This window comes from Aliiglaciecola sp. M165 (genome assembly GCF_007197995.1).
Classification (GTDB): Bacteria; Pseudomonadota; Gammaproteobacteria; order Enterobacterales; family Alteromonadaceae; genus Aliiglaciecola.
The window spans coordinates 57,672-115,342 of sequence record NZ_VKKH01000002.1; the positions used below are offsets into that span (position 1 = coordinate 57,672).

Annotated in this window: 55 protein-coding genes and 1 riboswitch (1 of these 56 only partly in view); of the genes, 17 read left to right on the plus strand and 38 right to left on the minus strand. The window is 43.2% G+C overall.

The genetic code is table 11. From position 1 onward, the window contains the following. Positions 1 to 383: 383 nt before the first annotated feature. Together FM019_RS02460 and FM019_RS02465 are read right to left on the minus strand one after the other, a co-directional pair. On the minus strand, positions 384 to 872 hold the full coding sequence (locus FM019_RS02460; RefSeq protein WP_143834324.1) for a GNAT family N-acetyltransferase: 489 nt from the start codon (positions 870 to 872) through the stop codon (positions 384 to 386). Continuing rightward, on the minus strand, positions 848 to 1,705 hold the full coding sequence (locus FM019_RS02465) for an MBL fold metallo-hydrolase (RefSeq protein WP_143834325.1): 858 nt from the start codon (positions 1,703 to 1,705) through the stop codon (positions 848 to 850). The genes FM019_RS02460 and FM019_RS02465 overlap by 25 nt, the downstream gene beginning before the upstream one ends. A 120-nt stretch (positions 1,706 to 1,825) precedes the next feature. Here FM019_RS02465 and FM019_RS02470 point away from each other — a divergent pair, with 120 nt between their 5' ends. Further along, positions 1,826 to 3,556, plus strand: coding sequence for a Na+/H+ antiporter NhaC family protein (locus FM019_RS02470; protein WP_143834326.1), 1,731 nt, complete (start codon positions 1,826 to 1,828; stop codon positions 3,554 to 3,556). A gap of 15 nt (positions 3,557 to 3,571) precedes the next feature. Here the strand turns inward: FM019_RS02470 and FM019_RS02475 are convergent, their stop codons facing one another. Both FM019_RS02475 and FM019_RS02480 read right to left on the minus strand, forming a co-directional pair. Next, on the minus strand, positions 3,572 to 4,327 hold the full coding sequence (locus tag FM019_RS02475) for a LytR/AlgR family response regulator transcription factor (RefSeq protein WP_143834327.1): 756 nt from the start codon (positions 4,325 to 4,327) through the stop codon (positions 3,572 to 3,574). After that, the gene (locus FM019_RS02480) at positions 4,320 to 5,402 is read right to left on the minus strand and encodes a sensor histidine kinase (RefSeq protein WP_143834328.1); all 1,083 of its coding nucleotides are present in this window, start codon (positions 5,400 to 5,402) and stop codon (positions 4,320 to 4,322) included. Before FM019_RS02480 ends, FM019_RS02475 begins: the two co-directional genes overlap by 8 nt. A 441-nt stretch (positions 5,403 to 5,843) precedes the next feature. Between FM019_RS02480 and FM019_RS02485 the strand changes: the two genes are divergently transcribed. Further along, positions 5,844 to 8,801 (plus strand): TonB-dependent receptor domain-containing protein, encoded by a 2,958-nt coding sequence (locus FM019_RS02485; RefSeq protein WP_143834329.1) that lies wholly within the window; start codon positions 5,844 to 5,846, stop codon positions 8,799 to 8,801. Between the two features lie 86 nt (positions 8,802 to 8,887). Further along, positions 8,888 to 9,313 (plus strand): BLUF domain-containing protein, encoded by a 426-nt coding sequence (locus FM019_RS02490; RefSeq protein WP_143834330.1) that lies wholly within the window; start codon positions 8,888 to 8,890, stop codon positions 9,311 to 9,313. A gap of 70 nt (positions 9,314 to 9,383) precedes the next feature. Here the strand turns inward: FM019_RS02490 and FM019_RS02495 are convergent, their stop codons facing one another. From FM019_RS02495 to FM019_RS02510, 4 genes are all read right to left on the minus strand, one after another. Then, positions 9,384 to 9,596, minus strand: coding sequence for a DUF1653 domain-containing protein (locus tag FM019_RS02495; protein WP_143834331.1), 213 nt, complete (start codon positions 9,594 to 9,596; stop codon positions 9,384 to 9,386). Continuing rightward, positions 9,593 to 10,822 carry an MFS transporter gene (locus FM019_RS02500; protein ID WP_143834332.1) on the minus strand — a complete coding sequence of 410 codons (1,230 nt, stop codon included), beginning with the start codon at positions 10,820 to 10,822 and terminating at the stop codon, positions 9,593 to 9,595. Before FM019_RS02500 ends, FM019_RS02495 begins: the two co-directional genes overlap by 4 nt. Positions 10,823 to 10,941: 119 nt before the next feature. After that, positions 10,942 to 12,006 (minus strand): DNA polymerase IV, encoded by a 1,065-nt coding sequence (dinB, locus tag FM019_RS02505; RefSeq protein ID WP_143834333.1) that lies wholly within the window; start codon positions 12,004 to 12,006, stop codon positions 10,942 to 10,944. 233 nt (positions 12,007 to 12,239) lie between these two features. After that, positions 12,240 to 14,354 carry a TonB-dependent receptor gene (locus FM019_RS02510; RefSeq protein ID WP_143834334.1) on the minus strand — a complete coding sequence of 705 codons (2,115 nt, stop codon included), beginning with the start codon at positions 14,352 to 14,354 and terminating at the stop codon, positions 12,240 to 12,242. Positions 14,355 to 14,634: 280 nt separating this feature from the next. Here FM019_RS02510 and FM019_RS02515 point away from each other — a divergent pair, with 280 nt between their 5' ends. Next, positions 14,635 to 15,189 (plus strand): hypothetical protein, encoded by a 555-nt coding sequence (locus tag FM019_RS02515; protein WP_143834335.1) that lies wholly within the window; start codon positions 14,635 to 14,637, stop codon positions 15,187 to 15,189. A gap of 52 nt (positions 15,190 to 15,241) precedes the next feature. On the opposite strand, the gene nqrM is transcribed toward FM019_RS02515, so the two are convergent. The 13 genes from nqrM to FM019_RS02580 form a co-directional block, all read right to left on the minus strand. Beyond that, positions 15,242 to 15,475 (minus strand): (Na+)-NQR maturation NqrM, encoded by a 234-nt coding sequence (nqrM, locus tag FM019_RS02520; protein ID WP_143834336.1) that lies wholly within the window; start codon positions 15,473 to 15,475, stop codon positions 15,242 to 15,244. Between the two features lie 23 nt (positions 15,476 to 15,498). Next, positions 15,499 to 16,530 carry an FAD:protein FMN transferase gene (locus FM019_RS02525; RefSeq protein ID WP_143834337.1) on the minus strand — a complete coding sequence of 344 codons (1,032 nt, stop codon included), beginning with the start codon at positions 16,528 to 16,530 and terminating at the stop codon, positions 15,499 to 15,501. A gap of 67 nt (positions 16,531 to 16,597) precedes the next feature. Continuing rightward, positions 16,598 to 17,830: an NADH:ubiquinone reductase (Na(+)-transporting) subunit F gene (gene nqrF / locus FM019_RS02530; protein WP_143834338.1), complete on the minus strand. Its 1,233-nt coding sequence runs from the start codon at positions 17,828 to 17,830 to the stop codon at positions 16,598 to 16,600. 25 nt (positions 17,831 to 17,855) lie between these two features. Then, positions 17,856 to 18,464 (minus strand): NADH:ubiquinone reductase (Na(+)-transporting) subunit E, encoded by a 609-nt coding sequence (nqrE, locus tag FM019_RS02535; protein WP_143834339.1) that lies wholly within the window; start codon positions 18,462 to 18,464, stop codon positions 17,856 to 17,858. A 3-nt stretch (positions 18,465 to 18,467) separates the two neighbouring features. Continuing rightward, positions 18,468 to 19,100 carry an NADH:ubiquinone reductase (Na(+)-transporting) subunit D gene (locus FM019_RS02540; RefSeq protein WP_143834340.1) on the minus strand — a complete coding sequence of 211 codons (633 nt, stop codon included), beginning with the start codon at positions 19,098 to 19,100 and terminating at the stop codon, positions 18,468 to 18,470. 11 nt (positions 19,101 to 19,111) lie between these two features. Continuing rightward, positions 19,112 to 19,867, minus strand: a complete 756-nt coding sequence (locus tag FM019_RS02545; protein WP_143834341.1) for a Na(+)-translocating NADH-quinone reductase subunit C — start codon at positions 19,865 to 19,867, stop codon at positions 19,112 to 19,114. Then, entirely contained in the window at positions 19,857 to 21,065 is a 1,209-nt protein-coding gene (locus tag FM019_RS02550; RefSeq protein WP_143834342.1) for an NADH:ubiquinone reductase (Na(+)-transporting) subunit B, read from the minus strand. Before FM019_RS02550 ends, FM019_RS02545 begins: the two co-directional genes overlap by 11 nt. A gap of 3 nt (positions 21,066 to 21,068) precedes the next feature. Then, a complete protein-coding gene (locus tag FM019_RS02555) occupies positions 21,069 to 22,409 on the minus strand; it encodes a Na(+)-translocating NADH-quinone reductase subunit A (protein ID WP_143834343.1) in 1,341 nt (446 codons plus the stop codon). A gap of 424 nt (positions 22,410 to 22,833) precedes the next feature. Beyond that, positions 22,834 to 24,012 carry an enoyl-ACP reductase FabV gene (gene fabV, locus FM019_RS02560; RefSeq protein ID WP_143834344.1) on the minus strand — a complete coding sequence of 393 codons (1,179 nt, stop codon included), beginning with the start codon at positions 24,010 to 24,012 and terminating at the stop codon, positions 22,834 to 22,836. 95 nt (positions 24,013 to 24,107) lie between these two features. Continuing rightward, positions 24,108 to 25,094: a hypothetical protein gene (locus FM019_RS02565; RefSeq protein ID WP_143834345.1), complete on the minus strand. Its 987-nt coding sequence runs from the start codon at positions 25,092 to 25,094 to the stop codon at positions 24,108 to 24,110. A 54-nt stretch (positions 25,095 to 25,148) separates the two neighbouring features. Continuing rightward, a complete protein-coding gene (locus FM019_RS02570) occupies positions 25,149 to 26,246 on the minus strand; it encodes a TRAP transporter substrate-binding protein (RefSeq protein ID WP_143834346.1) in 1,098 nt (365 codons plus the stop codon). Positions 26,247 to 26,266: 20 nt separating this feature from the next. After that, positions 26,267 to 27,625 carry a TRAP transporter large permease subunit gene (locus FM019_RS02575; RefSeq protein ID WP_143834347.1) on the minus strand — a complete coding sequence of 453 codons (1,359 nt, stop codon included), beginning with the start codon at positions 27,623 to 27,625 and terminating at the stop codon, positions 26,267 to 26,269. Further along, positions 27,625 to 28,158, minus strand: a complete 534-nt coding sequence (locus tag FM019_RS02580; protein WP_143834348.1) for a TRAP transporter small permease subunit — start codon at positions 28,156 to 28,158, stop codon at positions 27,625 to 27,627. Before FM019_RS02580 ends, FM019_RS02575 begins: the two co-directional genes overlap by 1 nt. A 110-nt stretch (positions 28,159 to 28,268) precedes the next feature. Next, positions 28,269 to 28,445: riboswitch (cobalamin riboswitch) on the plus strand. Positions 28,446 to 28,582: 137 nt separating this feature from the next. On the opposite strand from FM019_RS02580, the gene FM019_RS02585 reads away from it, so the two are divergent. From FM019_RS02585 to FM019_RS02595, 3 genes are read left to right on the plus strand one after another with little or no spacing between them, the layout of a single operon-like run. Beyond that, complete coding sequence (locus FM019_RS02585; protein WP_143834349.1) at positions 28,583 to 29,398, plus strand: ABC transporter ATP-binding protein; 816 nt, start codon at positions 28,583 to 28,585, stop codon at positions 29,396 to 29,398. Next, positions 29,388 to 30,410, plus strand: coding sequence for a FecCD family ABC transporter permease (locus tag FM019_RS02590; RefSeq protein ID WP_143834350.1), 1,023 nt, complete (start codon positions 29,388 to 29,390; stop codon positions 30,408 to 30,410). The genes FM019_RS02585 and FM019_RS02590 overlap by 11 nt, the downstream gene beginning before the upstream one ends. Before the next feature lie 27 nt (positions 30,411 to 30,437). Then, positions 30,438 to 31,301: a cobalamin-binding protein gene (locus tag FM019_RS02595; protein WP_143834351.1), complete on the plus strand. Its 864-nt coding sequence runs from the start codon at positions 30,438 to 30,440 to the stop codon at positions 31,299 to 31,301. A gap of 176 nt (positions 31,302 to 31,477) precedes the next feature. Here FM019_RS02595 and bolA read toward each other — a convergent pair whose 3' ends face one another. Then, complete coding sequence (bolA, locus tag FM019_RS02600; RefSeq protein WP_143834352.1) at positions 31,478 to 31,801, minus strand: transcriptional regulator BolA; 324 nt, start codon at positions 31,799 to 31,801, stop codon at positions 31,478 to 31,480. A gap of 163 nt (positions 31,802 to 31,964) precedes the next feature. Next, positions 31,965 to 32,594, minus strand: a complete 630-nt coding sequence (locus tag FM019_RS02605) for an alpha-ketoglutarate-dependent dioxygenase AlkB (protein ID WP_313901675.1) — start codon at positions 32,592 to 32,594, stop codon at positions 31,965 to 31,967. A gap of 15 nt (positions 32,595 to 32,609) precedes the next feature. Here FM019_RS02605 and FM019_RS02610 point away from each other — a divergent pair, with 15 nt between their 5' ends. The 3 genes from FM019_RS02610 to FM019_RS02620 are packed head-to-tail and all read left to right on the plus strand — an operon-like array spanning position 32,610 to position 35,129. Further along, positions 32,610 to 33,743 (plus strand): methyltransferase, encoded by a 1,134-nt coding sequence (locus FM019_RS02610; protein WP_143834353.1) that lies wholly within the window; start codon positions 32,610 to 32,612, stop codon positions 33,741 to 33,743. 28 nt (positions 33,744 to 33,771) lie between these two features. Next, the gene (locus FM019_RS02615; protein WP_143834354.1) at positions 33,772 to 34,389 is read left to right on the plus strand and encodes a peptidylprolyl isomerase; all 618 of its coding nucleotides are present in this window, start codon (positions 33,772 to 33,774) and stop codon (positions 34,387 to 34,389) included. A gap of 23 nt (positions 34,390 to 34,412) precedes the next feature. After that, complete coding sequence (locus FM019_RS02620; protein WP_185969162.1) at positions 34,413 to 35,129, plus strand: SDR family oxidoreductase; 717 nt, start codon at positions 34,413 to 34,415, stop codon at positions 35,127 to 35,129. 66 nt (positions 35,130 to 35,195) lie between these two features. On the opposite strand, the gene FM019_RS02625 is transcribed toward FM019_RS02620, so the two are convergent. From FM019_RS02625 to efp, 4 genes are all read right to left on the minus strand, one after another. After that, on the minus strand, positions 35,196 to 35,708 hold the full coding sequence (locus FM019_RS02625) for a GNAT family N-acetyltransferase (RefSeq protein WP_185969163.1): 513 nt from the start codon (positions 35,706 to 35,708) through the stop codon (positions 35,196 to 35,198). After that, on the minus strand, positions 35,695 to 36,837 hold the full coding sequence (locus FM019_RS02630; protein ID WP_143834356.1) for a GGDEF domain-containing protein: 1,143 nt from the start codon (positions 36,835 to 36,837) through the stop codon (positions 35,695 to 35,697). The genes FM019_RS02625 and FM019_RS02630 overlap by 14 nt, the downstream gene beginning before the upstream one ends. Before the next feature lie 144 nt (positions 36,838 to 36,981). Continuing rightward, positions 36,982 to 37,959 (minus strand): elongation factor P--(R)-beta-lysine ligase, encoded by a 978-nt coding sequence (gene epmA / locus FM019_RS02635; protein WP_143834921.1) that lies wholly within the window; start codon positions 37,957 to 37,959, stop codon positions 36,982 to 36,984. 45 nt (positions 37,960 to 38,004) lie between these two features. Continuing rightward, positions 38,005 to 38,574 (minus strand): elongation factor P, encoded by a 570-nt coding sequence (efp, locus tag FM019_RS02640; protein ID WP_143834357.1) that lies wholly within the window; start codon positions 38,572 to 38,574, stop codon positions 38,005 to 38,007. 31 nt (positions 38,575 to 38,605) lie between these two features. Here efp and epmB point away from each other — a divergent pair, with 31 nt between their 5' ends. Continuing rightward, complete coding sequence (gene epmB / locus FM019_RS02645) at positions 38,606 to 39,631, plus strand: EF-P beta-lysylation protein EpmB (RefSeq protein WP_143834358.1); 1,026 nt, start codon at positions 38,606 to 38,608, stop codon at positions 39,629 to 39,631. A 1-nt stretch (position 39,632) separates the two neighbouring features. Here the strand turns inward: epmB and FM019_RS02650 are convergent, their stop codons facing one another. After that, the gene (locus FM019_RS02650) at positions 39,633 to 39,821 is read right to left on the minus strand and encodes a hypothetical protein (protein WP_143834359.1); all 189 of its coding nucleotides are present in this window, start codon (positions 39,819 to 39,821) and stop codon (positions 39,633 to 39,635) included. 122 nt (positions 39,822 to 39,943) lie between these two features. On the opposite strand from FM019_RS02650, the gene FM019_RS02655 reads away from it, so the two are divergent. Together FM019_RS02655 and FM019_RS02660 are read left to right on the plus strand one after the other, a co-directional pair. Further along, the gene (locus FM019_RS02655; RefSeq protein ID WP_143834360.1) at positions 39,944 to 40,273 is read left to right on the plus strand and encodes a hypothetical protein; all 330 of its coding nucleotides are present in this window, start codon (positions 39,944 to 39,946) and stop codon (positions 40,271 to 40,273) included. 91 nt (positions 40,274 to 40,364) lie between these two features. After that, positions 40,365 to 40,709, plus strand: coding sequence for a hypothetical protein (locus FM019_RS02660; RefSeq protein ID WP_143834361.1), 345 nt, complete (start codon positions 40,365 to 40,367; stop codon positions 40,707 to 40,709). Positions 40,710 to 40,721: 12 nt separating this feature from the next. Here the strand turns inward: FM019_RS02660 and FM019_RS02665 are convergent, their stop codons facing one another. From FM019_RS02665 to parE, 5 genes are all read right to left on the minus strand, one after another. Then, positions 40,722 to 42,005 (minus strand): hypothetical protein, encoded by a 1,284-nt coding sequence (locus tag FM019_RS02665; protein ID WP_143834362.1) that lies wholly within the window; start codon positions 42,003 to 42,005, stop codon positions 40,722 to 40,724. Positions 42,006 to 42,102: 97 nt separating this feature from the next. Beyond that, complete coding sequence (locus FM019_RS02670) at positions 42,103 to 42,675, minus strand: LemA family protein (RefSeq protein ID WP_143834363.1); 573 nt, start codon at positions 42,673 to 42,675, stop codon at positions 42,103 to 42,105. An 8-nt stretch (positions 42,676 to 42,683) separates the two neighbouring features. Continuing rightward, positions 42,684 to 43,715, minus strand: coding sequence for a DUF3137 domain-containing protein (locus FM019_RS02675; RefSeq protein ID WP_143834364.1), 1,032 nt, complete (start codon positions 43,713 to 43,715; stop codon positions 42,684 to 42,686). A gap of 30 nt (positions 43,716 to 43,745) precedes the next feature. Continuing rightward, the gene (speB, locus tag FM019_RS02680; protein WP_143834365.1) at positions 43,746 to 44,579 is read right to left on the minus strand and encodes an agmatinase; all 834 of its coding nucleotides are present in this window, start codon (positions 44,577 to 44,579) and stop codon (positions 43,746 to 43,748) included. Further along, complete coding sequence (gene parE / locus FM019_RS02685; protein WP_143834366.1) at positions 44,579 to 46,468, minus strand: DNA topoisomerase IV subunit B; 1,890 nt, start codon at positions 46,466 to 46,468, stop codon at positions 44,579 to 44,581. The genes speB and parE overlap by 1 nt, the downstream gene beginning before the upstream one ends. Before the next feature lie 193 nt (positions 46,469 to 46,661). On the opposite strand from parE, the gene FM019_RS02690 reads away from it, so the two are divergent. Next, a complete protein-coding gene (locus FM019_RS02690) occupies positions 46,662 to 47,711 on the plus strand; it encodes a hypothetical protein (protein WP_143834367.1) in 1,050 nt (349 codons plus the stop codon). Positions 47,712 to 47,742: 31 nt separating this feature from the next. On the opposite strand, the gene FM019_RS02695 is transcribed toward FM019_RS02690, so the two are convergent. The 4 genes from FM019_RS02695 to nudF are packed head-to-tail and all read right to left on the minus strand — an operon-like array spanning position 47,743 to position 50,154. Next, a complete protein-coding gene (locus tag FM019_RS02695) occupies positions 47,743 to 48,321 on the minus strand; it encodes a YqiA/YcfP family alpha/beta fold hydrolase (protein ID WP_143834368.1) in 579 nt (192 codons plus the stop codon). 11 nt (positions 48,322 to 48,332) lie between these two features. After that, entirely contained in the window at positions 48,333 to 49,076 is a 744-nt protein-coding gene (locus FM019_RS02700; RefSeq protein ID WP_143834369.1) for a metallophosphoesterase family protein, read from the minus strand. A 24-nt stretch (positions 49,077 to 49,100) separates the two neighbouring features. Beyond that, positions 49,101 to 49,550, minus strand: a complete 450-nt coding sequence (locus FM019_RS02705; protein WP_143834370.1) for a DUF1249 domain-containing protein — start codon at positions 49,548 to 49,550, stop codon at positions 49,101 to 49,103. Continuing rightward, positions 49,525 to 50,154, minus strand: coding sequence for an ADP-ribose diphosphatase (gene nudF / locus FM019_RS02710; protein ID WP_143834371.1), 630 nt, complete (start codon positions 50,152 to 50,154; stop codon positions 49,525 to 49,527). Before nudF ends, FM019_RS02705 begins: the two co-directional genes overlap by 26 nt. Before the next feature lie 250 nt (positions 50,155 to 50,404). On the opposite strand from nudF, the gene tolC reads away from it, so the two are divergent. Together tolC and FM019_RS02720 are read left to right on the plus strand one after the other, a co-directional pair. After that, complete coding sequence (tolC, locus tag FM019_RS02715) at positions 50,405 to 51,769, plus strand: outer membrane channel protein TolC (RefSeq protein ID WP_143834372.1); 1,365 nt, start codon at positions 50,405 to 50,407, stop codon at positions 51,767 to 51,769. A 122-nt stretch (positions 51,770 to 51,891) separates the two neighbouring features. Then, on the plus strand, positions 51,892 to 52,713 hold the full coding sequence (locus tag FM019_RS02720; protein WP_143834373.1) for an ion transporter: 822 nt from the start codon (positions 51,892 to 51,894) through the stop codon (positions 52,711 to 52,713). A 614-nt stretch (positions 52,714 to 53,327) separates the two neighbouring features. On the opposite strand, the gene prsT is transcribed toward FM019_RS02720, so the two are convergent. Continuing rightward, positions 53,328 to 56,069, minus strand: coding sequence for an XrtA/PEP-CTERM system TPR-repeat protein PrsT (prsT, locus tag FM019_RS02725; protein WP_143834374.1), 2,742 nt, complete (start codon positions 56,067 to 56,069; stop codon positions 53,328 to 53,330). A gap of 304 nt (positions 56,070 to 56,373) precedes the next feature. On the opposite strand from prsT, the gene FM019_RS02730 reads away from it, so the two are divergent. Next, positions 56,374 to 57,671 carry the 5' portion of a DEAD/DEAH box helicase gene (locus FM019_RS02730; RefSeq protein ID WP_143834375.1) on the plus strand. It continues 433 nt past the right edge of the window, so the window shows 1,298 of its 1,731 coding nt (coding positions 1-1,298); it begins with the start codon at positions 56,374 to 56,376; its stop codon lies off the right edge, out of view.

Consider the following 57,671-nt stretch of genomic DNA (forward strand, 5'->3'; position numbering starts at 1 on the left):
CGTAATCGGTGATGATTTTGCATCTTTGGTGCCAACTTTATTATTTAATAAATTCATACACTTAACATTTAATTTACATGGTAATTCTCGACTAAATAGACCACCTTGGTGCGCTTTGCACAAGCTTGGGGCGAAGGATTGAAGTGAATTGAAAAAGGAGTGCTAAATTGGCTAATACTGATCAGCTAAATCGGTTCTGGAGCGTAACCAATGCAGTGAGGGAAATAATAAATTTTTTACTTCACGCCGTAAACCCGTCCATGGGGGCTCGGCTTCGGCATCCATGCCTTAGACGGAAGTAAAAAACATAAAATTTCCCTTTTTCAACCCAACGAATTTCTTAACTGATTGGCATAAGTTTTAAATTGGCAGCGTTTTAGACTTCAGTGGCGATAAAGCATGTAATCGCAGTTCGCTAACATACCATTCATGGGTTCTGGATAGGCAGCCACCTCAAAACCTAATGATTGATATAGCATTTTAGCGGCCAAATTGTCACGCATGACAAAAAGCGAACATTCACGTTGACCAAATTCTTTGCGGCCTTGCACGATTAGTCTTTGCATGAGATCACGGCCGAAACCTTTACCTCGATGTAAAGGAGACACGGCTATACGACCAAAATGGATACGTTCGAGACGCAAATAATACTGACCAAAGCCTAAAATGGAAAAACAGCTATCAGTTAATTTAAAGGAGGGGATATGGTTGATACGTGTCACGTCAACCAATTCTTCTGAGGTCATAGGGAATTCCATACCAGGCCCTCCCCAATCTGTAATCGATTTAAGCGAGTCAAACCAACGATAGATTGTTGCTAAATCTAACTCGCTCGCATTGACTAATTCTATCGATAAAGGGTTTTGATCCATCGTTCTTCATTAATAAACTGCCAAGACCAGGATTGCCATTCTTCGCCTAACCCTGCCTCAACGATATCTTCGACAGGCATACCATTAATTTTTAACTCTTTGACCTGTGCAGAAGTCGCTTTGATCATATCCACAAATCGCTGTAGGTCCGCTTTATTTGCAAGAGTACCATGACCAGGAATGACTTTGGTCTCATCGTCTATCATCGCTATTAGCGTTTCAACTGCGGCAATATACCCTGCCACTGAGCCCCCAGCGTCAATATCAATATACGGGAACCAGTCTTTAAAGAACAAGTCTCCAGTATGCAGCACATTCACGTCACTAAAAAACACCGCGCTATCACCATCAGTGTGTGCGTTAGCTAGGTGCATCACTTTCATGGTTTCACCATTAAAGTGGAAAGTTACACCCTGCTCATAGGTCACAACAGGTAATTCTGCATGTTTGTGATCATCTTTGGCTGCCAAGCGAACTCGTACATTGTCGTGAGCAAACACAGTCGCGTCACGCACTTCACGCATGTAAGCATTACTACCTGTGTGATCGCCGTGATAGTGGGTATTAATAACGTAACGTAATTTTCCTTTTAGAATTTCGTCCAAAGCTGCGGAGATTTTTTCTGCCAGAGGTTCAAATTGATCATCGATGATCAATAGTCCTTCCTCGCCGGCAGAAACACCAATATTTCCACCTGCACCTGTCATCATGTATACAGAGCCGCCTAAGTGCTCAGACTTCATTTCAACATTTGCAAAGCGGTCTTGAGCAAATAAATTAGATGTAAATAAGCCACATGAAACGACGATGGCAGCAATCGTACTTTTACGCATTTTCCTATCCTATTATTTTTAGGGGTAATGCTAAGTACCCCAATATTGAGATTTACAGATTATAAAGAGCCGCATCTGTGATAGTTTATTTCAACAATAACAATATAGAGTGTTTGCGCAATGATTAAAATGCAAAATTTGTTGACCATTTTGTGCATTATTTTTGGTTTGGGTGGCGCATTATATGTAAATTATTCCGTACCCGAAACCTGGGTAGAGTCGCAACTTCAGTATCAAACCTTCATCAATGATCAGGGAGAACTGGTTTACGTTAGCCGGGGGCAGGAGCAAATTGTGCCTGAACAGACGCCTTATGAACTATCTCCTTTAAATCAAAAAAACTTGGACAACAGCGCGGCAGCACCAAAAATCAAACAACAATGGGTGCACTTCACAGGAACAGATTCCGGTCCGATACTGCTTAAAGCTGATTTCCACTATGGGGTCTGGTCGTTGTTACCCGCTTTTATTGCCATTGCATTGTGTTTGATTACCCGCGAACCTTTACTGGCACTGTTCAGTGGCATCGTAGTTGGCGCCTTTATGCTTGGTAAATTTGATATCAGCTCCGATGTGCTCATTCCAAACATGGCCACCGCTGATGCTGCATCAATACTTATTCTTTATCTTTGGTTACTAGGCGGGCTCATGGGTATTTGGGCAAAAACCGGTGCCGCACAAGCATTTGCCCAAATGATGAGCACACATTTTGTCAAAGGCCCGAGATCCGCCAAATTAATCACTTGGATGCTAGGTGTGTTGTTTTTTCAAGGCGGGACAATGAGCACGGTGTTAGTGGGCACAACCGTGAAGCCCATGGCTGATAAGGCCAATGTTAGTCATGAAGAGTTGAGTTACGTGGTTGACTCAACCGCCTCTCCTATCGCCTCAGTAATTGCTTTTAATGCCTGGCCAGCGTACGTTCAGGCTTTTTTGTTTGTGCCAGGAGTGGCATTTCTCGCCACTGAAGCGGATCGCTTAGCATTTTTCTTTTCCAGTATTCCTTTTAGTTTTTACGGTATTTTTGCGGTCATAGGCACCCTGCTTTTGAGCTTAGAAATCACACGATTTTCTGGTGGACCGATGAAAAAAGCCATAAACCGCGCTAGGTTGACCGGACAGCTGGATGCACCTGATGCATCGCCAATCAGTGCAAAAGAAATGCATGAAGTTACCGTACCCAAGCACTACTCATCCCATTGGTTAGAGTTTGTCTTACCGCTTATCGCGCTAATTGTTATTGCCGTGATCACCTTCGTTACCAGCGGGTCACCACAAATTCATTGGGCCTTTGGTGGTGCTTTGTTGTTAGCAATCACCATTGCATTGGGCAAAGGTATGCAAGTAAGAGACATGCTCGAAGGTTTAGGGACAGGTTGGAAAGGTGTGGTTGTTGCGTCGGTGATCCTCATGCTGGCAATTACTATTGGTGCGATTAGCAAACAATTGGGTGGCGGTATTTATTTAGTTGAGCTTTTAGGCGCTCAATTACCATTTTGGGCAATGCCAGTCATTTTGCAATTGATGACCATGGTCATTGCGTTTTCAACGGGAACAAGCTGGGGTACTTATGCTATAGCCTTCCCGTTAGCAATGCCTTTAGTTTGGGTAATCGCACAAAATGAAATGCTTGCGAACCCTGAGGTTTTCATGATGATTTGTTTTGCCGCAGTGTTAAATGGCAGCGTTTTTGGTGATCAGTGTTCACCAATTTCAGATACCACCATCCTCAGTTCAATGACCACGGGTTGTGACCTCATGGACCATGTTAAAACACAGATAGTACCCGCCAGCTACGCAGCGTCGTTGGCCGGGATACTTTGGACACTATGCGCAATACTGTTGAGCTGAGCGCACCCATTTGGATCAGCTCGTTAGTTCATCCAATTTGGCACGGTTGCGCCTTGAAAGCGTAAGCGTTTCTCCGCTTTGCAGCACAACAGTGTAATCGCCTTTATCATTAGGTCGTAATTCGCTTATTGAACTGCGCCGCACAATGGAAGAGCGGTGGATCCTGACAAAGTGATGAGGGTCGAGTTGCTCCTCTAACGCTGACAGAGTTTCTCGATGCAATACCTGTTTACCGTCAATAAGGTGAATTTCAGCATAATTCCCTGCGCCTGTGATGAAATTGATTTGTTCAACATCAATCAACCTAATTCGACCAGGATCACGGATCACCAATCGTTCACGATAACTTTTTGGTTGATCACCCATCATCTTCTGAATGATATCGCCTAACTTGGAATAATCATCGTGCTGTTTGTCGTTTATTTTTTCCCTGACTTTAGAAATGGCTTTAGCGAATCGCTCATCGTCAAAGGGTTTAAGAATGTAATCAATGGCATTTAATTCAAATGCTTCAACGGCATGTTCATTGTAAGCGGTAGCAAAGATAATAATGCACTCTTTAGGAATGTGCTTTGCAACTTGAATACCTGAGATTCCAGGCATTTCAATATCTAAAAAAATCACATCAGGTTTGTATTCCGTTGCCATCGTGAGCGCCTGATTACCGTCTTCAGCTTCACGAATTTCGCCAATATCGTCCTGTTCGCGCAACAACAATTTGATGGTTTCGCGAGCCAAATGCTCATCATCAGCGATCAAAACTTTAAGCATCCTTTTCTCCTATTGGTATTGCTAACAGGGTTTCAAATAGATCATCTTGCAAAGGGTGTAGCTCTAGCCTGAAATGTCCATAAATACGGCTTAAGCGTTCCCGCGTATTGGTCAAACCAATTCCAAAGCCACTGTGCTGGTCATTTTTCGCGATCTTGTTAGTCAATACAACTTTTAGTTCATCCTTGTCACGGGTGATTTTTAAATTAAGTAGATTTTTATTCGATTCCAGTTGCGAGCCGTGCTGAACGGCATTTTCTACCAAAGGGTGCAATAACATATTTGGAATGGCCAATTCTAAACATTCAGGCTGAACAAATATGGTGGTATCTAGTTTATCTGCAAAACGCATTTTCTGAATAGCCAAATAACTGTTTATAAAAGCAATTTCATCCCTAATTTTGATGTCGTTATGATTTTTATTTTCAAGAATCTTGCGTAACATTAAGCTTAATTCAGACAACGCCGAAACCGCATCTTTTTCACGTTTTAGCCTGACAAGGCTTGCGATGGTATTTAGTGCATTGAATAAAAAATGCGGATTCAGCTGTGAACGAAGGGTTTTGAGTTGTTCCTGGGTCAGTGCATGATGCATGCGTTTAAGTTCAATGCCTTCTTGAATTGCATTATGATAGAAACGAATTCCCATTCCACTAGCCAGTACACCCAAGTAGATGAAAATATCCAATTGTGAGCTTGTGGTTAACGTTCTAAGGACTGCGGAACCATATTCATCTAAGCTATTTCCACTGAGTAGCAAGCGAATAAAAGTAGCTATAAACCAGTAGGATAGCAACAATACGACCATCCAGAAAAGATGACTTAACACTTTGTTTGTCAATGGTTTTTCAGGTCGATCATTATGTTTTACTACAGCAAATATTGCCCCTGTAATAGGGATCCAGTTCAAAAACCAAGGGCTTAATAGCACCCAGGTCCAAATCCAACTCAACTCCTTAGGCGTTCCTAATGCAGCACCATGCTGAATATGCGTAAAAAAGGCGTGCACAGCCAACCAAAAGAAAATGTTGGCAAACCAGAAATAGCGATTTAAAAACTCGCTGTGTAGTCCCATTACGATTTTAATGTGTCCTAATGTGTTGTCGTTTTTTTAACATATCGGTGTTTTACAGAATAATCCACTGTTTAACCTTGCCATTTAAATAATCGCATTTCATCCCTGCATTTCCCCGTTCAACCCAGGATTTAAAGGTGTCATTTATTTACCGCATTTAACCTGAAAATGAATAATATTAATATTTTTCAGTTAGTTAGCATTATTCTGAGTAACCCTGTGCATCATACCACTGTAATTTTGATAATTAACCCGCAAAAAGTTCCCCCGATTGGCCCCCATTTTTCAGCCGTTGGTCACACAGACGAGGCAACTGGTGTATAGCGTCTAGAGCAATCTCTGAAATGGCCTTAGCTTAGGCTCAGGCAAGTGTATTGCCGAATAATAAAATCACATTGAAGCGGAGTGCGAGGTTCTGCACACCGCACAGGGGAGAAAATAATGTTTACTAACTCCAAACTGTCATTTGCAATTCGTTGCGCACTTTGTGCAAGTGCTTTGACAGCAACAAGTGTTACTCATGTTGTTGCACAAGAGGCAGCTGCCGACAATGAGGTCGAAAAGATTTCAGTGACTGGTAGCCGTATTCGTGCGCCAGGTGTCGAATCTTCAAGTCCAATCTTTTCGTTAGACGCTGAAGAGATCGCCTATCTAAAACAACCAGAATTTGAAAAAATCGTACGTTCTTTGCCTTCAACGATCCCGGCAGATGGTGGCAACGTGAATAATGGTACAGCTGGTGCTGCAACCATCGATTTAAGAGGTTTGGGCGCACAGCGTAACTTAGTGCTCCTCAATGGCAAACGCATGGTGCCATTTAACTTCAATGGTCAGGTGGATACGGCGAACATACCAACCGCACTCATTGACCGAATTGATGTAGTGACAGGTGGTGCGTCTGCAGTATATGGTTCAGACGCAATCTCTGGTGCAGTGAACGTCATCTTGAAGAATAACTTCCAAGGTGTTGCACTGGATTTCAATCACCAGGAGAGCAGCGAAAGTGACGGCGACCAAGACAATATCGCCTTAACCATTGGTGCAAACTTTGACGAAGATCGCGGTAATGCTGTCGTTTCCGTCAGTTGGATGGAACGAGATCCTGTGCTTTTAGGCGATAGAGCCTTAGGTTTATTTGGTATCGATTCCAACTCAGGTTCAGGTTATCAAGAGTTTTTAAACGGTGATGTCGCCACACCCCCACCAGCAGGTTGCGGTGGCCCGAATGTTGTAGACATTTCAGGTAGTGGATCAACAACAGCTATCCCCACTCGTTTTGAGTTGATTGGTACCGGCGTTAGCGGTCAGTTCCGCGAAGATAGAACACTTGGTGAAAACTGTAGTCGTTTTAACTTCAACCCTTTTAACTATTATCAAACACCGTCGATTCGCTACGGCGCGACCGCATTGGCTAACTATGAAGTGAATGATCATCTGGAGTTTTATACTTCGTTCAATTTCACTAATACTACTGTAGAGCAACAAGTGGCGCCTTCTGGTACCTTTGGTAACAGTTTTACGCTCCCTCTTTACAACCCATTGATTGGTGACCAAGCACTAAACTTCATTATTGACGGCGCAAATGCTGCTGTTGCTGATGGAACATTGTTAGACGGCGGAAGTTGGTCGGATGCCAATGGCAATGGTGTAGTTGATACAGAAGATTCATTGACCGTTCGCCTACGCAGACGGACACTGGAATTAGGCCCAAGAACAGAGCGATATGATTCTGAGCTTTGGCAAATCAACGCAGGTATCCGTGGCCAATTATATGAAGATTGGGACTATGATTTCTCTTATCAATACGGCGAAGCAAACCGTACAACAGTGAGAGACGGCTACACCAACGTTGGCAATATCAACAACGCACTCGATACCCGTGATGGAGTGACTTGTGCTGCAGGTGGTACCTGTGTGCCGATTGATTTGTTTGGTGGTTTTGGCACCATTACTGAAGCAGCGGCGGCTTATTCAAGAGCGATTGCTTTGCAGCAACAAAAATACGAACAAGAAATTATTTCCTTGTTTGTAACGGGTCCAGTTGATTTTATTGAACTACCCACTGCTGATATGCCTCTGTCTATGAGCTTCGGTTATGAACATCGTACAGAGACTGGTTTGCTTGAACCGGACGAATGTTTGAAAGAAACTCCTGCTTCATGTCAAGGTGGTGCTGGGGGCAACTTGCTACCTATCAGAGGTGGCTTCAAAGTCGACGAGTTCTATTTCGAAGGTATTCTACCGGTACTTGAGGGCATGTCATTTGCTCAGTCAATGGACATCGAATTTGGTTTCCGGTCTTCAGACTATGACACTATCGGTACAGCGGATTCTTGGAAAATCGGTTTTAACTGGCGTCCTGTAGATGAGTTACTGTTCCGTGTCATGCAACAGCGAGCTAACCGTGCTCCTAACGTTGGTGAAATCGCTTCGCCAGTTACGTCTGGGCTGGATAATGCGGTTATCGATCCGTGTTCAGTTGCTAACGCAGCAAACATCGATGCAGCCCTGACTGCACTGTGTGTGTCAACAGGTATGACGGAAGCTCAGGTAGGCGTTATTCCTGATATTATTTCAGGTCAAATCAACGTCTTTAACGGTAGCGATCCTAATAACCCTCCAGGTCCTGAAGAAGCAGATACAACAACTGCAGGATTTGTCTGGACGCCGGATTTCCAATGGTCAAATGACTTTACTTTGTCAGTGGATTATTACGATATTGATATCTCAGACATCATCGGCAACTTCTCTGCTCAAGAGATTTTGGATTCCTGTTATATCAATGGTGATGCCAATGAGTGTGCCAAAATTGGCCGTGTCGGTGGGGACCTGACAGGTTCTGCTGCAGGGGTTAATCAATTCACTACTAACCTGAAGTTCTTGCGAGCTGAAGGGGTGGAAATTGGCTTTAACTTCAATCTTGATATTGGAGATATGGGTAACCTAGCGTTCTCTGGTAATATCAACAAATACCTAACTCAGGAGTCACAAAGCTCAGATACCGTGCCGGTACTTGACTGTAAAGGTTTCTATGGAACCAGCTGTGACCCGCTATCTGACTTACGTTGGATCCAGCGCACAACCTGGACATATGAAGACTTTACCGTTTCATTACTATGGAGACATATCGACTCGGTCGATGTTGAACCAGGCGAGAGAGATTTACGCTTCGAAGCATTTAGACAAATTGATGCCTATGATTACTTTGATCTATTTGCTAGTTATGCAGTGAATGACTACACAACCATTACCGTAGGTATTGATAACTTACTTGACGAAGATCCACCAGTACTGGGTAATGATATTGGCGATACCAGTTCAAACTCTGGTAACACTTTCCCAAGTAACTATGATCCGCTGGGTCGATTCTACAAAGTCGGTTTGAACTTTAAGTTCTAAATCACCGATGGGAATAAAAAACAAACGGGGCTTCGGCCCCGTTTTTTACTTTTGTCTTTTAGAATTTTGACGACTACATTTACACAATGGTCCAGTTAATCTACACCAGCGTTGCAACTAAACATATGGACACAGAGCAGCTCTTCGATATGCTGATTCAGTGCCGCCTCAATAATCGGCGAAAAAATCTGACGGGGATTCTGTTGTATTGCAATAAACGATTTATTCAAGTGCTAGAAGGCCCAGAAGAAAATGTCGAAGCACTGTACGAAAAAATTCTACGAGATCCACTCCACAAACATTGTCGAGTTTTGTGTAAAAACACTGTAGCAGAACGCGCTTTTAAAGAATGGGAAATGGGCTTTAAACGACTTTCAAGCTTAGACTTTGGTGCCTTTCGAGGATATTCAAAGTTTTTTGAACAAGAGGATGCAAGTCTCAATGAAACTGAATTCCATGACAAAGTGTTGGCTTATCTCACTCAGTTCAAAGATGTGAATGTGACTAGTTAAATAACCCCAATCGTGGATAAGCAACGCTCATAGGCGCCGTGATCACTTATCCCAGATTAAATAAAAAATTTTAGTCCTCACTTACCAACGCAAATCTAGGCACTTGGTTACCTTCAACTTCGACCATTTCAGTGAACATTTCAACAGGCCTCACCCACAAGCCTTGTTCCCCGTACATAGGTTGATAAACGACTAGTTTCGATTCATCTTCTGAGTGTGTTGCCACACCAATCACGCGGTAATGGTTACCCTTGTAGTGACGGTATAGTCCTTGTTTGATCATTTCTCCCCACCGACTTCAACTGCAATTTGACTCGCAAGTCTAACCCGGTAAGCCTGCCACGCCAACAGCAATATATGACTGCAAATGATGATGAAACTTGTCACCATTAATCCTTGCCACCCCAGAGCAAATAGCAAGGCACCCGCGCCCAACGCAGCCATTCCTTGAGCGCTAAACACAGCGAATTCATTGATACTTTGCACCCTAAATTTTTGTGCTGTGTTGTGTGTTTGCGGCAACAAAACGGTCCCACCTAAGAACAAGAAATTCCAGCCGATACCCAGCAGGATAAGCGCAACCCAGTAGTTAGCCAGATGATTTCCAGAACTGGCGACGGCAATGGTAATTAAATAAATAAGCAATCCACCCGCGATCACTTTGTTGACTCCTAATTTGGCAATGAGCCAACCACTCACTAGAGAAGGCAAGTACATTGCAAGAATATGACTTTGGATCACCCATTTAGCGTGCTCAAGGGAATGTTGTTCCGTGACATGCATATGCATATGCATATGCATATGCATATGCACAGGTGTTGCAGTCATAATAAAACTCATCAAGGCATAACCCACCACTGACGCAGAAACAGCAATGATAAAAGTGGGTTTTACTAGCACGTCAGCAATATCCGCTTTATGGTGACTTACCTTATCATTTCTAATATGCGTTTCGGTCATTATTGCAAACAGCCCAACACAACCAAGGCATAGAATCGCCATAAGTACAAAAGAGCCTGCAAATTGTGTTTCAAGCAGGTTGTTTCCCTGTGTCACCAATTCAGGCCCCAAAACAGCGGCAACCAAACCTCCTAACATCACTGTAGATGCCGCTTTAGGTGCGCGTTCTAAATCGACAGATTCCATCGCGGCGAAACGGATTTGCTGGAATCCAGAAATGGCAATTCCCAAAACAAATGATGCAAATAAAAACAACTCAAACTGCTCTATCACAACGCTCATTGCGCCTAGCAATGACGACAGACAGGCCAACATAGCGACCCCGACAAAAATAGGCTTTCTGCCATACTTACCCATTGCCCGTGTAACAGGTACAACACCGATAGCCGTGCCGACAATCATGAGGGCGACAGGCAAGGTGGACAACTTAGGTGAAGGGGCCATTTGCGCACCTATCAACCCTCCTACCATAACCATCATTGCCCCTGCACTCATGGCCAATGACAAAACAAGGGTGAGGAGCCAAACGTTTCTGGGCAGGGCTAACATACTAAATATTCATTCTTGAAAGTGACAGAGAACCGTGCGCTTACTGTAGCACACAAGTAGAAATTCTTAGGGGCATTTTAATCCTTTTCCAATGAGTAACTGGTCGTAACAATACACATCTATTGAGTCGAATCGAAAGGTAAAGCTAACTGCTGAAACTTGGTTTTGGAGGGCAAACCCACGTGCAGACCAACTAAGCGGATCCCTCTTTGTGCTTTTCGGCTGTAAGCTTCTTCGAGTAATTCAACAAAGTAATCTTTGGTTAACTCTGCACAACGATGTTCGACGGTGGTTTGCTGGAAATCACTGAATTTGAGTTTCACCCCCTGACTTTGAATCCTCATGTTCCCTCGCGCTGATTGCAAACGTTCCTCTAACTTTGGATAAAGTGTCTCCATGACCTCCAAGCACGCTTCTTTGCTGTCGATATCCTCAGAAAGGGTTCGTTCAACCCCCACAGATTTACGTTCTCTGGATAAACTCAAATCTCTATCATCGATAGCGTGGCTGCGGTTCCAAATGACAGGGCCAAACTTTCCAAAACGCTTAACCAGTTGCTCCAATGGGTAGGCACGCACATCTTCACAGGTATAGAGGCCCAGGTTGTGCAACTTTTGCACCGTTACTTTCCCTACTCCTGGGATCTTGCCTAAAGGTAGAGCTTTAACAAATTCATCCAATTTGTCAGGAGTGATCACGCAGATGCCATTGGGCTTATTTTCATCACTGGCTATTTTAGCGACGAACTTGCAGGGTGCGACTCCGGCAGAAGCGGTTAAGCCGGTTTCTTCAACGATAGATTTACGGATATCTTGGGCAATAAGCGTCGCACTGCCACTGAAAAGCGTGCAATCAGACACATCCAAATAGGCTTCATCCAACGACAGGGGCTCGATTTTATCAGTATAACGAGAGAAGATTTCGCGAATTTGCCGAGACACTTCCACGTATAAGCTCATTCGACCTGGCACCATGACCAAATCAGGGCATAGTTTTAAAGCATGTGCAGTCGCCATTGCTGAGCGTACACCAAACTTCCTGGCGGGGTAATTGCAGGTTGAAATAACACCCCTACGGTCTTTGCTACCGCCAATTGCAATGGGCAGGTTGCGCAAATGGGGGTTGTCGCGCATTTCAACTGCGGCGTAAAAACAATCCATATCAATATGAATAATTTTGCGCAAAACCGAGCCTCTAATACCAATTACACCTTACAATAACTGGTATTATATACAGTAGCATCCATATTGCATCGTTTAAATTTTAAATATCCGGGTAGTGTTGTTCCGGCGCTATAAAAATTAAGTAAATTGAAGCGCGAAATAGTGAGGTTGAAGGCAGGTTTTAGTGCGGCGTATTTTATTGTGAATCGGTTGGCCGCTAATCGGCCAACCTGATTTATGCTGTACAACCGTGTTTAGAACGAACCAACTACTGACAGCATTGCGTTAATTGGCTCACCTACAGTAACTTGATGAGTAGAATGTGAATTTGGGAAATACAGCTCGTCCGTCAAGTTTTCAATATTTAACTGCAAGCGCAAATCTTCCGAAACGTCATAATATGCTGAAGCATCTACTCGCGTGTAGCTAGGAAGCGTTGCAGAATTGCTGTTATTGACAAAACTGTCGTCTTGATAGGTCACGCCTAAGCCCACACCAAAAACATTGTTAATCTCATAAGCGGTCCATATAGAGAATGTCGTCTCAGGTAATTCCCGGGGCGTGAAACCTGTCGGTCCACTGCGATCAACAATCTCACCATCAAGATTGCTGTAATTGGCAGAGATTGTCCATGCATCGGTCAGATGACCACGAATTTGCAATTCATAACCTGAGATTTCAGAATCAATCACATCCAAAGTGGACGGATCATTGTCAGCAACTTGAGGCGAGCTTTGCTCATTTTCAAAAATTGCTGCGGTGAAGCTTAACCCTTCAGCGAAATCCCATTTAAGTCCGATTTCCTGATTGGTAAAGGTGTTTGGATCAAGTTGATCGTCACTGCCGTTAATATCAGTGTATTGCTCACCGCTCCTTGGTAAAAATGATTCACTATAGCTGATATACAAAGAGATATTTTCTTGTGGTTTATAAACTAAACCCGCTCTAGGAGACACTTCTTCATCTTCACGAGTGCGCGTTTCTAATACATCGGGGTCGGCATTAAATACTTCGATATCAAAGCTGTCAAAACGTGCGCCAATGATAAGGTCGAGTTTTTCTGAAATCTCAATCTCGTCCTGGATGTAGAACGAAAATACATCCAACTCAACGCGAGTATCATCGTTCAAATCGGAGAAGCTAGTAGTAATCGTCTCACCATTTGCATTCACACCGGCAAATCCATTGAAATTCAATGGGCGAGTCGCAACGAAGGTTTCTCTGTCATCCATGGTTGAGTCAAAAACCGGATTAAAGCGATTTTGATCAGAGCTGGTTTGAATGAATTCTGCGCCGGTAATTATCGTGTGCCCAATACTACCTGTTCGATATTCTCCTACTAAGTTACCCGTCAATGTAAGACTGTCACGCACAGTGGTGTCAATGTAACCGTCTAACTCAACAATGTTCGAGCTTTGATCATAATCACTTGCATAAAAGTTGGCATAAACTTTATCAAAGTCGCCATAATTTGCAGTAAAATTGCCTTTCAAGTTTCCGGTAAATTGATGCTCAATAGTCGCTCTAAAGACATGGGCTTCAACTTCATGATAATTGTTCTCTGGATCCGCAAACACCGTATCTTCAAACACTTCGACCGGGCGCCCATCGTCGCCGGTTGGAATGCCTCGGTCAATAAAACGCTCGTGATCAATGTACTCATAGGAAAGGTCAACGATAGTGTCATCACTCAATTCAATACGAGCTGTAGGATTGAACCCAATGCGATCACCGTCATAGAAATCACGATGATTGTCCAATGACTCAACCATAGCATTGATACGAATGGCTGAACGATCACCTGTTGAGAAGTTAGTATCGATTTGACCACTGAATCCACCAAAGGTGTTTAGCGATGCTTGGTAATTTGAAACAGATTGGTCAAGTTGAGCTTTTTTGGTCACACGGTTTAATACTCCACCCGTTCCACCGCGACCAAATAGCAACGCGTTCGGTCCGCGCAAAATTTCAACCTGTTCAATGTTATACAAAGCGCGATAATATTGAACATCATCACGATTTCCGTCGATAAAAAAGTCTGCAGTTGAGCGCACACCGCGAAAAACCACAGAGTCTCGGTGCCCTTCGCCTTGAGATGTATTCACTCCTGGTGTGTAGTCAATAATGTCACTAATGCTATTGATACCGCGAGCGGTAATTTCTGCAGCGGTGAGAATGGACAAACTCTGCGGCACATCAATAATAGGTGTAGGTGATTTAATCGAGTTTGATTCATTGCTCGAAAGGTATTGACCTTCAACGACAACTTTTTCTATTCCTGCGAAGCTTTCAAGACTTTCAAGACTTTCAGCCACCGCTGGATTACTCAAGATTAATGCTGTCGCAATACTCGTTAGTTTAAATTTCAATTTTTTCGTTCCCAGATAAAAAATGTGTTCTTTTCGATTCAGATATTCGTGAGAAAAAGTCGACTTTTCTGCTTTTGTGAAGTGCTGAACTACCAATACGCAAATCTTAATACGAATAATTCTTATTTGCGAGTGTTTTTTCACTTAGTCTTTTGGTTTTTATTGCTAAACGCAATAAATCAGTTATTCATCATACTTATAAGCAGACTTGTCGTGTTTGAGTGAAGTCATGACCATCGCGTGCTTTACTGGGTTTAATGTCCTAAACGCAAAACATCATATGAAAAATCAATTTATTGCTTTTATTGTCGTGTTTACTGCACTTACTTTGCATGCTCACGCCACGCCAAATCCTGAGGCGCCCAAACAACTGCACCACTGGTCACCTTTGATTGGAAAGTGGCGTACGACAGAGGAAGGTCTAAAGCCCGACGGTTCGGCATGGCAACCTTCCAAAAGCGCTCAATGGAATTTTTATTGGGCAATGGATGGCTGGGCAGTTAGAGATGAGTATTTTTCACCGCCACTAGATGACGTTCAAGCCGATCCATTGAAGCGTCAAATCGGCACTAACTTGCGGATCTTCAACGCTGGTAAAAATGAATGGATCATGGCTTGGCTTACAAAAGATGGGAAACGTGTTGATGTCTACCAGGCGAATTCCGACGGCAACACCATTGTTATGCGCACCCCTCCATTGACCGAAGGAGGAAAACACAGACGCATCACGTTTTTTGACATCAAAAAAGACAGCTTCGAGTGGAAGCTAGAATTTTCCAATGACGGGCAAAGCAATTGGTTGGAAGTTTATCGCATTCATGGAAAACGCGAATAGTTTTATATGAAACCCTATCATACGTCTGCATAGGGTCAGTGATACATGGTTTTCAAATAATCTGATTTTGTTTCCATTCGGCTAGTTTCTTTTCGCGTTGGGCTTCACGCTCCATACGTGCTTTTTTGCGGTCGCAAGGTTCAGGGCAATCACAGGCCTTTTCAATACCTAATGCACCAAGACCACCACAACTACCCGAAATGGTTTTTTGTTGAACAATGTAGCCCACAGCCATCGCAGAAACGACAACAATGAAAAAACCAAATGCTAAAACGAAAGTACTCACTATAAATTCCTAACTCTATTTTATTACCGCGACCGAGCCGCTTCGATATATTGTTCAAACTTGCCCGTAGTATACGTGTTAAATTCGCCATTTTCCCGTGTGATCAACATGACATCCAAATTATTTTCCGATGCAATGCGTAATGCATCATCTTTCCCCATCACATTCAGCGCCGTTGCGAGCCCGTCTGCTGTCATGGAAGACGGATGAACAACTGTTACGGCCACCAGATTGTGTTGGATCGGAAAACCGGTTCGAGGATCGATTAGATGTGAATATCTGACCCCGTTTTCCTCAAAATAATTTCGATAGTCACCCGACGAGGCAACCGCGTTATCGCCCACAGCAATCACATTTTGCACATCACGCTCGGTAGTGAGCGGTTTTTCTATGGCAATGCGCCAGCCAATATCGTTAGCGCTCACGCCTTTAACGCGCATCTCTCCGCCAATTTCTACCAAGTAATTTTGATGTCCATAAGCGCTTAAAAGTTCCGCAACCGCGTCCACTGCATATCCTTTAGCGATAGTAGACAGGTCCACATACAAGTCTGGATGACTTTTTGTAATTTGATTTTGCGAAACGTTAAGTTTGTCTAAGCCTACTTTTTGTCGAATGCTTGCAATAGTTTGTTCATCGGGAATCACCTCTGGACGAGCCTGAGGACCAAACCCCCATAGATTCACTAGAGGCCCAACGGTTACGTCCAAAACACCTTCACTTAGTTGACCAAGGCGAATCGCTTCATTTAAAACGACAATGGTTTGCTCAGACAACACAAAGGGTTCTGCACTGCGCCACTGATTGAATCTAGATAATTCTGACGAGGTGTCATAGGTTGACATCAGACTATTAATCTCAGCTAACATGTTATCAACAGCCTCTTGGGTTTCTGCGGCTTCAGGGCCGACGTCGCTGCGTACCTTAATGTTGTAAACCGTTCCCATTGTTGGGCCGCTAAAATGGATATAGTCGACGGTATTGGCTTTATTCCATAACAACAGAGCAAGCATCAAAAGTGTTAATGGAATAAGGATTATTCTTGGGTTTATCATGGAAAGTAAATTACATCCAAAAAAAGAGGGACATCAGTGCCCCTCTTGTTATAAATCAGATTTGAGCTTAGCCGCCGAAATCATCAAGCATGATGTTTTCGTCTTCAACACCCAGTTCTTTTAGCATATTGATGACGGCCGCGTTCATCATAGGCGGTCCACACATGTAGAACTCACAATCTTCAGGGGCAGGATGATCCTTCAAGTAGTTCTCCAACAATACGTTGTGGATGAACCCGGTGTCGCCTTCCCAATTGTCTTCTGGTTGCGGATCTGACAACGCTACATACCAGTTAAAATTCTCATTTTCTTTCTGCAGCATATCGAAATCTTCAACGTAGAACATTTCGCGCAATGAACGAGCGCCGTACCAGAAAGTGATCTTACGGTCAGTTTTAATTCGACGTAATTGATCAAAGATATGCGAACGCATTGGTGCCATTCCTGCTCCGCCGCCAACAAATACCATTTCGGCTTCAGTTTCTTTTGCGAAGAACTCACCAAATGGACCTGAGATGGTGGCTTTGTCACCTTCTTTGAGGTTCCATATGAACGATGACATCTTACCTGCAGGTAAGCTTAGGTTATTTGGCGGAGGTGTTGCGATACGCACGTTAAGCATAATAATACCCTCTTCTTCGGGGTAGTTAGCCATCGAGTACGCACGGATAGTTTCTTCATCTACTTTCGATTCAATATCGAAAAATCCGAATCTTTCCCAATCACCACGATACTCTTCAGGAATATCAAAATCACTGTACTTGACGTGATGTGCAGGTGCTTCAATTTGAATATAACCACCCGCGCGGAAAGGAACACTTTCGCCATTAGGAATGCGTAAAACCAGTTCTTTAATGAACGTCGCTTTGTTGTCATTAGAAATGACTTCACAATCCCATTTTTTGATACCGAAGACTTCTTCAGGAAGTTCAATATCCATATCTTGTTTGATTGCCACCTGACAAGATAGGCGACACCCTTCTTTTGCTTCACGCTTGCTTACGTGGTCAAGTTCAGTTGGTAAGATTTCTCCACCACCAGATTTGATATCCACACGACACTGACCGCAAGAGCCACCGCCACCGCAGGCAGATGACACAAAGATCCCAGAATCTGCTAAAGCACCAAGTAGTTTGCCCCCCGGTGAGGCTGTGATGGCTTTTTCTGGATCGCCATTAATGGTAATAGTCACATCGCCTGACGGAACAAGCTTTGACTTTGCAAACATGATGATAAACACGAGCGCCAATACAATGGCGATAAACATGCCTACACCAAGGTAAATTTCTGATTGATTCATTTACAAATACTCCTCAGTGCTGCGCTTACAAGGCGACGCCGGTGAACGATTGGAAACCTAATGCCATTAGGCCAGCAATCATAAACACCGAGCCAAGACCACGAATGCCGTCAGGCATATCAGCATATTTTAACTTTTCCCGAACAGCGGCTAACAAGGTAATGGCTATCGCCCAACCCAGACCGCTACCAATTCCGTATACAACGCTTTCGCTCAAGTTGTATTCACGTTGAACCGCAAACGCTACCCCACCAAAAATTGCACAGTTAACCGTAATAAGTGGTAGGAATATACCTAATGCATTGTAAAGAGCAGGGAAAAACTTATCCAAACTCATTTCCAAAATTTGCACTAGTGCAGCGATTACGCCGATAAAGGTCAAAAAGTTCAAAAAACTCAGATCAGCATCTGGGAAACCAGCCCAAGCTAAAGCGCCAGGAGCTAGAATATTGACGTAAATGATTTGGTTTACCGGCACGGAAATACCCAGCACAACAATAACTGCCACACCCAGTCCCATAGCGGTTTTAACTTTCTTGGATACTGCCAAAAATGTACACATTCCCAAGAACAGAGACAACGCCATGTTTTCAATGAAAACGGAGCGTACAAACAAACTCAAATAATGTTCCATGTTTTACTCCTTAGGCTCAACTTGTTCAGGGCGAATAGTTCGAATAAACCAGATTAAACCACCAATCAAGAAGAACGAACTGAATGGCAAAATAAGTAGGCCATTACCCTGATACCAACCACCGTTTTGAACCAGCGGAAGAATTTCAAAACCTAACAAGGTACCAAAACCAAATAACTCTTTAATCACGCCTACAACAATCAAAACAAAAGCGTAACCCAAGCCATTTCCGATCCCGTCAAGGAAACTCATAAATGGTGGGCTCTTCATTGCATAAGCTTCTGCCCGACCCATTACGATACAGTTGGTAATAATCAAACCAACGAATACCGAGAGCTCTTTGGCAATTTGGTAGGAGTAAGCTTTGAGTATCTGGTCCACAACAATTACCAACGAAGCGATAATCGTCATTTGAATGATGATCCTCACGCTTGAAGGTATATGGTTGCGGATAATAGAGATAAACAAATTAGAGAATGCCAAAACAGAGATAACTGCCATAGACATTACTAGGGCGGTTTCAAGTTTGGTAGTAATTGCAAGCGCTGAGCAAACCCCTAACACTTGCAGTGCGATAGGGTTGCTGCTTAATATCGGTCCGAACAAGACCTGTTTCATTTCTTTAGCTTCAGCCATTGTTCTTACCCTTATGATTTCCAAGTCTTATTTTTCAGATACGGACCGAAGCCGTTTTCACCTGCCCAGTACTTAAGTGTATTTTCTACACCGTTACTGGTCAGTGTGGCACCTGACAAAGCATCAATTGCATATTCGTTTTCTGGGTTAGCATTTTTCTTGACATCAATGACCACTTCACCATCTTTGAAAAGCTTCTTACCGTCCCATTTTGCTTGCCACGATGGGTTCAGAATCTCAGCACCCAATCCTGGCGTTTCTTTGTGTTGGTAATACACTAATTCACGAACAGTGTTGCCATCAGCGTCCAAGGCCAGGAACCCATACATTAAGTCCCAAAGACCACTTCCATGCACGGGCAATACGACTCGGGTTACAGTGCCCGTTTCGTCTTTAACCAAGTATACACTTGCAACGCTAGAGCGACGTTGGAACCCTACATTGCTGCCCTTTACAGGTACAGTGTAGTCAGGATCATTGGCCGCTTTGTACATGTCAAAGCCATCTGGAACCTCAGCATAAGCACCGGTTTCTAGATTAACATGACGTGTTTCAACGAACTTATCGAAGGTACAACTAACGTTACATTCTGCTGAAGATTCGATGCCTGCAGCAGTCAGAATATTAGATTGTTTATCCTTGGCAGCATTGGATTGCTGTAAAGAACGCAAGCCAACCGCTGCTCCGGAAACAATAATTGAACAGACCAAACAAACGGCGACTACGACGCCGACGGTTTTTCCAAAAGTTTCTTTTTTAGCCGACACGAGCCATCCTCCGCTTAATGTTGCTTTGCGCCACAAAGTAATCGAACAAAGGCGCCCATAAGTTAGCAAATAAGATGGCAAGCATGATGCCCTCTGGGAATGCAGGGTTCAGCACTCGAATCATGACAGTCATGAAGCCAATCAAGAACCCGTAGGCCCATTTTGCCTGATTGGTAAATGATGCAGAAACCGGATCCGTTGCCATGAAGAACATACCAAAAGCCATGCCGCCAATCACCATGTGCCAGTACCAAGGCATCGCGAACATAGGGTTGGTGTCACTACCAATGAAATTCAGTAATGAAGCAAAGAACGCCACACCCAAAGCCACACCTGCAACAATTCGCCAAGATGCGATTCGCATGTAAATAATAAACAGCCCACCAATTAGGATGGCCAGTGCAGAAACTTCACCGGCTGAACCAGGGATGTTGCCGATAAAGGAATCCCACCAAAGGTTCATATTGGCGTAATCCATATTGCCGGAAGCAGCTTTGCTTAACCAGGTCGCACCTGAGTAACCATCTGCAGCCACCCAGATTTGATCGCCAGAGATTTGAGCCGGATAGGCAAAGTACAAAAATGCACGACCAGATAACGCAGGGTTTAGGAAGTTACGCCCTGTCCCACCAAAGATTTCTTTAGCAATTACAACACCAAAGGTAATACCTAACGCTGCTTGCCATAATGGAATGGTCGCGGGTAGCGTCAAAGAAAATAACACAGAGGTTACGAAGAACCCTTCGTTGATTTCGTGTTTACGTATAGATGCAAACAAGACTTCCCAGAATCCACCTACGATAAATACCGTTGCGTAAACAGGTACAAAGAAACAGGCTCCGTAGCCCATCATACCCATCCAACCAACGCCCTCGACGCCGAGTTGGCCGCCTAGAGAGGTGAACAGTCCGGCTTGCCAGATGTCGGGTAAAGTACCTGCACCTGTCAAAATAGCTTCATGCGCCTGAGCACCAATGTTGTACATGCCGTAGAACATAGCAGGGAAGGTTGCCATCCACACCATGATCATAATGCGTTTCAAATCGATACTATCACGCACGTGAGTGCCTGATTTGTTAACTGTTCCAGGGGTATAGAAAATTGTTGCTGCCGCTTCATACAAAGCATAGAACTTTTCGTACTTACCGCCGGGCTCGAAATTCGGTTCGATATCTTCTAAAAATGTTTTTAAGCCCATGTCTTAACCCTCTTTTTCGATGGTAGCGAGACATTCACGTAATACTGGCCCGTAATTGTACTTGCCTGGGCATACGTATGTGCACAACGCCAAATCTTCTTCGTCTAGCTCTAAACAACCCAATGTCTGAGCACTGTCGGTGTCACCTGACAGCAGATCACGAAGCAGTAAGGTTGGTAAAATGTCCAGCGGCATGATCCGTTCATAGTTTCCAATTGGCACCATAGAACGATCTGAACCGTTGGTTGAAGTTGTCATATTGTAAAGCTTCTTAGGCGCGAGATGTCCTAAGTAAGCACGGGTAATGGAGTGCATCTTACTACCCGGCGCCAACCATCCAAAAAGAACCTTTTCACGGCCTTCTTCTAGCACAGAAACTTGGTTGTGATAGCGACCAAGGAATCCATGCACGCCATGAGCATGTGTACCCATTAGCACTGAACCCGATACCACGCGCACATCATCGCCTGTCGTTTCGCCCTCAGTAAGCTGATCAGTATCAGCACCCATGAGAGTTTTAACTAAACGAGGATTCTTAATCGCAGGTCCGGCCAATGACACAACACGTTCATTGTTTAGCTCGCCTGTTGTAAAGAGCGCGCCAAAGGCCATAACGTCTTGATAATTAATCGTCCAAACCGTTTTTCCGGCTCCTACGGCATCAAGGTGATGAATATGAGTACCTGCAAGACCAGCTGGATGTGGGCCTGTAAACTCCTCGACGTCAACTTTCGCCGAGCCAGTAGGAATATCACTGCCCGGTGCTTTACAAACGTAAACTTTACCTTTGGTCAACGCATTCAAAACCAGAAGTCCACTTTCAAAGTCTGGTTTACGCTGGGCAATAATAACTTCGGGGTCCGCAGCTAGTGGGTTGGTGTCCATGGCGTTAACAAAAATTGAATTTGCATCACTACCAAGGGCCGGTACTTTGCTGTAAGGACGAGTGCGAAGGGCTATCCAAAGACCAGATTTAACCAGATTTTGTTCAGCCTGCTCTCGCGTTAACGAAGATAGCTGATTTGCATCAAGTTTATCGAAGGTCTCTTGTTCTTCGCCATTAAGTTCAATGACAACAGATTGCAAAACACGTTTTGCGCCCCGATTGATTTCAACGACTTTGCCCGCTGCCGGCGCAGTAAAAATAACACCTGGATTCTTTTTGTCTTCAAAAAGAGCCTGGCCTTTTTTCACTACATCATCCACCTGAACAAACATGGTGGGACGCATGCCGACATATTCTTCTCCCAAGACAGCTACGCGTGTAACACTCGCACCTTCTTGGATTGTTTGGTTAGGAGCTCCTTCGATAGGAAGGTCTAACCCTTTTTTGATTTTTATCATATGCAACCGCAGTCTTGTAAAAATAAAATTTAAAGTTAAAGAAATATCAATTTTGGATTCTGTTAACCACGCAACTGCGCCCGAAAACCCAAAGGTGATCGCTCTCAATACATTTTAATAATTCTTATTCCGATTGTGACTTCTTAACCCGGTGAACACAGATAGTCGCTGCATTGGTTCCCCACCTCGCTAGAAAAATGAATGTGCAAAAGGACTTCAGTCAAAACTGTTTTTTAAATCCTATGCCACTTAACTATGGAATTTTAGCATCATTGTAGCGCTTTGCGCTACGCAAATTGTTGCTAAATAGGGTTTTTTAACCTGAAAGACTAGTTTAACGACTAATTTTTAATCAGCAAATTATTTCGTACGGGACAAAAACAAAACAACCGCCAGATGGCGGTTGTTTTTCAAAATGCCCAATTTACCAATCCACTAATGGGTCAACATCGGCTTCATAATCAACCTGCTCAATATCAAAACCAAACAGTTTTAAAAACTCATGATGGTAACCGGCGTAATCGCTCAGCTCGTGAAAATTATCCTGAGTGACCTGATCCCACAGCACTTTAATTTTGGCTTGCGTTGCATCATTTGTTTCCTTGCCATCCATACGCAATCGATTGGCATCGTCGGTGTCGGGTTCATCTTGCAGAAGCTTTTCTTTAAACAAGCCATAGATCTGCTCTATACAGCCCTCATGGGTGCCTTCTTCTTTCATCACTTTGTATATCAGAGAAATATAAAGTGGCATCACCGGAATCGCTGAACTCGCTTGGGTAACCAGCGCTTTCAGCGACGATACGTAAGCCTTAACGTTTAGATCTGACATTTTGTTATTGATTGCACTAGCAGCACGATCAAGGTCTTCCTTTGCTTTGCCGATTGTCGCTTGACCATAAATAGGCCAGGTTAACTCCTTACCAATGTATGTGTATGCTGTGGTTTTGCAATTTTCAGACAATAAGTCAGCATCGGCCAAAGCATTAAGCCAAAGCTCCCAATCTTCGCCACCCATCACCTTAATGGTGTTGGCAATTTCTTCCTCATTCGCCGCTTCCAGAGCGACTTCATGAATCAAATCTTTGTCGGTGTCGTAAGTTTTTGTCTTGTAGTCTTGGCCTACGGGTTTCAATGTAGACTTGTACACTTCACCCGTTTCAGGATCGGTGCGGCGAGGCGACGCCAAACTGTAAATCACTAAATCTACTTTGCCTAAATCCGCTTTTAACGTATCAATGACTTGCTGTTTCATTTCGTTAGAAAAAGCGTCACCGTTTAACGTTTTAGCATAGATATTTTCTTTCGAAGCAAATTGATGAAAGGCTGCGGTGTTATACCAACCTGCAGTACCTGTTTTGCGCTCGGATGGGGCTTTTTCAAAACACACACCAAGGGTTTTAGCACCATACCCGAAGGTCGACACAATACGTGACGCTAGACCGTAGCCCGTTGAACAGCCCAAGATCAGCACATTTTTAGGCCCTTCACCTAAATCACCCTGACTTCTCACATAATCAATTTGTTCTTCAACGCTTGCAGCGCAGCCCACTGGATGAGCATTGGTACAGATAAAGCCACGTACTTTTGGCTTGATAACCATAATAACGATTCCTTACTTTCAATTTGCGCGTATTCTAAAGGGCATTCGCTCATTAACACATCTGAGCAGATAAAATGTTTATTGAAAACCCATGATCACTCTTCTTCCAATGCATCAAGTCTTTGCTGAACAAACTTAGCCATATGGGCATTCAATGCCTCTTTGATTTCTGGATATTCATAGGCAACTCTTCGTAAAGCAGACCTTGTTGCCCTGAAATAAATACTGTCTTGCATATTAAATGTATGAATAAATACGGCAGTGAATCCCGGCAATGACTGACGTCTTTGATTTATTGTATAATTCGCCCGCTCGCTAATCGCAGCAAACAGTTCCTCATAGAGAGTCTGCTTGAAACCTAGCGTTACCAACTTATCCTCCGCTTCTCTATTGTCTAACAAATCGCTATAAATGATTGCATCAAGGTTTTTACGTCTTTCATTTGTCACTTCATAAAACGCTGAGCTACCAAACTTATATTTCAGTTTTATCGCTACTTGCAGCGGTTGAATCATTTCGTGTGAAGCAAGGTCATTAGAATTGAGTGCAGGCAAAACTTGATTAGGAAAAACTTGTTGAATATGACTGGCGTTTTCTAGCGCTTTCTCGCAAAAAGGTTCTTTTATCTGTTCGTAATAGTGAAAAAGTATTTTAAGACGTTGCACATACGCTTGCTGATAAGTTTGGCTAATCACCAGATAGTGTGAGTATGCAAAATCGTGTACGAGTCTTTGCAGAGTCATTGTGTCTAAACCGTCAATAACACTATGAAACTCCACTCGCGCTAATATTGCCTGCAAAAAGGTTTCAAAGCCGTTTTTTTGGGTTCGAATAAGACTTTGCGCTTTTTCTGCCGTTTCATCACAGGCCAAGCTCTGCATATGAAAGCGCCAGGCTTCGACATCAGACTCCCACACTTCGGCCAATGCATCATCTGAGAAAGAACTAATTATGGCGAACAGCATCGCCACATCATGTTCCATTTGAACTTCTAAAACTTGCTCACTAGCTCTACTGGGTGTTCCCGTTAAGCATGCGAAAACAGCGACAAAGGCTATCAATCTTTTAAGTCTAGATCCCACAATTTAAATTCCTTTTATTCAGATATTGTTCAGCGCACGGGTCTTTGTGTTGCCCTAGTCTTTTGCTTTTCTATTATTGTAATATTCAAGCTCTGAAATCTTATGATAGTTGCTCACGCCATCTTGAAATACTTTGTAGGAGGCATAAATTTTAGCAAAGGTCGGGTCTGCCTCAGCCTGTTCGTTCATCACTTCAGCTGTTGCTTCACGTAGGGCTGCAATGACGTCATCTGGTAGAGGTCGCATATCAACACCATGGGTTTCAACCAAGGCTTTCATTGCATCATTGTTCGCCGCTGTATATTCATCTAACATATCCTGATTCGCCGCGCGCGTGGCCACTTCAATGATAGCTTGCAGATCACTAGGTAAGGCTTCAAAAGCCGTTTTATTAACGATGAATTCTAAGCTTGCTCCAGGTTCATGCCAGCCAGAGTAATAGTAGTAATTAGCCGCTTTATGCAGCCCAAACGCCAGATCGTTGTAAGGCCCTACCCACTCTGTCGCGTCAATGGCACCTGATTGTAACGAGGTAAATAGTTCACCACCGGTTAAAGCGATTGGGATCCCACCGACTTTTTTCAGTACCTCGCCGCCCAGCCCTGGAATGCGCATTTTGAGACCTTTCAGGTCATCTACGCTGTTTATTTCTTTCTTAAACCACCCCGCCATTTGTACGCCAGTATTGCCGCCAACAAAGGGAACTAAGTCGAAGGGAGCATATAGTTCACGCCACATTTCAAGACCGCCACCATAATGCATCCAAGCGTTGAATTCCGTAGCATTCATGCCAAAAGGTATGGCCGTGAAAATCTGTGAAGCGGGGGCTTTTCCTTTCCAATAATATGAGCCGGCGTGACCCATTTGCGCTGCACCACTGGACACAGTGTCAAACACTTCGAAGCCTGGCACCATTTGTCCCGCCCCGTAGACTTTAATCTTTAAACGTCCATTGGACATGCGTTCAACGTATTTTGCGAAGGTTTCTGGCGCTTTTCCCAGCCCTGGAAAGTTCTTTGGCCAAGACGTGACTAATTTCCACTCATATGTTTGCTGAGGCTGTGCAACTTGAGGGTCAGATGAGGTTGAGCCTCCACAAGAGGCCAAAGTGAACGCGAAGCAGAGCAGCAAAAAATGCTTGAGGTCTTTCATACAAAATGGGTCCATTTAAATTACAACACCGATGGTAACCACGTTACCAGATTTGGCCAGATTGCCAAGCCAACCAGTAACAATAGTTGAATAACAATAAAGGGTGCTACGCCTCGATATATATCGCCCGTTTTCACCTCGGGTGGCGCGACACCGCGCAAATAAAACAAGGCAAAACCAAATGGGGGCGTTAAAAAAGACGTCTGCAAATTCACCGCAATCATTATCCCTAACCAGATGGGGTCAACCCCCATTGCCAACAATACAGGCGCAACGATTGGCACAACAACAAAGGTTATCTCAATAAAATCCAAAATAAAGCCAAGCAGAAATATCACCACCATGACCAGTAAAACCGCACCAAAAACACCACCAGGCAAAGATGCAAACAGGTTTTCGATCAATTCTTCACCACCAAATCCACGAAACACCAAAGAAAATATGGATGCTCCAATAAGGATCAGAAAGACCATCGACGTGACGCGAATCGTCGACATCATTACTTCTTTTAATTTATCTAAGGATAGCTGCCGTTTACTCAAAGCGAGAATAAGTGCACCTGCTGCCCCCACGCCTGCAGCTTCAGTTGGCGTGGCAAACCCACCTAAAATTGACCCAAGCACAACGAGGATCAGCAAAAGAGGAGGGATTAATGCAGAAAGTAAACTGACGTTACTTTGTTCAACAGGTAGCTCCTGTGACTCATCGACCGTGATGTTGCCTTTCGCAAACACCAAGACATACAGAAGATATAAACCGACCAAAATCATGCCTGGCACCAATGCGCCAACAAATAAATCGCCCACGGACACCGATTCAGGTGAGAAGATGCCCATATTCAATTGAGCCTGCTGGAACGAGCTCGACAGCACGTCACCTAACAAAACCAAAGCAATTGAAGGTGGAATAATTTGTCCAAGGGTTCCCGTGGCACATATTGCACCGCTGGCAAAGGACGGAGAATATCCTTGCTTTAACATAGTCGGCAGTGAGAGTAGCCCCATTGTAACGACCGTTGCGCCAACAATACCTGTGCTGGCAGCCAATAACATTCCCACCAATACAACGGAAACCGCAAGTCCAGCATGCAAACGACCAAAGACCTGTCCCATTGCAGTCAGTAAATTTTCTGCCACTTTTGATTTTTCTAACATCACGCCCATAAAAACGAACAATGGCACTGCGATAAGAGTTTGGTTAGTAATAATGCCGTACAGTCGGCTAGGGACAGCCTGTAAATAGGCCATATCAAACACGCCAAACAGCGCTCCCCCAGCAGCAAACAAAATTGATGTGCCAGCTAAGGTGTAAGCGACTGGATATCCAAGCAAAAGTGCCAAGCAGACAACAGCAAACATGACGAGCGATAAATATTCCATTATGACTTGCTCCCTGCTTCAGAAGCTGTTTTGTCCGTCAATTTAATCAAGTTTTTTAAGATCTCACTGAGCCCTTGCAACACCATGGTCGCGGCAAATAAGAGAATGAATGATTTTAAGATGAAAACACCTGGTATACCGCCAGCCTCCTGAGAAGATTCCATAATCTTCCAAGATACGCTTACGTAGTCGAGACTGACAACAAAGATGAAAACATTGACAGGCATTAAGAAAAATAGACCACCAAAAATATCCACTTTAGCTTGCTTTGCTGGTGTGAAGCGTCGATAAAACACATCGACTCTTACATGTTCATTAGATCTCAAAGTGTGAGCGCAACCAAGTAGGAAAACCGCAGCATGCAGATACATCACTGATTCTTGCATTGCTATCCAGCCCAAATCGAATCCATATCGCAAAACAACAATTAACAGCATGACTACGACCATAAATAAGGTAAACCAGCTGATAAGCTTTGCTAGACCGTCATTGAAAGCATCAACAAATTGAACAAGTGGTGCTGCACTTTGCATTCCCAAAACCTTCTTTATTGTTTTTGTTTGTGGTGAGTTTAATATCTTTTTGGAGTCGTATTAAACGTGTTTTTGCGAAATAACGCTAGGGGACTATGGCAAAGATTGTTATATTTCCTAGCGAATTTGGTTTTCTTGTCATAAATGTCAATAAACATTGACGAGCATAAGAAATTAAATGGGAATTTGGTGGAATACCAAAACTGTACCCGCAACTGTAAGAGCAAGATACTACGCCATAGTGTTGTAGCTTAAGTCAGATACCAGCCTTGTTCTCAACATAGATTGTCTCGTGCGGGAAAACGCGAAAGGCACAAGATGAATTGCGATCAATTACTCGTCAAAAAATCTCTTGTCCCCACTTTATTGCACCCGTTTTTTCCACGACAGACATGCACTAACGCACATTCTTTATTGGTTGAACATGCTTAGAGTCAAAGATCTTAGTTACCGCGTTGCTGAAAAAGTGATTTTGAACAAGGTAAACATGCACGTTGAGCATGGGGAAATTCTCGCCGTGCTTGGGCCCAACGGTGCAGGAAAAACGACGTTACTTAAACATATGTCGGCACAAATAAGCAGTCAACAAAGTGTATTTATCGACGCCCAGGCAATCGAAGGACTTAGCCAAAACCAACTTGCCAAAAAGATCTCAGTGGTGAATCAATTCAATACAAATGTCTTTGCACTTACACTACATAATATTGTCAGCATGGGATTACTCCCTCATCAAAACCTTCTTTCAAGAAAAACTAACGTTCATGAGGAACAAATTCAGGCTTCGCTATCGCAAGTAGGGTTAGAAGATAAACAACATCAAACGTTTAATGTTTTATCTGGGGGCGAGCAGCAAAGAGGATTGATTGCTAGGGCTTTAGTACAGCAAACACCAGTTATGATACTCGATGAACCTGTCAATCACTTAGATGTGTATTATCAGCATCAGATCTTGTCGCTTATTCAATCACTGGCAAAACGTCATAAACTTACAGTTGTCATGAGCCTGCATGATTTAAATCTCGCTTCAGCATACTGCGATAAAGTCTGTCTTTTACAACAGGGTGAGGTATACGATTCAGGAACACCTACAAAGGTGTTTGTTGAATCATCTCTGCAAACTGTTTTTAGGACACCGTGCAAAGTCACTAACAAATCCTCGGCTAGTTACCCCAGTGTTGAGTTTTTCCCTCATCATTTTCATGATGAACTCAAATTACTAAAGGAATATCATGAAGTATAAATGGACTGTGATGACGGCAATTTCTGTCGTAAGTGTCCTGGGCGGCATGATGTTCGGCTCTGCCGATCTCAGTGGCGAAGAAGTTTTACAGTGTATCGTCAGCAACTGTTCAAATGAGGTGAATCAGCTGATCTTTTGGGAAATTCGCTTTCCTAGAGTCATCGTCGGTTTTTTGGTAGGCGCAGGACTGGCAGTTGCAGGGGCCACTTTACAAAATGTGTATCGAAATGGCCTTGCCGATCCCTATCTTTTTGGTGTGGTCTCTGGAGCAGGTTTAGGTGCAAGTATTGCAACGCTGATATTCAATGGCTCGCACACAATGCCACTTTTCGATGCATCCTGGTTTAACTGGATCCCCTTTTCCTACGCTTTGCCCATGTCAGCCTTTTTAGGTGCGTTGTTTGCCGTTGCAATCGTTCAAGTGTTATCAATGCGCCTTTTTGGAAATCGCACAGAACACCTTTTGCTGGCTGGGGTAGCCGTATCTTTTATTCTCAGTGCATTGAGTCACTTCCTATTATTCTTAGCCGAACCCTTTGCGGCAAACAAAGTAATATTTTGGCTGCTGGGCAGTTTGGCGCGAGCAGAAATGTGGTTTGTGTGGATCATGTTGCCGGTTGTCACCATCAGCGTGGGTGTTTTATGGTTATATGGCCGTCACATGGATGCCATGTTACTTGGAGATGACAGCGCCAAGAATTTAGGAGTGCCGGTTGACCGTCTGCGCCTTGGGATCTTGATGATTTGTGCCGCATTAACGGCTTGCATCGTCGCTTATTGTGGAGGGATCGGATTTGTCGGCTTAATGATCCCACATATTGTTAGATCATGGTTAGGTGTCACTAGCAGGCCTTTGATTTTGGGTTGTGTATTAATTGGCGGGTGCTTTTTAGTTTGGGTAGATGTTGTGGCTAGAGTTGTTCTTGAAAATCAGGAAATTCCTATCGGTATCATCACGTCTGCAATAGGTAGCATATTCTTTATTTTTGTACTTAGTAAGAGTAGAAGTTAGTACTTACTTATTCCTGGAGATATAAAAATGGGGAGTAGAAAATTTGCACTTTGTTTTTTGATTGTAATACTGTTGGGCGAAACATTCGGATCTTTGCGTGCAAAAGAGGCTCAAAAGAAAACGATTATTGCCTTAGCACCACATATCGTTGAACTGCTATATGATATTGGCGCAGGTCAACAAATTATCGCCACCAGCACTTTTGCAGACTATCCAGAAGCAGCAAAATCTTTACTCATTGTGGGCGATCACAACCGGTTGCAAATTGAAAAGATCGTGCAATTAAACCCTGATTTGATCATTGCTTGGCGTGGCGGAAATCCAACAGGGGATCTTGCAAGGCTTGAAAATTACGGTTTAAAAGTAGTGTTTTCAGAACCGAAAACCCTTGAGGATATTGCCGACGAAATACAATGGTTTGGAGAACTCACCGGACGCAAACAACAAGCGGATCTTAAAGCGCAAGGGTTTCGAAATAGATTATCGAGTCTGGCGAGTACCTACAAAAACAAAGCACCGGTCAGTGTCTTTTATGAAATTTGGTCTTCTCCATTACAAACTATCAGCGCTAACGCATGGCCACAAAAGCATTTGGAATTATGTGGTGCCAGTAACATTTTTTCCATTGAGAATAATGACTACCCGAGCGTATCGAGTGAGCAAGTACTTACACTCAAGCCACAAGTGATTATCCAACCTAGCGCCAAAACAAGTAATAACAGTACCCTATACGACTGGTCTAAATACGGTTTTTTACCTGCAGTAAAAAACGGATTCATCTATCATCCCAATGCAGATAAAGTGTTTAGAATGACAACACGAGTGCTAGATGAAGTGGAATTAATGTGCACTGAGATTGAACGTGCTCGACATTATTATCAAACACGTTAGTAGTTAACCTGAACTCGGGATAAGAGAATCTGCAACTTATTGATTTTAATGAAAAGACTAAAACATATGACCCGGTAGTGGTCTAAAGTTCGAGTTCAGGTTAGTTACAAACCCTTAATAGATATTCTTATTGTAACGATTGCTAGCCTTTATTTTTAAGGGGCTATTTCAAAATATTAAGATGCTTGACGCTTCATTCCACCCAAACAATTGGGTGAGTCGGGCGAGTTTCCGTAGAGGTTCTGCCATTCATCGTCGGTATATGTATGCAATGCCAATGCGTGGATATGATCAGCCAATTCTTCTTTAAGCACGGCATTGACAGCTCGATGTCGATTAATCAATCGTTCGCCAGAAAACTTAGGGGTCACTAAGACAACCTTAAAGTGTGTCTCCGACCCTGTAGGGACATTGTGCATAAAGCTTTCATTTACTACCTCGAGATGGGCAGGGTCAAAATGAGCAAGCAGTTTTTGCTCAATATTATTATGTATATTCATGTGTGGTCCCTCGTATTTTCATCATTAACCCGAGCTAGGGTTAGGTTAATATTAAGAGTAATCTGTCACTTTAAAAACGATTTTTTTTGTGAACTTGTCTAAGCCTTTGAGGTACCTAGATATTATTTTTCAATTGAAATTTTAGGTTTTTATAACTCCCCTTTCACTGCAAAATATTGCGAAAAGTCAAATTTATTCTTCCACAATTTGCTCTCATTCGTTTTGGCAAAGCATGTTGCCAATAACGTTGTGTTGAGCCTTTCATCAATAACAAACTACCATTTTGCAGTGTAAAACGGACTTTCTCACCCGTGACATTGTGACGGAAATCAAAATCCCTAGCTTGCCCCAATGTCACCGACGCAATGACTGGCTTTTCTCCTAATTCAGGCTCATTGTCGGCATGCCAGCCCATACTGTCCTGTCCATCTCGATAATAGTTGGCTAGCACTGAGTTGAAGCGGGTATCGCATAACTCTTCAAGGTCATATTTAATGTTCATCAGCGCATCATTCCAAGGCATAGGCGTCATGTCTAAACCTGAGTAGGTATATTTTGCTTCAGGGTCCCCGTACCATGCCTGTAGTCGTGGGATTTTGACGGATTTGCCATACATTTTGATTGAATCTTGGCGCCAAGACAGATTTTGTCGTAGATTCTGATACAATTCTGTCGCTTGTGGATCATCGATAAAATTCACCATATACAGCACATTGGCATCAACCATTGGCTGCAGCACTAGTCGTTTTGAATGTGTAGAAAACATATCTTGTTGCATGCTAAATATACGCAAAAGTACCCATTTTAGATGAATACGAGTTTCGATTTATTAGGTAAGTCATTAACACTTTATCGCTACCCTAAGCGGTTTGCCCACCCAAGTTGGCAAGCCTGGGATGCCGCAGACGAATTGCTAATTGAACATATCAGTTCGCATCCTAACTTTTCTCAAGACAATTCTTTATTGGTAGTAAATGATGATTTTGGCGCCCTGACAACCTGGTTTGCTGACCACCCCGTCGTTCATGTCAGTGACTCTTACGTCGCCCAACGTGCCTGTCAGCTCAATGTTATTGGCAATCAGCTAGATGATAATAACATTCGCTATCTCGATAGTCTCTCAGCCTTACCCAAATGTGATTGGGTAGTGATTAAAATTCCCAAAACTTTGGCATTGCTTGAGCAACAGTTAATCAATATAAGAGCGGTTATTGACGACAGCACGCAAATCGTCGCAGCAGCAAAGGCCAAATCGATTCAAAAATCGACACTAGCGCTGTTTGAAAAATATATTGGCGACCCTCGCACATCACTGGCGAGAAAAAAATCCAGATTAATTTTTTGCGATAAAAATTTAAATAACGGTTCTCCCGTATCGCCTTTCCCGACTCTCTGGAAAACTGATGATGGACTGTTTGAAATAGCCAATCACGCCAATGTATTTGCTCGCCAGCAGATGGATATAGGCGCGCGTTTTTTGTTGCAACATTTGCCACCAGCGTCATCAAAAAAAGTGGTAGATTTGGGTTGTGGTAATGGGGTAATCGGCCTGTATATGTTAAAAAACAATCCGGATTGCCAGGTGACTTTTGTAGACGAGTCGTACATGGCCATTGCTTCAGCAAAACAAAATATTGAGCACAACATGCCAAAAAAATTAGCTCAGTGTGAATTTTTGGTCAGTAATTGCCTCGAACAGACAACGGAAAACGCGTTCGACATTGTAATATGCAATCCGCCGTTTCATCAGCAAAACACAATAACGGATCATATCGCCAACCAGATGTTTGAAGATGCAAAATCTCGATTGAAAAAAGGTGGAGAGCTTCGGATCATTGGAAATCGGCATCTTGACTATCCACAAAAGTTAAAACGACTCTTTGGTGGGTTCAAAGTAGTGGCAAGTGATCGCAAATTCAGTATTCTGTCTTCATTCGTTTGAATTAATTACCAAGTAAAAGGCCCTTTTAATGTTCAGCAAACTCTCAAAACCAATTGCCTTATTTTTACTATTTTTCATCACTACATCGTCGATTGTCGAAGCGAAGAATAAAGATGATGGCTCACAGATCCAGCCAGACAATTATTACCCTAGAGTGTTATTAGAGACCACTATGGGAAATATAACCGTCGAGCTTGATCGCACCAGAGCACCGATCACAGCAAATAATTTTCTGCGTTACGTAGATAAGAGAAGCTTTGAAGACACCGTTTTCCATCGAATCGTTCCGGGCTTTGTTGTACAGGGCGGGGGGTATGACAAAGATTTTAAAGAAAAACCCAAATTCCCGAAAATTTATAATGAATCCGGTAACGGATTAAAGAATAACCTTTATTCAATTGCCATGGCGCGCTCAAACGACCCACATTCAGCAAATAGGCAGTTTTATTTCAATATGAATGATAATGAAAGTCTGGATCCGGGTAGAAACTGGGGATACGCTGTGTTTGGTTATGTTACCGAAGGAACAGAAGTATTGGACAAAATGGCAGAAGTTGAGACCCATTACGATGCTATTCTAGGTTGGGCCGACGTACCTGTTGAGCCCATTTTACTGATCAAAGCTACTGTGCTTCCACCACTTTAAATTCGCAGTATAAGGAAAAACCATTGCAACAATCCTCACGTTACAGACTGTCCAACAAAACTGCCATCGTCACTGGCGGTGGAAAAGGGTTGGGAAAAACTCTCACTTACAATCTGCTAAAACAAGGTATGCAAGTGGCCATATGTGGTCGCAGTCAAAAGGATATCGATAGCACTGTTAATGAGTTTGATACTGAATTCAATGGAAAAATTTTCGGCCAGGCCTGCAACGTCAAATATGCCGAACAAGTTAAAAGCTTTGTTGAAGCTGTCGCGGACAAATTTGGCGACGTACATGTATTAGTCAATAACAGTGGTTTTGGTAAAGACACGCTTGTTTGGGAGACGTCGGAAGAAGATTGGGACGACGTGATGAACACCAATGTTAAAGGAGCTTTTTTAATGAGCAAGGCAGTGCTGCCAAAGATGATAGAAAATAGTGAAGGATTTATTATCAATATTGCGTCACAGGCTGCGCTAAATGGTTATGCTAATGCTGGAGTGTACTGTGCTTCTAAGTTCGCGATGGTTGGCTTAGGTAAAGCGCTACAAGAGGAAGTAAAACCATATGGAATTCATGTGCACTCCCTCAACCCGGCATTAATACAGTCACAAAAAACAGAAGAAGAAGCCATTGATTCGGGGTTAATCCAAAATCAGGATCTGGCTTATACCCTATTGTTTTTACTCACTCAACCACGGCGACTAAAAATAGACAATATTGGTATGTGGGGCTTTTAAGTGCAAGAAACCCCAATCCCTGATTAGTAGTGGATCAATCATCCGACATTAGAATTCACGATTAACTTATAACCTTACCTCAAACAGTCTTGATTTGGTTCCGTCATTGTCGATCATCTGTTTTTCTATAAATCCTAGTTTTTTCAATACACCTACTGATGCATGATTGTCTGGAGAGACCATCGCATAGACACTATCAATCTCCATTCGTCTGGACTCAAAGTCTAGTAGCAATGCACATGCTTGGTAAGTTAAGCCTTTGTTTCGAAATTCGGGTAAGATGGCATAGCCCAAATCAGGCTTGCAAAGATAGTCTCTTTGTAGCAATCCGACCATTCCGGCAGGCGTATTTTGCGTACCAAACACGTATAAACCGAAGCCTTTTTCTTGATAGGTGCTAAGCGGCCCATTTTCAATGAACTTGCGAGCCTGCGAAAGATCATGGACGTCGCGGTCACCTATATTCTTTAGCCAATCGGGATCGTTAACCAAGGCTAAAACAAAAGCAGCGTCATTCAAAGAAAATTTGCGGATCCACAACACATCATTGGTGATGAGAAGCGGCTCAGGAGGCATCATTTGGGGTATCAAAATGGCGATATATAGAACGAACCTTGTTTTTACCAGCATTTTTTGCCAAATAAAGCGCTTTATCGGCTTTTTCAATCAGGGCGATGTGACTTTCACCATCACTAGATGCATGACCGATACTAATAGAAATCTTTGAATTTTGATGTTTTTGCTGGAGCTGTAATACTTCACCACGCATTCGGTCGGCAATTTGAATGGCGTTTTCTTGGTTGGTTTCAACGAGAATAACTATAAATTCGTCTCCTCCTATTCGGCCCACGTAATCTACGTCTCGCACATGCAGTTTAATACACTCGGCGATATCTACGAGTATCCGATCTCCAAAGACATGCCCAAAGGCGTCATTCAAGTATTTGAAGTCATCAACATCAATAATGAGTAAAGAGAGTTGGTGATTAAATCTTTCACTGCGAGCAAGTTCGCGCTCCAGTGCTTGATCGACAGCACGTCGGTTCAATAGTTGGGTTAAATGGTCTTGCTGAGACAGCAGCCGCAATTGCCGATTGTTGGCGTTAAGTTCTGTCAAAACTTCAAACTGCCTAATGCGCATATGCTCAGTAACATTCGCAATGATGATACACGCCAAAGTAGTGGTAAAGCTAATAGCGATAAGTGGAGAGTAAATATTTGGCTCAGTGTACATAAGCAATACTATTGACAGCACCCAAAAGCCAAGCCCTACCACACTCGAAAGCAATATGAATTGACCCTGCAAGGTAAAACAAATTACCATCATAATGATTGCAAAAGGCGTGACACCAAGTCCATAAAGAGAACTAAGCGCAGACAAAATGACCGCGATGGAACCCATAAAAAATGGAAATAACGTTTCGATAAAACGGGCAACGGGTGTTAATGCAGGAATATCTTTTAACTTGTGTAGAAAGAGGATATTAAACAGTGGATAAATTATCGCAAACGAATACAAAAGCGTATAGGGCATCATTTCGGCACTAATCGCCCCTATCCCAAGGCGAAAATGATGAATGAGATGAAAGCCAAATACGAGAACAGACAACATCGAAAAATACGTAACGTATTTCAAATTGTTGGTATTACAATGTACCGTATATTCGGCCTCATAAGCAGGCTTTGGCTTGGGAAACAATCGAGACATTTAATCTCTCACTTGATCAACACTAGCGATCATCCTTGTGACAATGCATTAAGATGTATACTAACTACGACGCTTTCTTTGAGTGTAGCAAAAATCCTTTTGCATACAATTACTTTATTAGTGCACGACAAGCGTTAATTTTTGTTAGGCATTTCGAATTGGGAACGCGGTAATTTGATTGATATGTTCAGCACCTAACGCCAACATGCATAGCCGGTCAAATCCTAATGCTACGCCAGCACATTCAGGCATACCGTGCTGTAAAGCATTAACAAAATATTCATCAATAGTCATACAAGGTAATCCCAATGATTTTCGTTGAATGTTGTCTTGGTTAAAGCGCTGAATTTGCTCTTCAGGTTCAGTCAATTCGTGATAACCATTTGCAAGTTCAATACCTTTGAAATAAATCTCAAATCGACAGGAAACTCGCGGGTCGGTGTCATCGATTCTCGCCAATGCAGCCTGAGAAGCGGGAAAGCCTACCAGAGCAACCGGTCGACGCTGGCCAATTTGTTTTTCGACTACTTCGCTGCACAAAAGCTGCAGAAGGATGTCTGGATCTTGCTCATTCTCAGCTATGTTAGCAAAACCTAATTCAGATGATCGCGTTTGCAATTCAGATATTGAACAAGTCAAAGGGTCTAATTGACAAAATTTGATAAAGGCTTGCTGATAGGTGATGATATCGAGGGGTTCGGAATTGAGGGTGACCTGCAACAAAGCATCTATTTCTTCAATAAGCTGAAAATGGTTGTAACCAACCCTGTACCACTCAAGGAGCGTGAATTCCGGATTATGAAAGCGACCCGATTCTTCATTGCGAAACGCTTTACATATCTGATAGATGGAACCGCTGCCCGCGCAAAGTAGACGTTTCATGGCAAATTCTGGCGAGGTTTGCAAATACAGTGTTTTGTGTTCGTTTGAACCTGGGTAATTAAATTGACTACTGAATGCACGTAAGTGCACGTCTGTAACAGAGGCATGGCTCAAAACGGGTGTTTCAATTTCCAACACCCCTCTGTCTGCAAAAAATTTTCTCACGACAGCCAACAAAGCTGCACGTTTTCTCAATGACTCAATTGTTGCAACGGGTCGCCAAAACGAAGAATGATCCATAGTTAAACGTAAAATGAGCCCGATGGGCGGGCTCAATAATTCGCGCTACTTCTGCGCTCGTGATACGTATTCACCATTGCGCGTATCAACTTTAATCACTTCACCGGTTTGCACAAATAATGGTACACGCACAACCGCTCCGGTTGCTAATGTAGCGGGTTTTCCACCTGTTCCTGCGGTATCACCTTTGAGCCCTGGATCCGTTTCAGTAATTTCCAACTCCACGAAATTAGGAGGTGTTACTGCGATGGGGCTGCCGTTCCACAAGGTAATTGTACAGTTGTCGTTCTCTACCAACCATTTGACATTTTCACCTACGGCTTTTTCATCGGCGGCGATTTGTTCAAACGTCTCATTGTTCATAAAGTGCCAGAACTCACCATCAGTGTATAAGTAGGACAAATCAGTATCCATCACGTCAGCGCCTTCTACTGAATCACCAGATTTAAAGGTTTTTTCCAACACTTTTCCAGAAATCAGTTTACGGATTTTTACCCGATTGAACGCCTGCCCTTTGCCGGGTTTTACATATTCGTTCTCAAGAACATTGCAAGGCTCGCCATCAAGCATTATCTTTAAGCCCGCTTTGAATTCGTTTGTGCTGAAATTAGCCATAATTCCTCTAATTAATCGATTGAGTACACCATTGGCGCAGATCATACCTAAAAATCTTATCGCTGTAGAGAGCAACTGGCAAAAAGAGCTTGCTCTATCGTTTACGGACCCTGAGAAGTTGCTGTCTTTCTTGCAAATTCCTAGTGATTCTTATCAACAAGATATTGCGGCACGTCGATTGTTTCCCATGCGCGTGCCCCGTCCATTTGCGCAAAAAATGGCTAAACACGACCCAGTTGATCCTTTATTCAGACAAGTATTTCCGTTGTCAGATGAATTTTTGGAAACGCCCGGTTTTATTAGCGATCCTTTAGAGGAGCAACAAAACTCTCGGCAGGGAATTCTGCACAAATATCAATCACGAGCGTTACTGATGGTACGCGGAGGGTGCGCAGTGAATTGCCGATATTGTTTCAGGCGGCATTTTCCCTATGCAGATAATTCCCTTAACAAAAGACAATGGCAGGAAGCGCTGTCTTACATTGAGCAAGACACCCAGCTCAATGAAATTATCTATTCAGGCGGCGACCCACTTATGGCAAAAGATGATTTTTTAGCTTGGTTGACTCAGAAAATAGATCAAATTGGCCATATCAAGCGCTTGCGTATCCACACCCGCCTCCCGGTGGTGATCCCAAACCGAATTGACCACCAGATGTTAGATTGGATACGCGCCTCACGACTCAAAGTTGTCATGGTTTTGCACATTAATCATGGCAATGAAATTGATCAGCAACTTGCCCTTAGACTCGCTGAATTGAAACAGGCGGGAGTAACCTTGCTTAATCAGTCTGTTCTGCTCAAAGGCATCAATGACAACGCAGATACATTGGTTGAGTTAAGTGAAAAGCTGTTTGAAGCCGACGTTTTACCCTATTACCTGCACATGTTGGACAAAGTCAAAGGTGCAGCACATTATGATGTGGGAGATCAGCAAGCCAGAAATTTGATGTCGGAGTTGATAAAACGCTTGCCAGGCTTTCTAGTTCCCAAACTCGTTAGGGAAATAGGTGGACAGCCTGGCAAAACGCCACTTGATTTACATCTTCATCCGTAAGTTAGGCAAATGTGTCTATATTTGACCCAATCGCCGGATTAGACGAAACTTTTGGTACGTCAGCTGCTGATTCCAACAACTGAAGCGTCGCAGCGCCTTCAATCTCTTGATTTGATTTCGCAAGTTGCAAGGCTTTAACTTCTAACGACGCACCGGTAGTTCCAGATGCATTGACACCTTGAATTTCCATACCAATAACCTCATTGCTTGTCGCAATATTAAAAAACAGGCAGAATTACCCGTCTACGGAAGATATCGGCACAACTTTAACTTTCTTTATTCTTTTTTATCCATTATTGAGAACTTTTTTCCATGCCCACTGATCAAGAGCCAAAATTCAGCACATTATTTGAAAAACTTACCCAGAACATGCAAGTGATTTATCGCAAAGCAATAGATGCTGATGATTCACTAGCGAAACTGCAACAATCTGGAAAAGGAAAGTTCAATCATATTTTTACCCAAGACGCTGGCTTCAGTGTGCAAAGCAAACGCTTCATGCCTTATGTCAAAGAACTTGCCCAACAAGTCGCGGACCTGGAAAATACTGATGAAGAAAAAATGCAGGCGAAGTTGCCTGAAATTGTCAAGAAAATGGAAATGTTGCTTACTACATTAAGTCAATTTAAGGTGACACTCTAAACATTGCCAGATCACACCGCAGGTTGTTTTTTGAGCAAAACACACCATAATTAAAGAAGAAAGGCGGCGTTTTTATTAACATAGGTGAAAGATGGAAATTGGTGTTCTCAACAACATTAACAACATCAATATCGGTGGTTCTTCTGCCACTGACAGCCCGCCTCGCCCGCTAAACGCGTTTGGAATTGGTACCGCAAACCGACCTGAGGTAGAGATTTCTGCTCAAGCGCGCATCCTGCAACAAAATGAGCAAACTCAGCAACAACGAAGTGAAGCCTTAAACCAGACCGGAGACCAACCGTCTGAAGAAACCCAAGCAGCCATCTCTGGTACAGAGTTTATTCGTGTATCTAGCAGCGTTGGTTCGGCGGCTCGCAACAATCTCTCGACTGAACAAGCAACAGAAGTTTACCGATCTATCCAAGACCTTTTGTAGTCTTTGGTAAAACTATTGTTTTAGTTTAACAATAGGTAACCGATTTAACCGTTGATATATCTCACTCAACTTTTTCAAATAGGCATCACTTTCAACCGTGTCAAACTGTTGCGCAAACTCATCTTTGCTGAGCCCTTCAGGCAAGTCATCAATCGAAGGAAAGAACACACTTTCATCGTTAGTTTTGGCCAACATCATTTGAACCTGCTCAGCATACCGAGGATCAATGGCAACCAGTGCCAATTCAATTCCAGCCAGATCAGCGGCCAGATCGGCGAAACTAAACCCACTGCCACCAGGTGCCCTGTCCATTAACTCTTTAAACTCACCGATCGCAGTACTTATGCCTTGTTCCGACAATATTTTAATCGCCGCTGAGATAACAAAATGTTGAGTCAAATCTGAGCGGCCCGCTAGCATAGGTCGATATCTAGGTGCACTAACTCGCCCTTCATAAGGCTGAACATCACCAATGAAGTTTGCCATTCTGTGATGTCCTGTGTACACCGCCAAAGCTAGTAGCGCAGCCTCATTTTCTTGAACTGGTGTGGATAAAACGTTGCGATTCTGAGCGTGTTCGAACAGCGGTTTAAGAAAATCAGCAAGAGATAAACCTGGCCTGTGTTGGGGTATTTTAAGCTCACTTAGGTATGCCAAATAATGGGTTACACGCAGCCTCAACTCTTCATCATCTGCACCGGCCAAGCCATTTTGTATTTCATTCAGTCTCATTAAAAAGTTATGAATTGGATAAAGGACAATAGTTATTCCTTCAGGCTCGGTCCTGACGACTTTCACCAAAGAGAGGGCTTCATCTCCGATATGACTATTGGTATGTTGATTAACGACGGCTGACATTAGCCATAGCGCCAGATTTCCTGAAACAGGAATATTTCCAAGCGAGACATTTTCAAGGGATATCCCCTCCGCACTGACCAATTCTGCATTTAAGTTGATATAGCGTTTAATTAACGGTACATGATAACTAAACTGGATTGAAGCACGTTTCAAATCAGAATCAAAATGGCCAGAAAACTCTGGAATGGCACGTTGCATAAACCCCAAAAGGCTATTGACCTGAGGCTTGGTAAAGGTGACATTTTGCTCGACAAAACGTCGCCGCGTAACTTGTTTTAGTTGAGTTAATAATTGGTTTACGGTGTCAGCATCGTCAACCTGCTGATGCGCCGACACGATGACATTGGGCTGAGATTCTAAAATAATAGCCCCGATCAATGTCATAAACAAAGCAAGACAGACAAAAACACCAATGAAAATCTTGAGCGCTTTTTTCATCAGCTATTAAACCATTCAAAATTAGTCACTAAACTTCGCTTAATCTCATCAGGATAGTTCGCTTCTACGTGCTGTATACAACAGAAAAGAAACTCAATTAAAAATTCGGTTTATAGTCGAAACCTGCCGATGCCTCATCGTCAGAAAAGACGGCTATCAATTGTTCTTTGTTCAACATGCTATTGACCAAGTTGTTTGGAAATACTTCAATGCCGCTGTTAAATGCCTCAACATTTTGGTTAAAAATCCGCAACGCTGCCCCTATATTTTCTTGCTGTTCTGCAATCTCTTTCATCAAGTTAGTCATAGGAGTAACTGTTTTTAGATCCGGATAGGCTTCCATAGTAACTTGAATTCCAGAAGATACGGATTTCATTAATTTTTCGATATCTCCCAAACCTTGTGGGTTAATGTCACCGTCACTCAATTGGGTTAATCCACTACGAAGTTTCGTAATGTCACTGAGTACCTGAGTTTCAAACTCTTTATGTTCGCTAACTATTCTCTCTAATTCAGGAAGGATTTTGTTTTTCTGTCGTTCCTGAGTCACAACGCCAGCCCAGGCCCTTTGCACTGCATTCTTGCGAGTAATAATGCCGTTGTAAATCATGATGACCGCTAACGCGACCAACGCTAAAATAACCAAAAGTACAATGATTGAAGTATCCATCTTCCCTCCTAAAAATTACTATCTGAATGGCGCATGAGTTGATGAACAAACGATAACATACTATTTAAACGCACCATTTGTGTTTCGCCTTTAAGCTCTTTTAAAAATGCTTGTGGATGCTCTAGATCGTAGGATTGTTCTGCACCCAATAAATCTGCGTTGTCAAAGGCAATGCACATTTGCCCATCAACGTTGATTTCGATATTCAGTTGCTTAAACAGTCCTGCAATATCTTCTATCGCAACAATCACTGCAGGTTTTAGAAATTTTGCTGCGCTAAATTGGTCACGGCAATAGACGTTGAATCGTTTTCGAAATACTAGGGACTCAGCGCTGTATTGATGTTGGTAATGCTGCCCCGCCGATGACTCAAATATTTGAATACCTCGCACATAAGTAAAAGGCAAGATGATGCCGTATCGATCGAAATGATCGTAGACGGTCTTGGTGCTGACCTGAGTTCGACCTTTGGAATCAGTGGTGGTGTAGGTTACTGTGCGTTTATTGACGTAGTGAAAGTGATAGTAGTTAAAATCAAAATCATGCTCTTCACCGTCGTAGTGACTATGATAATAACTTCGAATTTCTCGGCTATAATTACCACGATCAAAATCTGAAAAGCGTGTTTGCAAACTTTTTGTGCCGGGACTAGGTGCTACAACAAAATGATTGTCCAGCATTGCGTCCATCTTAAAAATACGCGCCGACAAGTCGCCTATTTTTTTATTTTGAAACACAACGTAGCCTAAAACCCCTACTCCCATCAGCATTAATATTGCGCTTGCAACTAAGCTTTCATTAACGTAATCATAAATGCCGGTAGTAGCGGGAAGAAAACGCCAAAAGATTCCCGCAATAAGTAGCGCCGAAATACAGATGCACAATACAGCAATAACAATATGTCGCGTGTAATTGAACGCAACAGGCTGGCCAAAATCTATTGCTTTTTGCACGGTATCTAACAAATCCGGCTTGCTATCTGCGAGATCAACACTCCGTTTGATGTCTTTGAGTAATGCTTTGACTTGACGATTAGACACACCTTCTCCTTGTGACGCGATCCAAAATGCTCATCCTTTTAACATCTTACCACACAACTCTTTATACAGTTTAATGGCGACCATTGCCGTCATATTGTTAATGTCTCTGGTAGGATTATATTCAACTATGTCTGCGCCAATAATTGGAATATTTATATGGTGCAGTACATCGAGTATTTGTCGAACTGTCATCCCGCCAGGTTCAAGGTGAGACACTCCAGGTGCATAGGCTGGATCCAGGGCATCAATATCAATGCTGACATACAAAGGTCCTTTAATATCAAGCTGTTCTGGCCCTTGCCAGTGGCGCATTTCATGTACAGTAACCGAGAACTTTTTTACTTGCTCTAATTGATGCGCATTGAGCGTGCGGATCCCAACCTGAGTTAAACTGTTCGCCAGGCCGTTTTCCATAATCCGTGCAAATGGACAGGCATGAGACAATGGATTTCCTTTGAACTCATTGTACAAGTCTGGGTGAGCATCAAAATGCAGTATGTGGATGTGTTGGTGGTGTTGCGCTAAGCCTTGTAAGATGGGAAAGGTTATTGAATGGTCTCCGCCAAACACCAAAGGTTTGGCCCCTACACTTGCAATGTCACTTATTGCCTTGCGCACCTTATCAAAGGTTTGGTTATGGTCTTCACCAAGCAAATCACCCACATCTTGAATGTCAGGATGATTAGTCAAATCGACTCCCAGCTCAGTGCTTTTATTGGCTGAACCTGAGACCAATAATTCACGTATTTTTGCTGGTGCTTTCGCCGGCCCCTTTAGAAAAGATGAATATTCATCAAAGGGCACACCCAGCACCGCGATATCATTGCTCTTAAGATGAGAAAGATTAAGGGAGCCGGCCGACATTAGACTTCGGCCATATTTCCTTTCGACTCCAGCCAAACTTTGCGATCTGGAGCGCGTTTTTTCGACAACAACATGTCCATCAGTTCCATCATTTGTTCAGCATCACCTTCGGTCAATTGAACCAATCGACGGGTATTGGGATCCATGGTGGTTTCTCGCAGTTGCATTGGGTTCATTTCACCCAGTCCTTTGAAGCGCTGAACATTCACCTTGCCGCGTTTTTTCTCAGCTTCAATGCGGTCCAAAATGCCTTGTTTTTCACCCTCGTCCAAGGCGTAATAAACCTCTTTGCCCACGTCTATTCTGAATAGAGGTGGCATAGCAACGTAGACATGCCCGCGATTGACAAGGGTTCTAAAGTGCCTGACAAACAAGGCGCAAAGTAAGGTTGCAATGTGCAAACCATCAGAGTCGGCATCTGCCAGGATACAGATTTTACCGTATCGTAACCCACTCAAATCATCTGAATCTGGATCAATGCCCAACGCAACCGAAATGTCATGAATTTCCTGCGAAGCCAACACCTGGGACGATTCGACTTCCCAACTGTTAAGAATTTTTCCTCGCAGTGGCATGATTGCTTGAAAAACGCGATCTCGGGCTTGCTTCGCCGAGCCTCCAGCTGAGTCCCCCTCAACAAGAAACAGTTCAGAGCGTTCAATATCTTGATTGGTGCAATCTGTTAGTTTGCCTGGTAACGCTGGTCCTTGGGTAACTTTCTTGCGAGCGACTTTTTTACTTTGACGTAATCTTCGCTGAGCATTGTTAATACACATTTCAGCAAGTGATTCTGCCACGTCGGTGTGCTGATTCAGCCATAAGCTAAATGCATCTTTAACAACACCTGAAACAAAGGCGGCAGCCTGGCGAGAAGAAAGCTTTTCTTTGGTTTGTCCAGCAAATTGCGGGTCTTGCATTTTGGTCGACAAAATATAAGAACAGCGGTCCCAGATATCTTCTGGCGATAATTTAACACCACGGGGCAGCAAATTTCTGAACTCACAAAATTCACGCATGGATTCCAACAGTCCTTGACGTAAACCGTTGACGTGGGTACCACCTTGAGCCGTTGGGATCAGGTTGACGTAACTTTCAGTGACCATCTCACCGCCTTCTGGCAACCACATTACCGCCCAATCAGCGGCTTCATGGTTACCTGCCAACTTGCCTACGAAGGGCGCATCATCAGGCAGTGTGATAAAATCTTTAACCGACTGGTACAAATAATCACGTAAGCCGTCTTCGTAGTACCATTCGTGTGTTTCTTTGGCAATTTTGTTGTCAAACTTGATACGAAGGCCGGGGCAAAGTACTGCTTTAGCACGCAGAACATGCAATAGCTTGGTGACTGAAAACTTTGCAGAATCGAAATACACCGGGTCAGGCCAGAAGTGCACACTGGTGCCGGTATTGCGTTTGCCACAGCTATCAACAATGGCCAATTCTTCAACTTTATCGCCATTTTCAAATGCCATACGATAAACGTTGCTGTCTCGTCTAATGCCGACTTCGACGCGTGTTGATAAGGCATTAACTACCGATATACCAACCCCATGCAAACCACCGGAAAATTGGTAGTTTTTATTCGAAAACTTACCTCCCGCATGCAATTTAGTCATGATCAGTTCAACGCCTGACATCCCTTCTTCCGGATGAATATCAACTGGCATGCCTCGTCCGTCGTCAACCACCTCTAAAGATTGGTCCTCAAACAAAGTGACTTTAATATTTGATGCAAAGCCCGCTAGTGCCTCATCCACACTATTGTCGATGACTTCTTGAGATAAGTGATTAGGTCGGGTTGTATCGGTATACATCCCCGGTCGACGCTTTACCGGCTCAAGTCCATTGAGAACTTCAATTGCTTCAGAATTATATTGATTTGACATGTTTGTTATTCGATTTTTGTTGCCACTGAAAGACGATGTTTTTCGTCTGATTGTATTTGATGGTATCAACTCATGATGCGCTGGGCAACGCACAAAAGATAGTACTTTTGCATCCTAAACAGACAATATTGACCCTTTATAGGCTTCAGCGCTATGCTGTGCGAGCACCCAAGTAACCGATAATGTAGAAATATTGAAATTTAAACCTCTCGTTGCACTTGTATTCAGCATCTACGCATTTTCCACCAGTGTGGCAAATAGCCAAACATCTGGATTACAACCCCCCTTACTGTCAGATGCTCAGTCTGCAATTAAAAGTGCGCCAGACGAAAGTTTAAAAATGTTTGAGCAGATTAGGCCAAACTTGGCACAATATTCAACAGAATCACAAATTGCCTGGTACAAAGTCGCGATTGAATCAGCAAATGCTCTATTAAAAATGGAAGACAGTTATGCCTTAACAAAGGAGATGTATCATTCCTTCTGGCAGACTGCTTCCAATCAGACAAAACAGTTTATAGGTGCACAATTTGGTCGTTATGGTTCTATTAACGGAGATTTGGCCAACGCCTCAACACTGTTTATCTGCGCTCTGAACTACAGCGACGATGAAAGTAGCCGACTACGTTCACTGAACAATCTGGCTATTGTTTACATTCAAAGTGGAGAATGGGAAAAGGCTAAAGAGACCTATTTGACCGGAATTGAACTGGCAAAGACAACAAACAATCAACGGGTTCTTGCCGCTATGAACAATAACTTGGGTCATATCTGGTTTGAGAAAAAAGATACGGTAAAAGCGCAGGAGGCGTTTAAAACGGCTTACGTGATCAAAACCAGGCTCGGCCAACATAGCAGCCGACTGCTTTCGCTGCACAATTTAATGCAAAGCATTTTGTTACTGAAAGATTGGGCTCAGTGGGACTTGTACTTTCCACTATATCAGCGGCTTGCAAACGAATACCAAATTGCAGAAGTCATCGCTCAAAAGCAATGGATGGAGGCCTACCGTTTATGGGCCACTGAACAAAACCTCCCTGACGAACAGTCACAACAAGATCTTATTAGAAAAGCGCAAGAGATAGAGAACCCTTCTTCGATTGACTTTGTGAATGACCTTGCGAGCAAAATGAATCTGCCAAACCCAGTCGACACTCAGCCACAGCAAGCCAAAGCGAGCGCCAGTATTGAGTTTTTAAAAGAAGTGTCTACGGTTTGCAGCAGTGAAACGACAGGCGAATAAGCCACCCATTATTCAGTAGCAGTAATTGACGCTAGGATTCAAACAAAAACTTGCCAATAGCAGGAAGGTGCTTATCAAAGTCGACAAAACTGTGGTCGCCGCCCTCTTCAATGGTCAACTTGCTGGCCGCATACTTTTGCTCGGCCTGACGATAATCCAAGGTTTCATCACCTGTTTGCAACAACACCCAATAGCATTGGGGATCAGTTAACTTTGGCGTGTTTAAGTTGAGCAATTCCTGAATATGGGACTCTGTTAGGGTAAAGGCTTTTTGTGTGTTTGGATTAACATGGTCGCCTAAATAATCCTGTAACAATTCAAAGGGCTTAACCGCTGGGTTGATCAAAACGGCTTTGCCACCAAATTTTTCAAGTAAATGGGTAGACATAAACCCGCCCATCGAGCTGCCAATAAATCGCAGCTGTTTGCCCTGATGTTTCTTCGCAAGGCCTTCAAGCAAGGTAGTTGCCTGCTGAGGATAGTTGGGTACCTCTGGCACTTCCATGGGAATATCTGGATAATGTGTTTCCATGTATTTGATGGCCTGCTGAGCTTTGACTGATAGTGGCGAGCTCAAAAATCCATGAATGTAAATAAGTACGTAGTGCATTTAAACCTTCTTTAAGTCACTCTGAATGTTGTGGATTGAAAGGATAAGTCGTCAAACAATTCGAATACTTTGTAACCTGGCGGATCTTTTGTCACGCCAAACTCTTCGGTCATGGCCCACTGCCAGCAAGTTGACGGGCAGCTCTCAAATTTGACGTTATCGATGATGCGGGTGGAATCTGTGTGGATATGTCCATAAATAACCAGTTGCAATGATTCGAGGCTGGAAATTTGCGACAAGAATTGTTCACGGTTAAGCCATTCGTGTTTGTCCATCCAGCTATTTGTATCAATCGGGTGATGATGACTAATCAATACATGACCCAATTTACGTGCGCGACGGATATTCTGCACAATCCTTTGCAGCGATTGCTGATCGTGCCGACCTTTTGTGCCTTGAAAACGGGTATCCAAGCCATGAATCATCCAATTTCCCAGTTGTCTAGGGGGTGAATTAGCCAAATCAAAACGGCCCAACACCTCTCCGAAGTATGGGTTCAGGTCATGATTACCAGGCAATGTTATTAGATTGTCTACGAGGTCATAGTGCTTGAGTATTTCAATGAAGTGCAGATAACTTAGTCGACTGTGATCACCAGAGATATCTCCGCTGGCAATAATCAATTCAGCATCAATGTCGGCTATTTCTTCAACGACGTTTTGCAATGAAATCGCCGGGTTGATTTGCTTGTAACCGAGTTTTTGGCGATCTGCGAACAAATGGCAATCGCTAATTTGGACAATTTTTCTACTCAAAACGGTTTCAAAGCCTGGGCATACCTAACATGCACGAATAGACTCTGCATGTTTAAGACAGAAAGCTAGCCATTCGGACAAAAACCGATTGGTCATTTCTTTTTCATTAGGCTGATGCATGTTGGTGTTGGGGTAGGCGTAACTAGGCTTTATTGATCCGATATGTTGTGCACTGAGCACTTCGGCCACCTTTGCATCATGATACAAACGGATTAACATAACCGGGCGCAAATAATTGGGCACGCCATCGGCTAATTGAGCGAGCTCAACAGTACTGGTGTAGCGGCTACTGTCGACAATTTTTACCCGATAATACAAGCCATCGTTAATCTCAAACGCATAACTCAGGGTGACCGTATCGCAATCCGGCAAAAGACGTAGAATTCGCGCATAGTTGACCTCACAAACCGCTAGTAAGTTCGGTAAGTCTGGTACATATTTGCGTTGTCTACGGATTGTGTTCATACCACTCATTTAATATCGTTTTTTCATTTAACAAGAACCATTGTAGCGCGATCACCGCCGCTGCGTTATCTATTTTGCCCTCGTTTAACCAGTTGATTGCCTGACTTTTTTCTACCCGACGCACCAAAATGTCTTCACTTTCGTCATCAAGTCCATGAACGCCATACGCCTCATTAGCGTCGATTTCGCCTATGTAAATGTGTAACCGTTCTGTTGTCCCACCTGGGCTGGACAAATAAGATAGCGCTTTATGCAAACGCTTGATTTCTACTCCAGCCTCTTCTTTCGCTTCACGACGGCAAACCCCATCTGGCTCTTCACCTGGCTCAATCATGCCAGCAACGATTTCAATCAGCCAGGGAGAATGGCTGGTTGGAAGTGCACCTACACGAAATTGCTCAATAAATACGAATTCGTGGCGTTTAGGATCGAACAATAACACCGCAACGGCATGACCGCGTTCGAGAATTTCCCGTTTTATCTCCGGACTCCATCCCCCTTCAAACAATTTATGGCTGAATTGGTAGCTAAGCAACTTAAAAAAGCCCGAATATAAAGGTCGCGTTTCAGTGATTTTTACATCACTTTTGCCAAAAACCGGATAGTCTTTCAATCTTTACTCCCGTAAATTCAGTATCAATGTGCAAGTTATCAGGATAAACAACCTTGATTAATAATTTTTTTCGCCCATTAATCAGTTTAAACACTAAAGAAAAAATATTCTGTTACACTTGAGCAGACGTTGTTACCACATTGTGTTTTAGGTTAGCGGTTGATTTTATTAGACTTTGGGTTGTCAAAAATAATAAATGTAAACGCATAGAAACAACACGAAACAATACGGAACATAAATAGGAATTCTAATGAAAAAATCAATTCTGTCTTTGCTTGTAGGCTTTAGCGTGGCCTCCCAAGCCTTCGCAGATGATCTTTATCAAGTATACCAGCGAGCCCTTGAACAAGATCCGACTATCAACCGCGCCAAAGCTGATCGTGATGCAGCCTTCGAAGGTATTTCGATTAGTCGCGCTAACCTGCTTCCACAGGTATCCGCTACTGTAAGCTACAGTGACGGCTCTCAGGATCAGTTCGATTTCACTGCTAGTGAAGATCCTAATGCGCCCCCTAATGTCTCGGTTATCAGTAATGACACAACAAATTTGGGTTGGGATATTACTCTTGATTTATCTATTTACGATCATCGCAACTGGGTAGGCCTAAACCGTGCTGAGAAAGTCGCACAACAAAGCGATACCAACTTTGCCGTATCTAAACAAGATTTGATTGTACGCACCACGACAGCTTATTTGTCTGTATTAAGAGCGAAAGACGGGCTGGAATTTGTGCAAGCTGAGAAAAGAGCGATCGAACGCCAACTGGAACAAACCAAACAGCGTTTTGAAGTCGGATTGACAGCAATTACTGATGTACATGAAGCACAAGCGAACTTTGATAATACCGTGGCACAAGAAATTGTGGCTGAAAACCTGGTTGAACTTCGATTGGAAGAACTGAGAGAAATAACGGGTAAATATCACGACAATCTTTCTGTGCTGAATACACAAACATTTAGTGCGTCTCGCCCAACTCCTGAGAGAGTCGATGGTTGGTTAAGTATTGCCGAAGAAAAAAACTTGGATTTAATGTTCCGTAAACTGGGTATGGAAATCGCCAAAGACGATATTTCCAATGCTAAAGCGGGTCACTACCCTACGCTGTCCCTCCGCGCTTCAAAGGGCCGTGATGATACTGAGATTAATGGTAATTCAGGCTTTCCAAAACGTGACAATGACTCCATAGGCCTCTCCCTCAACATTCCCATTTATCAAGGCGGTTCTGTCAGTGCATCCACCGCACAAGCTCGCTATCGTTATGTTGCGGCCAGCGAAGATTTTGAGCTGGCTCACCGCTCGACAATACGTTCAGTAAGAAGCTCTTACAATGACGTTGTGGCCGCTACCTCGACGATTCGAGCTTTGGAGCAAGCAGTTGTCTCTGCACAAAGTGCATTGCAAGCCACTGAAGCTGGTTTTGACGTGGGTACACGTACTATTGTTGACGTATTAAACAGTACTAGAAACCTATTTGATGCCAGACGAAACCTGGCAGGTGCGCGCTACGATTTTATCTCAGCAGTACTGCAGCTTAAGCGAGCAGCCGGGAACTTGACTGAGCAAGATGTTGTGGATATCAACCGAGGTTTAGTAGCGATTCAAGCTACGTCATAATCTGTAATAATTGATAAAAATAAAAATCTGCTACGTTCACTCGTAAGCAGATTTTTTTTATCTGCATTTCAGGTAAAATCCATCCCGAACATAGCCCCTAGCCATTATTGGAACCGATTTTCATGCAAGCCTCATCGATTCAAGCCAAATTTATCAAGATTCGATCTAATAAAATTTTTGAATTGATCGTTATCACGGTCATTATATTTTCCGCTTTACTCGTTGGTGCCAAAACTTACGATATGTCGCCAACATTGATCACCGTTGCCAAAGTACTTGATTGGGCCATCACGGTTTTCTTTTTAACCGAGATCACCATTCGTTTTATTGCAGAACCACGCAAACGAGATTTCTTTAAAAATTTCTGGAATGTTTTTGACACACTCATTGTATTTATCAGCTTGATCCCTGCAGATGACACAGACATGGCTATCATCGCCCGTCTCGTGCGTGTATTTAGAGTTTTAAGAATGATCTCTATCATTCCTGAACTAAGATTGTTGTTAACCTCGTTGGTCAAGGCTATGCCGCAATTGGGTTACGTAATGCTTTTGATGTTCATTATTTTCTACATCTACGCAGCAATTGGCAGTACTTTGTTCGAGACAATTAATCCTGTTTTATGGGGTGACATTACGGTTTCAATGCTGACACTGTTCAGAGTAATGACATTTGAAGATTGGACTGATGTCATGTATGAAACCATGGAAGTTTACCCTCTTAGCTGGATTTTCTATCTGACCTTCATTTTCTTAAGTGCCTTTGCTTTTTTAAATATGGTGATAGGCATTGTGGTCAATGTGATGGAGCAAGAAAACGCCAATGCCAGAAAAGAACTAGAAATCGAATCTGGTGAGCCAACCCTAACTGACCTGGCCAATCAGATGAGCCAAATTCAAGCGCAAATTAATCAATTACTCGACGCAAAAAACAAATCCAGCTGATACCAATACAGCCCCGCTTAAGCGGGGCTTTTTCGACTTAATACTATCCCCAAAACGATAACCGGGTCAGGAAGGAATAGTATAATACCAATCTACATAAAGAAGTGATCAGTCTGAATGTGCTCAGCGTTGCTTGAACTTAAAAGAGCCCCACTCTTCCTTCATTCAAGCGCCTTGATTACGCCCATTTACTTTTTCGCTGCCTGATCACTTCTTTGTGTGGATTGGTATTAATCACCATACATCATTACCATTTCACATTATTCCCTTGTTGGCATTCAAATCGCATAGTGGTCGTACGGAACCGAAAAACGTCAAAAACACGGCGACACGTATCATGCGAATTACTAGAGTAAAAGAACCTTTTAAGCACCTTAGCGGCGAGTCGCCTAAAACAATAACCGTTAGGCCTCGCAGCAATCTGAATAGCAAAGTCCACCAGCAGATAGTAGACAATGTCCTGGCATTCCCAAGCCCTGCCAAAACGAAAAACGTGCAATCAAATTAATCTAAGATTTGGATAAGCCACATCAGGTTAACCAACAAAAAAGGCGGCTACTTGAAAGCAGACCGCCTTTTACATTCAATAACCCCGTTTAGAACAACACTATCGGTTAGATTCCATATTGGGATTTCATATCCTGTATACGCTGAACTAGCTCAGCATCGTCGAACCTACGTTCAGTAAGTTTACGTCTGGCCAAACTTGTGTTTCCGCTGGCAAATAAAACTTCAACGTAATTTAGATAAATAATGTTGTTTTGCATATCATCATTGATGACTCGGTCGTAAAAGCGCAGTGCCTCGTCGTATTTTTCTTGTTTCATTAACGCCTGAGCCAATGTATCAACGGCGTCAGCATTGTTTGGACGTTGATCGACAGCTTGCCTTGCGTAGTTTTCTGCTTCCTCTAAGCGACCAACTTCTGTATACAAATACGCCAGATTATTCAACACAATAAAATTATTCGGATTTAGCTGCAGTGACCGCTCATAGGTAGCAATGGCCTGTGACTGGTCATCACTGATTTGGCGCTCTGCCAACATCATCTTAGCAGCCAAATCATTCGGGAATTGTTGAGTATGTGCTTCTAGCAGAGCAAGGGCAGCCGGCGCTCTATTCACTCTCTCCAAGTTGATGGCCAACAACACTACATTGCGACTATTAGGAATATTTTCGTAAGCCTTTTGAGCCTTGGGTAAGGCTTCATCATATTTCTGTTCAGAAATTAAAATACGCGCATGTAACCCTTCAACCATGGGTAACTCTTTGGCTTTTTCAGGTAACAGTTGCAACGCTGCTTTAGCATTTTCAAATTGACCTGCCATCGTCATAAAATGCACATTCAAGATTTGAACAGCTGCATCATCCCTAGCATCAAGAAATGCTCGACTTAACTCGATCCCGTCGTCAAACTCTCCTTTTGCGTCAAGTAATAACATTTTTCCAATGTTTGCTTCTTTGTTGTTCGGCAAACGCGCTAGCCAAGCATCGTGATGGGCTTCGGCATCTGCTACACCACCCAGTGCAAGTAAGGCTTTGCCTTTGACACTCCAATAGGCAGGAGGCGTTTGATCATTGATTTCGATTCCGTCTAGCGAATCTATAACCTCAACCCATTTGCTATCGGCGAGTTGCATGCGTGCAACAAGTAAACTTAAATCGGATCTGTCATTATTGGCCCGATAAGCATCAAGGGCTGGTTGCATTCCTTTTTCGGATTCTCCTTGGCGTTTATTTACCAAATAATAAGATGCCAGTGCAGGCACAAAATCGGGTTTCTTCTTGATAATCGCCAGCAGCTTTTCCTCGCCCTGTTCCAAATCTCCTTTTTGCACATCAAGATTGGCAATGGCCAGCTCAATTAATGCGTTTTCAGGGCTAACTGAACGTGCCTTCTCAAAATTTGTTAGTGCAGCATCAAAATCACCGCGCTTAATGTCTACTTCGCCAGCAAGAACGTACCCCTTAAAATCTTCAGGAGAGGTGCTGATCCATTCGGCAGCAAGCTCTTGTGCTTTATCTAATTGATTAGTCGCCAGGTAGGCGTTAGCAAGGGTTGCTTTAGTCACCTCTAAATCTGGGCTTTGCTCAAGGGCTTTTTCCAAATCGATAATGCCACTGACATCATTCAAAGACAGACGCAATATCCCTAAGCGAGTAAAGTCTTCTGCGGTACGGCTTAATTTCGCCGAACGTTCAACAACATCTTTTGCTTCGTTTATATTACCGGAGCGGATCAATTCGTAACCAGCTTTTGAAAATAGCTTAGCGTCCTGCTCTGACTCGCCTTCGAATTTACTCAAAACATCATTGGCTTCATCAGACATACCTAACTCAAGTTGGCTGGCCGCTAACATTTTTAAAGCAGGATGATCCGTTGGCATCGAACTCGCGATGAACGACAGGTGTCTATTGGTTGACTCATAATCTTTTAATGCATAGGCGGCATAGCCGGCGATGAGGCGAAGTACAGGATCGCCTCTGCCACTATTAATTGCTTTCTCTGCATATTTGAAAGCGTTGTCATGATCGTTATCTGCCGCCCGTGCCACACTTTTTAGCTGGTTAAGCAACGGGTTTTCCGTGTTTATTTTTAACAGTTCGTCAATATATGGTTCTGCTTCAGATACGTTCCCCGAATCTACCAACAGGTTTGCAAGTACGAAGGTAATTTGGGTATCTTCAGGATAGAGTGCCAAATACTTTTTATACACATCCGCCGCTGCATCTGCATTTTGCACGCGTAAGTAAAGCTGCCCTTGTAGCTTGAGTAAATCTTCATTCTCACCATCGTTTACAGCAAGAGCTTCGGTCTTTTCAATCGCTTCTTCGATATTACCGTTCAGCAAACTAGAATAGGCACCAATCATACCTTTATAAACCGTGTCGGCTTGAATGCCTGAAAGCTCTTCGATGAGTGCTTTAGCTTCTTCATTTTTAGCAAGTTGGATCAATGATTGAATTTTATAAAAACCGACTTCCAGCTCTTGCTCAGGCTCCATGCCCGCATCGGAATGATCTATTTCACTTAACTCAGCATAAGCGCCAGTATTTTGGTAGGCAACAGAAAGCAATGGAATAACATCTGAGGCGGGTTTTCCATACTCAAGCGCTCGATTCAATTCTTTCTCTGCACTTTCGTAATCTTTTTTGAGCAAATAAACTTTTCCTAACTCGAAACGCGCCGCTGGATTTCGCGGCTGCAATTGAATAGCATTTTTTAGTTCAATTACCGCAGAATCCAGTCTTTTTTGTTCAATAAATTCCTGAGCAGTTTTCATGTGCTCTTCGCTGGTCTTTTGGCCACACCCCAAAATTACACTTAAGCCAAGTGCTAACAATAAAATTCTCATTTGTTAATGCTTCCTTATATTTCGTTAAGCCTATGCTACAAGGCTTAACAATTTTTTAATAGTAGTAGTCAAGCAATTTTCCATTTCTTAAAATGTTCCAAACAAAATCCCATGCAAAGTCTAAGTTTTGCGTGTTTTTTCAACAAATATTGGTTTTGCAGTGGTCGATCATTGGTATAAAACTCGGTTATCTAATATAATACCGGTTTTAAACCATACCGGCCTTGGGGCGCTCTCTTGTGACCCACTCAATGCAATTTTGCTGATGTCAGCCTGCTTCGCATCCGGTTACCAGAGATCATTAATGACCACCACTGTAGATATTACTTTTAAAGACTTAAACTTACCCGATGCATTGTTACAAGCAATCGAGAAAGTTGGCTATGAAAAGCCATCTCCGATCCAGGCGGAGAGCATCCCGTTGATACTAGGAGGACATGACCTTCTGGGTCAAGCTCAAACCGGTACAGGAAAAACAGGTGCTTTTGCTTTACCCATGTTGGCGAACCTGGACATTGAGCAAAACTATACACAACTACTCGTACTTGCACCGACCCGCGAACTTGCCATTCAGGTTGCTGAAGCATTTCAGGTTTATGCAAGTTTTTCCAAAAAAATCCGTGTTCTGCCAATCTATGGCGGTCAATCCTATGACAACCAAATCCGCCAACTAAAAAGAGGTGTGCAGGTTGTTGTGGGGACACCAGGTCGTGTTATCGACCACATCAAACGCGGTACATTGAAACTCGACCAATTGCGATTCTTAGTACTCGATGAAGCAGACGAAATGTTACGTATGGGATTCATCGACGATGTCGAATGGATTTTAAGTCACGCCCCCGAGACGCGTCAAACGGCGTTGTTCTCAGCGACGATGCCAGATCCAATCAAGAAGATCACCAAACGTTACCTTACTGATCCCAAGCACGTAAAAATAGCATCCAAAGTCAGCACTGCCAGCACGATCAGACAACGCTTTTGTCAAGTTGCAGGGCACCATAAGTTGGAAGCCCTCACGCGCATTATGGAAGTGGAAGAATTCGACGGCGTAATTATCTTTGTGCGGACCAAGACCGCTACGGTAGAACTGGCTGACAAATTATCAGCTCGTGGTTACGATGTTGAACCCCTTAATGGCGACATTGCGCAAGCCGCTCGAGAGCGTACCGTTGACAAGCTCAAACAAGGCAAAATTGATATCTTGGTCGCTACCGATGTTGTTGCTCGTGGACTGGATGTTGAACGTGTCAGTCACGTTATAAACTTTGATGTACCTTATGACACAGAGTCATATGTTCACCGAATTGGTCGAACTGGCCGTGCGGGACGCCAAGGTGACGCAATATTGTTTATTTCACATCGTGAAAAACGTATGTTGTTTGCAATTGAGAAAGCCACTAAACAAAGCATTGAACAAATGCCAATACCGTCGATTTCAGAGCTGAATGAAACACGCTTGACCCGTTTCAAATCTAGCGTCATTGAGGCGATGGAAGATGATTCAATCGAGAGCTTAATCCCGATTGTTGAGTCTATTCAAAAGCAGACGGAAGCGTCGCCAGAAAAAATCATGGCAGCCTTAGCGAAAATTGCCCAAGGTGA

Coding starts and splice junctions, on each gene's coding strand:
- prsT (WP_143834374.1), bottom strand. CDS start 56,069: ATGAGAATTTTATTGTTAGCACTTGGCTTAAGTGTAATTTTGGGGTGT.
- parE (WP_143834366.1), bottom strand. CDS start 46,468: ATGTCAAATCAATATAATTCTGAAGCAATTGAAGTTCTCAATGGACTT.
- FM019_RS02655 (WP_143834360.1), top strand. CDS start 39,944: ATGCCCACTGATCAAGAGCCAAAATTCAGCACATTATTTGAAAAACTT.
- tolC (WP_143834372.1), top strand. CDS start 50,405: ATGAAAAAATCAATTCTGTCTTTGCTTGTAGGCTTTAGCGTGGCCTCC.
- efp (WP_143834357.1), bottom strand. CDS start 38,574: ATGGCTAATTTCAGCACAAACGAATTCAAAGCGGGCTTAAAGATAATG.
- epmA (WP_143834921.1), bottom strand. CDS start 37,959: ATGGATCATTCTTCGTTTTGGCGACCCGTTGCAACAATTGAGTCATTG.
- FM019_RS02585 (WP_143834349.1), top strand. CDS start 28,583: ATGCTTAGAGTCAAAGATCTTAGTTACCGCGTTGCTGAAAAAGTGATT.
- FM019_RS02660 (WP_143834361.1), top strand. CDS start 40,365: ATGGAAATTGGTGTTCTCAACAACATTAACAACATCAATATCGGTGGT.
- FM019_RS02695 (WP_143834368.1), bottom strand. CDS start 48,321: ATGCACTACGTACTTATTTACATTCATGGATTTTTGAGCTCGCCACTA.
- FM019_RS02670 (WP_143834363.1), bottom strand. CDS start 42,675: ATGGATACTTCAATCATTGTACTTTTGGTTATTTTAGCGTTGGTCGCG.
- FM019_RS02540 (WP_143834340.1), bottom strand. CDS start 19,100: ATGGCTGAAGCTAAAGAAATGAAACAGGTCTTGTTCGGACCGATATTA.
- FM019_RS02495 (WP_143834331.1), bottom strand. CDS start 9,596: ATGATCAAACAAGGACTATACCGTCACTACAAGGGTAACCATTACCGC.
- FM019_RS02720 (WP_143834373.1), top strand. CDS start 51,892: ATGCAAGCCTCATCGATTCAAGCCAAATTTATCAAGATTCGATCTAAT.
- FM019_RS02480 (WP_143834328.1), bottom strand. CDS start 5,402: ATGGGACTACACAGCGAGTTTTTAAATCGCTATTTCTGGTTTGCCAAC.
- FM019_RS02515 (WP_143834335.1), top strand. CDS start 14,635: ATGAAAAATCAATTTATTGCTTTTATTGTCGTGTTTACTGCACTTACT.
- FM019_RS02460 (WP_143834324.1), bottom strand. CDS start 872: ATGGATCAAAACCCTTTATCGATAGAATTAGTCAATGCGAGCGAGTTA.
- FM019_RS02650 (WP_143834359.1), bottom strand. CDS start 39,821: ATGGAAATTCAAGGTGTCAATGCATCTGGAACTACCGGTGCGTCGTTA.
- bolA (WP_143834352.1), bottom strand. CDS start 31,801: ATGAATATACATAATAATATTGAGCAAAAACTGCTTGCTCATTTTGAC.
- fabV (WP_143834344.1), bottom strand. CDS start 24,012: ATGGTTATCAAGCCAAAAGTACGTGGCTTTATCTGTACCAATGCTCAT.
- FM019_RS02575 (WP_143834347.1), bottom strand. CDS start 27,625: ATGGAATATTTATCGCTCGTCATGTTTGCTGTTGTCTGCTTGGCACTT.
- FM019_RS02705 (WP_143834370.1), bottom strand. CDS start 49,550: ATGAGTGGTATGAACACAATCCGTAGACAACGCAAATATGTACCAGAC.
- FM019_RS02555 (WP_143834343.1), bottom strand. CDS start 22,409: ATGATAAAAATCAAAAAAGGGTTAGACCTTCCTATCGAAGGAGCTCCT.
- nqrE (WP_143834339.1), bottom strand. CDS start 18,464: ATGGAACATTATTTGAGTTTGTTTGTACGCTCCGTTTTCATTGAAAAC.
- FM019_RS02590 (WP_143834350.1), top strand. CDS start 29,388: ATGAAGTATAAATGGACTGTGATGACGGCAATTTCTGTCGTAAGTGTC.
- FM019_RS02615 (WP_143834354.1), top strand. CDS start 33,772: ATGTTCAGCAAACTCTCAAAACCAATTGCCTTATTTTTACTATTTTTC.
- FM019_RS02550 (WP_143834342.1), bottom strand. CDS start 21,065: ATGGGCTTAAAAACATTTTTAGAAGATATCGAACCGAATTTCGAGCCC.
- nqrF (WP_143834338.1), bottom strand. CDS start 17,830: ATGAATCAATCAGAAATTTACCTTGGTGTAGGCATGTTTATCGCCATT.
- FM019_RS02500 (WP_143834332.1), bottom strand. CDS start 10,822: ATGTTAGCCCTGCCCAGAAACGTTTGGCTCCTCACCCTTGTTTTGTCA.
- FM019_RS02475 (WP_143834327.1), bottom strand. CDS start 4,327: ATGCTTAAAGTTTTGATCGCTGATGATGAGCATTTGGCTCGCGAAACC.
- FM019_RS02490 (WP_143834330.1), top strand. CDS start 8,888: ATGGTCCAGTTAATCTACACCAGCGTTGCAACTAAACATATGGACACA.
- FM019_RS02525 (WP_143834337.1), bottom strand. CDS start 16,530: ATGATAAACCCAAGAATAATCCTTATTCCATTAACACTTTTGATGCTT.
- FM019_RS02465 (WP_143834325.1), bottom strand. CDS start 1,705: ATGCGTAAAAGTACGATTGCTGCCATCGTCGTTTCATGTGGCTTATTT.
- FM019_RS02580 (WP_143834348.1), bottom strand. CDS start 28,158: ATGCAAAGTGCAGCACCACTTGTTCAATTTGTTGATGCTTTCAATGAC.
- FM019_RS02570 (WP_143834346.1), bottom strand. CDS start 26,246: ATGAAAGACCTCAAGCATTTTTTGCTGCTCTGCTTCGCGTTCACTTTG.
- FM019_RS02470 (WP_143834326.1), top strand. CDS start 1,826: ATGATTAAAATGCAAAATTTGTTGACCATTTTGTGCATTATTTTTGGT.
- speB (WP_143834365.1), bottom strand. CDS start 44,579: ATGTCGGCCGGCTCCCTTAATCTTTCTCATCTTAAGAGCAATGATATC.
- FM019_RS02625 (WP_185969163.1), bottom strand. CDS start 35,708: ATGATGCCTCCTGAGCCGCTTCTCATCACCAATGATGTGTTGTGGATC.
- FM019_RS02610 (WP_143834353.1), top strand. CDS start 32,610: ATGAATACGAGTTTCGATTTATTAGGTAAGTCATTAACACTTTATCGC.
- FM019_RS02630 (WP_143834356.1), bottom strand. CDS start 36,837: ATGTCTCGATTGTTTCCCAAGCCAAAGCCTGCTTATGAGGCCGAATAT.
- FM019_RS02665 (WP_143834362.1), bottom strand. CDS start 42,005: ATGAAAAAAGCGCTCAAGATTTTCATTGGTGTTTTTGTCTGTCTTGCT.
- FM019_RS02485 (WP_143834329.1), top strand. CDS start 5,844: ATGTTTACTAACTCCAAACTGTCATTTGCAATTCGTTGCGCACTTTGT.
- FM019_RS02595 (WP_143834351.1), top strand. CDS start 30,438: ATGGGGAGTAGAAAATTTGCACTTTGTTTTTTGATTGTAATACTGTTG.